Source organism: Glycocaulis sp. (genome assembly GCF_051859565.1).
GTDB lineage: Bacteria > Pseudomonadota > Alphaproteobacteria > Caulobacterales > Maricaulaceae > Glycocaulis.
Map to the genome: position 1 here is coordinate 1 of NZ_JBHYFK010000009.1, position 46,242 is coordinate 46,242.

At 63.7% G+C, this 46,242-nt stretch carries 42 protein-coding genes; 17 read left to right on the forward strand and 25 right to left on the reverse strand.

Annotated elements, in window-relative coordinates; genetic code table 11:
* Positions 1-87 (reverse strand): hypothetical protein (locus tag ACTIGC_RS12575; RefSeq protein ID WP_439634797.1); only part of this gene is annotated, 87 nt, incomplete at its 3' end.
* A 22-nt stretch (positions 88-109) separates the two neighbouring features.
* Entirely contained in the window at positions 110-1,930 is a 1,821-nt protein-coding gene (gene glmS / locus ACTIGC_RS12580) for a glutamine--fructose-6-phosphate transaminase (isomerizing) (protein ID WP_439634740.1), read from the reverse strand.
* A gap of 225 nt (positions 1,931-2,155) precedes the next feature.
* Here glmS and ACTIGC_RS12585 point away from each other — a divergent pair, with 225 nt between their 5' ends.
* A complete protein-coding gene (locus ACTIGC_RS12585; RefSeq protein WP_439634741.1) occupies positions 2,156-4,330 on the forward strand; it encodes an LPS-assembly protein LptD in 2,175 nt (724 codons plus the stop codon).
* 31 nt (positions 4,331-4,361) lie between these two features.
* On the opposite strand, the gene ACTIGC_RS12590 is transcribed toward ACTIGC_RS12585, so the two are convergent.
* The 6 genes from ACTIGC_RS12590 to ACTIGC_RS12615 form a co-directional block, all read right to left on the reverse strand.
* Positions 4,362-5,510, reverse strand: a complete 1,149-nt coding sequence (locus ACTIGC_RS12590) for a DegT/DnrJ/EryC1/StrS family aminotransferase (RefSeq protein ID WP_439634742.1) — start codon at positions 5,508-5,510, stop codon at positions 4,362-4,364.
* A gap of 133 nt (positions 5,511-5,643) precedes the next feature.
* Positions 5,644-6,525 (reverse strand): glucose-1-phosphate thymidylyltransferase RfbA, encoded by an 882-nt coding sequence (gene rfbA, locus ACTIGC_RS12595; RefSeq protein WP_439634743.1) that lies wholly within the window; start codon positions 6,523-6,525, stop codon positions 5,644-5,646.
* A gap of 79 nt (positions 6,526-6,604) precedes the next feature.
* A complete protein-coding gene (rfbB, locus tag ACTIGC_RS12600) occupies positions 6,605-7,651 on the reverse strand; it encodes a dTDP-glucose 4,6-dehydratase (RefSeq protein WP_439634744.1) in 1,047 nt (348 codons plus the stop codon).
* A 23-nt stretch (positions 7,652-7,674) separates the two neighbouring features.
* The gene (locus ACTIGC_RS12605; protein WP_439634745.1) at positions 7,675-9,201 is read right to left on the reverse strand and encodes a phosphomannomutase/phosphoglucomutase; all 1,527 of its coding nucleotides are present in this window, start codon (positions 9,199-9,201) and stop codon (positions 7,675-7,677) included.
* A 50-nt stretch (positions 9,202-9,251) separates the two neighbouring features.
* Positions 9,252-10,250 (reverse strand): KpsF/GutQ family sugar-phosphate isomerase, encoded by a 999-nt coding sequence (locus tag ACTIGC_RS12610; RefSeq protein WP_439634746.1) that lies wholly within the window; start codon positions 10,248-10,250, stop codon positions 9,252-9,254.
* Positions 10,251-10,364: 114 nt separating this feature from the next.
* A complete protein-coding gene (locus ACTIGC_RS12615) occupies positions 10,365-10,592 on the reverse strand; it encodes a hypothetical protein (protein ID WP_439634747.1) in 228 nt (75 codons plus the stop codon).
* Between the two features lie 258 nt (positions 10,593-10,850).
* Here ACTIGC_RS12615 and gpmA point away from each other — a divergent pair, with 258 nt between their 5' ends.
* The 4 genes from gpmA (at position 10,851) to ACTIGC_RS12635 (ending at position 12,917) form a co-directional block, all read left to right on the forward strand.
* Positions 10,851-11,576 carry a 2,3-diphosphoglycerate-dependent phosphoglycerate mutase gene (gpmA, locus tag ACTIGC_RS12620; RefSeq protein WP_439634748.1) on the forward strand — a complete coding sequence of 242 codons (726 nt, stop codon included), beginning with the start codon at positions 10,851-10,853 and terminating at the stop codon, positions 11,574-11,576.
* Positions 11,561-12,148, forward strand: a complete 588-nt coding sequence (gene ribD / locus ACTIGC_RS12625; protein ID WP_439634749.1) for a bifunctional diaminohydroxyphosphoribosylaminopyrimidine deaminase/5-amino-6-(5-phosphoribosylamino)uracil reductase RibD — start codon at positions 11,561-11,563, stop codon at positions 12,146-12,148. The genes gpmA and ribD overlap by 16 nt, the downstream gene beginning before the upstream one ends.
* A 63-nt stretch (positions 12,149-12,211) precedes the next feature.
* A complete protein-coding gene (locus ACTIGC_RS12630; RefSeq protein WP_439634750.1) occupies positions 12,212-12,496 on the forward strand; it encodes a type II toxin-antitoxin system prevent-host-death family antitoxin in 285 nt (94 codons plus the stop codon).
* A complete protein-coding gene (locus tag ACTIGC_RS12635; protein ID WP_439634751.1) occupies positions 12,483-12,917 on the forward strand; it encodes a hypothetical protein in 435 nt (144 codons plus the stop codon). The genes ACTIGC_RS12630 and ACTIGC_RS12635 overlap by 14 nt, the downstream gene beginning before the upstream one ends.
* A 10-nt stretch (positions 12,918-12,927) precedes the next feature.
* Here ACTIGC_RS12635 and ACTIGC_RS12640 read toward each other — a convergent pair whose 3' ends face one another.
* Positions 12,928-14,004: a glycosyltransferase family 4 protein gene (locus ACTIGC_RS12640; RefSeq protein WP_439634798.1), complete on the reverse strand. Its 1,077-nt coding sequence runs from the start codon at positions 14,002-14,004 to the stop codon at positions 12,928-12,930.
* A 189-nt stretch (positions 14,005-14,193) separates the two neighbouring features.
* Between ACTIGC_RS12640 and putA the strand changes: the two genes are divergently transcribed.
* From putA to ACTIGC_RS12655, 3 genes are all read left to right on the forward strand, one after another.
* A complete protein-coding gene (putA, locus tag ACTIGC_RS12645) occupies positions 14,194-17,340 on the forward strand; it encodes a bifunctional proline dehydrogenase/L-glutamate gamma-semialdehyde dehydrogenase PutA (RefSeq protein WP_439634752.1) in 3,147 nt (1,048 codons plus the stop codon).
* Positions 17,341-17,617: 277 nt separating this feature from the next.
* Complete coding sequence (locus ACTIGC_RS12650) at positions 17,618-19,498, forward strand: ribonucleoside-diphosphate reductase subunit alpha (RefSeq protein ID WP_439634753.1); 1,881 nt, start codon at positions 17,618-17,620, stop codon at positions 19,496-19,498.
* 185 nt (positions 19,499-19,683) lie between these two features.
* A complete protein-coding gene (locus ACTIGC_RS12655; RefSeq protein ID WP_439634754.1) occupies positions 19,684-20,595 on the forward strand; it encodes a hypothetical protein in 912 nt (303 codons plus the stop codon).
* An 8-nt stretch (positions 20,596-20,603) separates the two neighbouring features.
* Here ACTIGC_RS12655 and ACTIGC_RS12660 read toward each other — a convergent pair whose 3' ends face one another.
* From ACTIGC_RS12660 to ACTIGC_RS12670, 3 genes are read right to left on the reverse strand one after another with little or no spacing between them, the layout of a single operon-like run.
* Positions 20,604-21,761, reverse strand: a complete 1,158-nt coding sequence (locus ACTIGC_RS12660) for a trans-sulfuration enzyme family protein (protein WP_439634755.1) — start codon at positions 21,759-21,761, stop codon at positions 20,604-20,606.
* Positions 21,758-22,720, reverse strand: a complete 963-nt coding sequence (metX, locus tag ACTIGC_RS12665) for a homoserine O-succinyltransferase MetX (RefSeq protein WP_439634756.1) — start codon at positions 22,718-22,720, stop codon at positions 21,758-21,760. Before metX ends, ACTIGC_RS12660 begins: the two co-directional genes overlap by 4 nt.
* On the reverse strand, positions 22,720-23,691 hold the full coding sequence (locus tag ACTIGC_RS12670; protein WP_439634757.1) for a hypothetical protein: 972 nt from the start codon (positions 23,689-23,691) through the stop codon (positions 22,720-22,722). The genes metX and ACTIGC_RS12670 overlap by 1 nt, the downstream gene beginning before the upstream one ends.
* 279 nt (positions 23,692-23,970) lie before the next feature.
* Here ACTIGC_RS12670 and ACTIGC_RS12675 point away from each other — a divergent pair, with 279 nt between their 5' ends.
* On the forward strand, positions 23,971-24,420 hold the full coding sequence (locus ACTIGC_RS12675; protein ID WP_439634758.1) for a TonB family protein: 450 nt from the start codon (positions 23,971-23,973) through the stop codon (positions 24,418-24,420).
* Positions 24,421-24,534: 114 nt separating this feature from the next.
* The gene (locus tag ACTIGC_RS12680; protein WP_439634759.1) at positions 24,535-27,027 is read left to right on the forward strand and encodes an ATP-binding protein; all 2,493 of its coding nucleotides are present in this window, start codon (positions 24,535-24,537) and stop codon (positions 27,025-27,027) included.
* Here the strand turns inward: ACTIGC_RS12680 and ACTIGC_RS12685 are convergent, their stop codons facing one another.
* The 3 genes from ACTIGC_RS12685 to ACTIGC_RS12695 are packed head-to-tail and all read right to left on the reverse strand — an operon-like array spanning position 27,028 to position 29,398.
* Positions 27,028-27,306, reverse strand: a complete 279-nt coding sequence (locus ACTIGC_RS12685) for a helix-turn-helix domain-containing protein (RefSeq protein WP_127565460.1) — start codon at positions 27,304-27,306, stop codon at positions 27,028-27,030. It lies immediately after the preceding gene.
* Complete coding sequence (locus ACTIGC_RS12690) at positions 27,275-27,547, reverse strand: BrnT family toxin (RefSeq protein ID WP_127565459.1); 273 nt, start codon at positions 27,545-27,547, stop codon at positions 27,275-27,277. The genes ACTIGC_RS12685 and ACTIGC_RS12690 overlap by 32 nt, the downstream gene beginning before the upstream one ends.
* A 39-nt stretch (positions 27,548-27,586) precedes the next feature.
* A complete protein-coding gene (locus ACTIGC_RS12695; RefSeq protein WP_439634760.1) occupies positions 27,587-29,398 on the reverse strand; it encodes a long-chain-acyl-CoA synthetase in 1,812 nt (603 codons plus the stop codon).
* Between the two features lie 222 nt (positions 29,399-29,620).
* Here ACTIGC_RS12695 and ACTIGC_RS12700 point away from each other — a divergent pair, with 222 nt between their 5' ends.
* On the forward strand, positions 29,621-30,274 hold the full coding sequence (locus tag ACTIGC_RS12700; protein ID WP_439634761.1) for a helix-turn-helix domain-containing protein: 654 nt from the start codon (positions 29,621-29,623) through the stop codon (positions 30,272-30,274).
* A 104-nt stretch (positions 30,275-30,378) separates the two neighbouring features.
* Positions 30,379-30,822: a BLUF domain-containing protein gene (locus tag ACTIGC_RS12705; RefSeq protein WP_439634762.1), complete on the forward strand. Its 444-nt coding sequence runs from the start codon at positions 30,379-30,381 to the stop codon at positions 30,820-30,822.
* A gap of 18 nt (positions 30,823-30,840) precedes the next feature.
* Here the strand turns inward: ACTIGC_RS12705 and cydX are convergent, their stop codons facing one another.
* The 3 genes from cydX to ACTIGC_RS12720 are packed head-to-tail and all read right to left on the reverse strand — an operon-like array spanning position 30,841 to position 33,751.
* Positions 30,841-30,972 carry a cytochrome bd-I oxidase subunit CydX gene (gene cydX / locus ACTIGC_RS12710; RefSeq protein ID WP_127565455.1) on the reverse strand — a complete coding sequence of 44 codons (132 nt, stop codon included), beginning with the start codon at positions 30,970-30,972 and terminating at the stop codon, positions 30,841-30,843.
* 22 nt (positions 30,973-30,994) lie between these two features.
* Positions 30,995-32,143 (reverse strand): cytochrome d ubiquinol oxidase subunit II, encoded by a 1,149-nt coding sequence (cydB, locus tag ACTIGC_RS12715; RefSeq protein ID WP_439634763.1) that lies wholly within the window; start codon positions 32,141-32,143, stop codon positions 30,995-30,997.
* Positions 32,144-32,155: 12 nt separating this feature from the next.
* Positions 32,156-33,751 (reverse strand): cytochrome ubiquinol oxidase subunit I, encoded by a 1,596-nt coding sequence (locus ACTIGC_RS12720; RefSeq protein ID WP_439634764.1) that lies wholly within the window; start codon positions 33,749-33,751, stop codon positions 32,156-32,158.
* Between the two features lie 435 nt (positions 33,752-34,186).
* On the opposite strand from ACTIGC_RS12720, the gene gor reads away from it, so the two are divergent.
* The 4 genes from gor to ACTIGC_RS12740 all read left to right on the forward strand — a co-directional run bounded on the left by gor (position 34,187) and on the right by ACTIGC_RS12740 (position 39,849).
* Positions 34,187-35,575, forward strand: coding sequence for a glutathione-disulfide reductase (gene gor / locus ACTIGC_RS12725; RefSeq protein ID WP_439634765.1), 1,389 nt, complete (start codon positions 34,187-34,189; stop codon positions 35,573-35,575).
* On the forward strand, positions 35,572-36,939 hold the full coding sequence (locus tag ACTIGC_RS12730; RefSeq protein WP_439634766.1) for a class II 3-deoxy-7-phosphoheptulonate synthase: 1,368 nt from the start codon (positions 35,572-35,574) through the stop codon (positions 36,937-36,939). The genes gor and ACTIGC_RS12730 overlap by 4 nt, the downstream gene beginning before the upstream one ends.
* A gap of 164 nt (positions 36,940-37,103) precedes the next feature.
* Entirely contained in the window at positions 37,104-38,405 is a 1,302-nt protein-coding gene (locus ACTIGC_RS12735) for an alginate export family protein (RefSeq protein WP_439634767.1), read from the forward strand.
* A gap of 133 nt (positions 38,406-38,538) precedes the next feature.
* Positions 38,539-39,849 carry an alginate export family protein gene (locus ACTIGC_RS12740; RefSeq protein ID WP_439634768.1) on the forward strand — a complete coding sequence of 437 codons (1,311 nt, stop codon included), beginning with the start codon at positions 38,539-38,541 and terminating at the stop codon, positions 39,847-39,849.
* A 60-nt stretch (positions 39,850-39,909) separates the two neighbouring features.
* On the opposite strand, the gene ACTIGC_RS12745 is transcribed toward ACTIGC_RS12740, so the two are convergent.
* From ACTIGC_RS12745 to ACTIGC_RS12760, 4 genes are all read right to left on the reverse strand, one after another.
* Positions 39,910-41,232, reverse strand: coding sequence for a hypothetical protein (locus ACTIGC_RS12745; RefSeq protein ID WP_439634769.1), 1,323 nt, complete (start codon positions 41,230-41,232; stop codon positions 39,910-39,912).
* The gene (locus ACTIGC_RS12750; RefSeq protein ID WP_439634770.1) at positions 41,229-43,286 is read right to left on the reverse strand and encodes a TonB-dependent receptor family protein; all 2,058 of its coding nucleotides are present in this window, start codon (positions 43,284-43,286) and stop codon (positions 41,229-41,231) included. Before ACTIGC_RS12750 ends, ACTIGC_RS12745 begins: the two co-directional genes overlap by 4 nt.
* A gap of 68 nt (positions 43,287-43,354) precedes the next feature.
* Positions 43,355-43,774 carry a DUF2946 family protein gene (locus tag ACTIGC_RS12755; RefSeq protein ID WP_439634771.1) on the reverse strand — a complete coding sequence of 140 codons (420 nt, stop codon included), beginning with the start codon at positions 43,772-43,774 and terminating at the stop codon, positions 43,355-43,357.
* Positions 43,775-43,921: 147 nt separating this feature from the next.
* A complete protein-coding gene (locus ACTIGC_RS12760; protein WP_127566681.1) occupies positions 43,922-44,188 on the reverse strand; it encodes an HU family DNA-binding protein in 267 nt (88 codons plus the stop codon).
* A gap of 209 nt (positions 44,189-44,397) precedes the next feature.
* Between ACTIGC_RS12760 and ACTIGC_RS12765 the strand changes: the two genes are divergently transcribed.
* Positions 44,398-44,595, forward strand: coding sequence for a hypothetical protein (locus ACTIGC_RS12765; protein WP_127566683.1), 198 nt, complete (start codon positions 44,398-44,400; stop codon positions 44,593-44,595).
* Here the strand turns inward: ACTIGC_RS12765 and ACTIGC_RS12770 are convergent.
* The 3 genes from ACTIGC_RS12770 to ACTIGC_RS12780 form a co-directional block, all read right to left on the reverse strand.
* Entirely contained in the window at positions 44,583-44,999 is a 417-nt protein-coding gene (locus ACTIGC_RS12770; RefSeq protein ID WP_439634772.1) for a PaaI family thioesterase, read from the reverse strand. The genes ACTIGC_RS12765 and ACTIGC_RS12770 overlap by 13 nt on opposite strands.
* Positions 44,996-45,991, reverse strand: a complete 996-nt coding sequence (locus ACTIGC_RS12775; protein ID WP_439634773.1) for an NADP-dependent oxidoreductase — start codon at positions 45,989-45,991, stop codon at positions 44,996-44,998. The genes ACTIGC_RS12770 and ACTIGC_RS12775 overlap by 4 nt, the downstream gene beginning before the upstream one ends.
* A gap of 4 nt (positions 45,992-45,995) precedes the next feature.
* On the reverse strand, positions 45,996-46,242 hold a 247-nt coding region (locus tag ACTIGC_RS12780; RefSeq protein WP_439634774.1), incomplete at its 5' end, for a hypothetical protein.

A 46,242-nucleotide genomic window follows, 5' to 3' on the forward strand; every position in this document is an offset into this window, starting at 1 on the left:
CTTGGGCATCACCTTGGTGGCGGGAAGGACGCGCGTGCCAAGACCGGCAACGGGAAGGACGGCCTTGCGGACCGGCTTTTTCGACATGCTCGATACTCCGTGGGGAGGCTTATTCGACGGTGACGGACTTGGCGAGGTTTCGCGGCTGGTCCACATCCGTCCCCTTGTAGACGGCGACATGATAGGCGAGCAACTGCACCGCACTGGCGAACAATAGCGGATTGGTCAGCTGGCTGCCCCTGGGAAGCGTGATAATGCTGGCGGCTTCGCCTTCCAGCGCGCGGGCGCCTTCCGGGTCGGTGATGGCAATCACATGCGCGCCGCGGCTGGCCACCTGCTGGATGGACGAGCGCGTCTTGTCGAACAGCGCATCGTGCGGCGCGATGACGATAACCGGCAGGCCTTCCTCGATCAGGGCGATGGGGCCGTGTTTGAGCTCGCCAGCGGCATAGCCCTCGGCGTGGATATAGCTGATTTCCTTCAGTTTCAGCGCGGCTTCAAGGGCCAGCGGGAAATTCTGGTTGCGGCCCAGATAAAGCACGGTCGGGTGGCTGGCGATTTCCTGGGCCAGCGCCTCGATCTCGCCTTCGCGTTCCAGCGCTTTGACCATCAGGCCCGGCGAGGCCAGAAGGCTGGCCACATGACCGGCTTCCTGCGCGCGGTCCAGATGGCCGCGATGGCGCCCGGCCAGCACCGCCAGGCACGCCAGCGCGGAAAGCTGGCTGGTAAAGGCCTTGGTCGAGGCCACGCCGATTTCGGGGCCGGCCAGCGTCGGCACGACGAGGGAAGCTTCGCGCGCAATCGTGGAATGGGGGGTGTTGACCAGTGCCAGCGTCTGCACACCCGCCGCAGCCGCGAGGCGCATGGCTTCGAGCGTGTCGGCGGTTTCACCCGACTGCGAGATGAACAGGGCGATGTCGCCGGGCAGGAAAACCGGGTCGCGATAACGGAACTCCGAGGCGATATCGACCTCGACCGCCAGACGCGCGAGCGAGCCGAACCAGTAGCGCGAGATTTCGCCCGCATAGGCCGCCGTGCCGCAGCCGACGATTATGAGGCGGCTGGCAGAGCGGAAATCGAGGCCGGCGATCTCGTGCACGCTGTTTTCAAATGCGTCCGCATAGTGGGATACGGTGCGGCCGATCACTTCGGGCTGCTCATGGATTTCCTTTTCCATGAAGTGGCGGTGATTGCCTTTTTCGGCCAGCACATGGCTGGTTTCGGCGGGCACCAGCTTGCGGGTCACGCCAGCGCCTTGTCGGTCGAACACCTCGATTGCGCCGGGGCGGATCACCACCATGTCGCCATCGTCGAGAAACATGATCTGGCTGGCATGGCCGGACAGCGCCAGCGGGTCCGATCCCAGATAGCCTTCCGTGCCGCCGAGACCGGCAATCAGCGGCGCGCCCTTGCGTGCGCCCATGATGAAGCCGGTTTCGCCCTCGATCATCACGCCCAGCGCAAACGCGCCTTCAAGGCGGGGCAATACCGCTTTGAGGGCGGCAACAGGATCGCTGCCCGCCTGCATTTCGCGGTCGATGAGATGGGCCACCACTTCGGTATCGGTCTGGCTGGTGAAACTGCGCCCCTGCGCGGCGAGTTCTTCGCGCAGTGTCTTGAAATTCTCGATAATGCCGTTGTGTACGACCAGCACGCGGCCGGCCTTGTGCGGGTGCGCATTGTCATCGCTGGCAGCGCCATGGGTGGCCCAGCGCGTATGGCCGATGGCAGTGCTGCCGCCAAGTGCGGGGGGAATCTTGTCGGCAAGGGCCTGCACCTTGCCGGTGGCACGCAGGCGATGCAGCGTCCCGCCCTTGTCTATCAAGCCTATCCCGGCGGAATCGTAGCCACGATATTCAAGCCTGCGAAGACCTTCGATTATGAAGCCTTCCGCCTCGCCGTGACCGACCACACCTACAATGCCGCACATTCAGCAACTCCCGGATTTGCCGCAGACGCTACGCCCCTGATTTCAGCCTGCTTAGTGGCAGGCCGCACAGCGTTAGGCAAGGCGGGGCGCAATCACGCTTGATGACGGTTTGTGAAATGACGAGCCCCATGGCGGTTTGCGCACGTCACGGGCCATGGACGCCCCGGACCCGATGGGTTAGGAGTTCAGGTTCATGCTAGGGGACATTTGTGGAGCATTGAGGGCATGAAACTGCCGTTCAGGACCATGTGTGCGGCAGCTGCCCTGCTCACCGGACTGATGTTCGCAAACGCTGCCGCCGCGCAGGAAGGCGAGCGCCCGGTCTATCTTGACGCCATCGAGATCGAGCAGAACCGCGAAGGCAATGTCATCACCGCGCGCGGCGAGGTCAGCGTCCAGTCAGGCGAGCGGATGCTGTTCGCCGACGAGGTGGAATACCGCACCGACGAAGACCGCGTGATCGCGCGCGGTAATGTGCGCCTGCATGACGGGGATATGCCTGCCCAGACCGCCGAAGAGATCGAGCTGACCAATGAATGGTCGGAGGCGATGGCCACCGGCTTTGCCATGCTGATGGACAATAATGGCCGGGCCGCCTCGGCCTATGCCATCCGCAGGTCGGACGGGGGCGTGACTCTCCACCGGGCTTACTATACCGCCTGCGATATCTGTGAGGACAGCCGCCGCCCGCCGACCTGGCGTTTTCGCGCCCGCGAGGTGGTGCAGGACCCTGAATCGGAGATGATCTATTACCGCGATGTCCGGCTGGAGGCGTTCGGGGTTCCGATTTTCTACTCGCCCGTCTTTGCCCATGCAGACCCGTCTGCGCCGCGGCGTTCGGGCTTCCTCATTCCGACGGTGGATCTCTCCAACCGGCTCGGCTTTGTCTACCAGCAGCCCTATTACCATGTGATGTCGCCGCATCGCGATCTGGTCGTGACCCCCATGGTGATGACCGAGTACAATCCGGTTGTCCGCTATGAATACCGCCAGCGTTTCTGGTCAGGTGCGATCCGGGTGCGCGGCAGCGCCACCTATGAGCAGGAGTTCGACCGCGATGGCGGGTTCGGCGATTCCGAGCTTCGTGGTCACATTGCCGGTTCTGGCGCATTCAATATCGCGCCGGGCTGGGTCTGGCGCTTCAATGTCCAGCTGACGTCCGACCCGCTATATATGGAGCGCTACGGGCTGCGAGGCGATGCGGACCGGAGTTCGGACTTTGCCAGGCTCAATGCCCGCCTCCTGCCGACCGAGATCAATGTTCGCGGGCGGACACGGCAGTATTTCGCCAACGCAACCGTCATGGGTTTCCAGTCGCTGGCAGACAATATCGCCGATGAAACCCTGCCCATCATAGCCCCCATCGTGGAAGCCGAATACCGGCTGCCGCTTCCCGGCTGGGCGGGATTTGCCAATGCCAGGGCATCCGGCATCTACCTGACGCGCGATCTGGGCAATGATTACGCGCGGGCGACGGGCGAAATCGACTGGTCGCGCAATTTCACCCTGCCCGGCGGCATCCGCGTTTCTCCCTATGCCGGCGCGCGCGGCGACGCCTACCGCTTCACACGCACCAATGCGAGCGGCGTGACGCTGGAGACGCGCGAATTTACACGCACCATGGCGAATGCCGGTGTGGACGTATCATGGCCCTTCCTGCGGCCGGGCGAGCTGGGCGACACGATTTTGGCGCCGCGCATCCAGCTGGCTTCCTCGACGGCGCTGGGCGACGATGAAATCGCGCCGGGCGAGGACAGCCTCAATCTGGAGCTTGATGTCTCCAACCTGTTCGCGCGCAACCGGGCCAATGGCTATGACGCCTGGGAAGAGGGTACGCACCTCAATGCCGGCCTGACAGCCAGTTTCCAGTCGAAGACGCGCTATCTGCCCGACACCGAGCTGTTTGTCGGCCGCAGCTTCCGTCTGGATGGCGATGCCAGTTTTGGTCCGGGGTCCGGCCTCGATGAACAACAATCGGACTGGGTGGCACAGCTCGATGTCAATTTCGGCAACCAGTTCGAGCTGGGTGTGAGAGGCCGTTATGACGGCGACACGACCCAGGCCAACCGGATCGATGCTTTCTCGCGCGTATCGATCTGGCGGGTGACGGGCAATGTCACCTATTCACTGGTCGACGATGCAGCGGTTAATACGCGGGTGCGCGAATCGGTCAATCTCGGCGGTAATTTCCGCGTCACCGACAATTGGTTTCTGGCCTATTCAGCCGTGCGCGATCTGGAGCGCGGGGTTACGCGCCAACAGGATGTCAGCCTGATCTATCGCGATGAATGCACCGATCTGCGGATCATTTACGACCAGACCAATTACGATATCGGCAATCTGGGCCCCAGCCGGTCGATCATGCTGCAGGTGACGCTGTTCTCGATCGGGAACCGATAGCCCGCCAGCCCCGCACAAGGACCGTGTCCTGCTAGAACTCGCGGATTGCGGCGATGACCGCGTCCTGCGCGGCTTCGTCCAGATAGGGGTGCATGGGCAGAGAGATCACGTTTTCTGCCTTGCCTTCCGTGACAGGCAGTCCGCCCGGCCCGGCAGGGTATTTCGCATACGGCTCCTGCTGGTGGATCGGGATCGGATAGTACACGGCGCTTGGAATGCCGCGTGATTTGAGATGGGCCGCCAGCGCGTCACGGCGGCTGTGCTCGATCGTGTACTGCGCCCAGACAGACACCCCATTTGCGACGACCTGCGGCACGGCATCGACATGCTTTTCCAGATGCGTGTTGTAGCGCCCGGCAATGCGGTTACGCGCCTCGATCTCGTCGGGGAATATGGCGAGCTTTTCCAGCAGCACCGCCGCCTGGATGGTGTCCAGGCGCGAGTTCATGCCGATACGGACATTGAAGTATTTGGGATCGTGCTCGAAGGCACGCTTCTCGATGTCGCGCGGCATGGCTTTGCCATGTACGGCGAGCGATTCCATGATCTCGGCCAGATCCGCATCATCGGTCAGCACCGCGCCGCCATCGCCATAGCAGCCCAGCGGCTTGGCGGGGAAGAAGGAGGTGGTCGTCACATCGCTCCAGTGCGAAGGGTGCTTGCCGTCGAGCGTGCAGCCAAAGCCCTGCGCGCTGTCCGCGATCAGTTTAAGGCCATGGCGCTGCGCAATCTCGCCAATCTGCGGATAGTTGGCGGGCTGGCCGAACAGGTCGACCGCAATCACGGCGCGCGGGTTCAGCTCGCCTTTTGCCTTCACCATCTCGATGGAGGCCTCAAGATGGGCCGGGTCCATATTGTAGGTCGCCGGGTCGATATCGACGAAGACTGGCGAGGCGCCAAGCCAGGGCACCACTTCCGCCGTGGCGGTAAAGGTGAAGGACGGACAGAATACCGCGTCACCGGGGCGCAGCCCCCACGCCATCAGCGGCAGGACCAGCGCATCGGTGCCATTGGCACAGCCCAGCGCGCGCGATGAACCACTGAACCGGGCCAGCGCGGCCTCAAGCTCCTGAACTTCCGGGCCCAGAATAAACCGCCCGCTGCGCACGGCGGACATGATCCGGGCGTCCACCTTCTCCGCGATACGGGCGTATTGGGCTTGAAGATCAATGAATTGCATGACTGGATCCTGTGGGTCGGCTGCCGCCATCGGGCGGTGTTCTGATTGGCGCGACCATGATGCAGGCCTGCGCGAGGAGGGAATCACAATCTGTTTCGATGTCTGCGGGCAAGCCCTCACGGGCCGGGAAGGCTCACTTCACCCGGTCAGCCAACCTTTTAAGGTATAGCGCATAGGCGCCGCCACCCATCGCATCGGCGAGCGCGCGCAAATCCTCGCGGGCGATAAAGCCCTGCCGGAACGCGATCTCTTCCGGGCAGGCAATCTTCGAGCCTTGCCTGCGTTCCAGCGTAGAGACGAAATCGGCTGCTTCCAGCAGGCTGTCGGGCGTGCCGGTATCCAGCCACGCATAGCCCGCGCCCATGGTTTCCACCTCCAGCTCGCCTGCATCGAGATACATCTGCAACAGGCAGGTAATCTCCAGCTCGCCGCGCCCGGACGGCGTGACCTTGCGGGCGCGCGCCGGGGCGTTTCCGTCGAGGAAGTAGAGCCCGGTAACGGCAAACTCGGAAGGCGGCGTTTCAGGCTTTTCGACGATGTGCGTTGCACGGCCCTCATCATCGAAAGCCAGAACGCCATAGCGTTGAGGGTCGGCAACTTCGTAGCCGAAGACCGTCCCACCTGATGGACGCGCATCTGCCGAACGCAGCATCTCGCGCAGGCCCTGGCCAAAGAAGATGTTGTCGCCCAGCACCATCACCGATGGCGCACCGGCGAGGAAATCTTCGGCCAGCAGATAGGCCTGTGCCAGCCCGTCCGGCGATGGCTGGGCGATATAGCTGAGGGAAAGCCCCCACTGGCTGCCATCACCCAGCAGCGCCTGAAACAGAGCCTGATCGTGGGGCGTGGTGATGATGGCGATCTCGCGCACGCCGGTCAGCATCAGCACCGACAGCGGGTAATAGATCATCGGCTTGTCGTAGATCGGCAGGAGCTGCTTGGAGACCACAGCCGTGACCGGATAAAGGCGCGAACCTGATCCGCCAGCCAGAATGATACCCTTGCGTTCTGTCACGGCCATTTTCCCGCAGCGCGATCCATCCGGCCCCCTGTATCCGGCGCGTGCTGCCGGACGTCAATGCGCGCCGCGCGGGTCAGACCTTCGTGCCGAGCCGCTCGCCTGCACCCTTGCGCGCCAGCAGCGGCCGCCACCAGCGCTCATTGTCCAGATACCATTGCACCGTGCGGCGCAGACCCTCTTCAAGCGTCACAGAAGGGCGCCAGCCCAGCTCGCCGGCTATCCGGCTGGCGTCAATCGCGTAGCGGGCATCATGGCCGGGCCGGTCATCAACAAAGCGGATGAGGCTGGCATGGGGCTGCGTTGAAGGACGCAGCTCATCGAGCACCGCGCACAGGGCCGTCACCAGCTCCAGATTGGTGCGCTCGCTATTGCCCCCGATATTGTAGGAACGCCCTGTCTCGCCGCGTTGCAGGACGGTGAGCAGCGCGTCGGCATGATCCTCGACATAGAGCCAGTCGCGCACATTCGAGCCATCGCCATAGACCGGCAAAGGCTCGCCCGCGAGCGCCTTGATGATCATCAGCGGGATCAGCTTTTCGGGGAAGTGATACGGCCCGTAATTGTTCGAGCAGTTGGTCAGCACCACGGGCAGGCCATAGGTCTCATGCCAGGCGCGCACCAGATGGTCGGCCGCCGCCTTCGAGGCCGAATAGGGCGAGCGCGGATCATAGCGCGTCTCTTCGGTGAACTTCACTGACGGATCGGCCGGCAGGGAGCCATACACCTCGTCGGTGGAAATATGGTGGAAGCGGAAGGCTTCCGGACGGCCCTTGCCCGCCCAGTATTTGCGCGCGGCTTCGAGCAGGTTGAACGTGCCGTTGATATTGGTCTCGATGAAGTCCGCCGGGCCATCAATGGAGCGGTCGACATGGCTTTCAGCCGCCAGATGCATCACGGCATCGGGCTGATGGGCGTCAAAAATCCGGTCCAGCGCAGCCCGGTCGCGTATGTCTGCGTGCTCGAAGGCGTAGAGCGGGGTGGTGGCCACAGACGCCACATTCTCCAGCGAGGCCGCATAGGTCAGCGCATCGAGATTGACTACTGCCAAGCCGCGCGACACCGCCAGGCGGATGACCGCCGATCCGATAAATCCCGCCCCGCCTGTGACCAGTACTTTCATCGCCCTGCCCGGCTCCCCCGCGTTCAGATTTCCTGATCGAACGCGCCGACTTCAGGATATTTCGCCAGCTCCTGCTTGATCGCGGCGAAAATCGCGCTGACATCTTCTTTGGAGGCGAGGCTTTCCACCACCACGACCAGGTTGGGCGTGTTGGAGGAGGCCCGGATCAGCCCCCATGCCCCGTCAGCAAAGGTGAAGCGCACGCCATTGACGGTGTTCACATCAACGATTGCACGCCCTGCCACCGTCTCACCCTTCGCCTTCTTGTCTTCAAAGCTGGCGATGATGCGCTCCACCACATCGTATTTCACCTCGTCCGCGCAGGCGGGCGACATGGTGGGCGAGCCATAGCTGACGGGAAGAGCGCGCTTGAGATCGGCCATTGAGCTGTCCGGATTATTGTCCAGCATGGCGAGGACGCAGCGCGCCGCCGTCAGCCCGCAATCATAGCCCTTGCCGACGGGCGGCTGCAGGAAGAAATGGCCGGACTTCTCAAAGCCCGCCAGCGCGCCCAGCTTGTGGGAGCGGCGCTTGATGTAGGAATGGCCGGTCTTGAAGTAATCGGTCTTCGCGCCATTGGCTTTCAGCACCGGATCAGTGGCGTAAAGCCCGGTCGATTTCACATCGACCACGAAAGTGGCGCCCTTGTGCTCAGCGGAGAGATCACGCGCGAGCATCAGGCCCACCTTGTCGGCGAAAATCTCCTCGCCCTCATTATCAACGACGCCGCACCGGTCCCCGTCGCCATCGAAGGCAAGACCGACATCGGCCTTGTGCTCGCGCACCGCCTCGGCCAGCACGTGCAGCATCTTCATGTCTTCGGGGTTCGGATTGTATTTGGGGAAGGTGTGGTCCAGCTCGCAATCGAGCGCGACCACCTCCACGCCCATCGCTTCCAGCGCCTGCGGCGCAAAAGCGCCCGCCGTGCCATTGCCGCAGGCAGCGACGACTTTCAGCTTTCGCTTTGCTTTGAAGCCGCCCACCAGATCGGCGATATAGCGCTCGCGCACGCCATCGGCGCGCACATAGCCGCCCCCGGCGCGCGCCTTGCCAAGACCATCCAGCACGATGGCTTTCAGCCGGCTCATCTCGTCCGGGCCGAAGGTGAGCGGGCGTTCCACGCCCATTTTCACCCCGGTCCAGCCATTGGAATTGTGGCTGGCCGTGACCATGGCGACGGCGGGAATATCGAGATCGAACTGCGCAAAATAGGCCATGGGCGACAGGGCGAGGCCAATATCATGCACCGTCACACCGGACTGCATCAGGCCCACTTCCAGCGCCTGTTTGACCGAAAGCGAATAGCTGCGGAAATCATGGCCCGTGACGATATGCGGGGCGACACCCAGCTCGTGCATCAGCGTGCCAAGGCCCAGCCCCAGCGCCTGCACACCATAGAGGTTCAGCTCCGGTGCCTTGTCGGAACCGGGATGACCGAACCACCAGCGCGCATCGTATTCGCGAAACCCGGTCGGCTTGATGAGCGGGCGGGTTTCAAACTCCCAGCTATTGGGCGGGATGTCGGCGGCGGGGCGCTGGCTATCGGTCATGTGTGCCTCTTTGGGGGGTCAGGTCCGGTCCGGAGTGAGCGCGTATCAACCTAGCTGAGACCGGCACGCAATAGATCATGAATGTGCAACAGGCCGAGCGGCCGGCCGGTTTCATCACAGACAAACACGGACAGGATTTTGTGCGTTCCCGCCGTCATCAGGCGCAGCGCATCGGCAGCGAGATCGCCGGGCCGGACGCTTTTGGGATTGGCTGTCATGATCGCCTCGACCGGCGAAGCAGTGAGGTCCGGGCTCATATGGCGGCGTAAGTCACCGTCCGTGATGATGCCGGTCAGCTTGCCGCCGCGCGTAATGCCGACACAGCCAAACCCTTTGGCGCTCATCACGATCAGCGCATCGGACATGAGCGTGCCTTCTTCGGCCAGCGGCATGTCGGTGTGCATGAGATCGCCCGCCTTGAGGAAGGCTGCGCCCAGCGTGCCGCCGGGATGGAAGGTGGCAAAATCAGCCGCCGTAAAACCACGCGCCTCAATCAGCGCCACGGCGAGCGCATCGCCATAGGCCATCATCAGCGTGGTGGAGGTGGTCGGTGCGCGCGTCTCCGCGGCGGCTTCCGGCACATCGGGAATGAGCAGGAGATGATCGCTCGCCTTGGCCAGCGTACTGTCCTTGCCTGCGGTGAGCGCGATCAGCGGCACGCCGAAGCGGCGGCAATAGGCGCTCAGATCGCCCAGCTCGCGCGTCTCGCCCGATTTGGACAGGGCCAACACCGCATCGCTGGAGGTGATCATGCCCAGATCACCATGGCTGGCTTCTGCCGGGTGGACATATTGGGCCGGCGTGCCGGTAGAGGCGAGCGTGGCGGCGATCTTGCGCGCGACATGGCCCGACTTGCCCACACCTGCACAGATGAGACGGCCGCTCAGGGTGGCCAGCAGGCTGACCACGCCAACAGCGCGCTCATCGAAGGCATCTTCCAGGGCGGCCAGCCCCTCGCGCTCGATACGCGCGGTCCGGCGCATGGCATCAAGGATACGCGCCGTGTCTATCCGGGCAGAGGGGCGGTTCAGGCTTTCAGGTTCAGACATGGAAAAGGGGTCGACCTCAATCACGGCCCACGGCCTGCACCGGGTGCAAAGACGCCGGGCCGAGGGGTTTCACTTGGCTTGAGGCTTTAGCAGCGCTGTTTCGTGCTGGCCAGTTCAGAAGGCGTGATTGCCGATCTGGGTGGCGACGAAGGACAGGAAACGGTCCAGCGTTTCCTGGGTTTCTGTCTCGATGATACGTGCGCTGGCCTGGCCGCCCGGTTCGGTCATGTAGAACATGCATTCGGAGGTCCGCGCCGCCAGCTCCTCGGTGAAGCTGGCCACCAGCCGGTCGAGTAACGCGGCCTCATCCCCGTTCGCGGGGGTAACAACCTGCCGGATCATCCCAACACCCCTTGCACTCTGCCGGACGCCGTTTGCCGGCGCCTCCTGAAGCCGTCATCTCACGATGATGGCCTCCTTCTAGCCGGACACTCTGCCCCTGCCCCCCGGTCATGCAAAGAGAGCGCCGCAAAAACCCGCCCGGTTTGAGCCCGATGTGTGTCTTTTTTGCCAAGGGAGCGGTATGGGAGTGGTCAAGTGAGCGCCTGCGCGCTATTGCCCGGTCCCGACACGGATCAGCCTGCTTTTTTGGAGTTCGCGATGCCCCGCCTAGTCCTCACCCGCCACGGTCAGAGCCAGTGGAATCTGGAAAACCGCTTTACCGGCTGGGTGGATGTAGACCTGACGGAACGCGGCGAAGCCGAAGCGCGCCGGGGCGGCACGCTGATGAAAGAGGCAGGCTTTGCCCCCGACATCGCCTTCACCAGCTATCTGCGCCGTGCCATCCGCACCGCCCAGCTAGGGCTTGATACGCTGGACCGGCTGTGGATCCCGATGATGCCGGACTGGCGGCTCAATGAACGCCATTACGGCGCGCTGACGGGGTTGAACAAAGCCGAGACCGTGGCCGCCCACGGCGAGGACCAGGTGCTGGTCTGGCGGCGTTCCTTCGACATTCCGCCGCCGCCGCTGGATCCGTCCGATCCGCGCCATCCCTCGCACGATGAGCGCTATGCCCATCTCGACCCGGCTGCCCTGCCCGGCACCGAAAGCCTGAAAGATACGCTGACCCGCGTTGATGAGTGTTTCCGTGCGCTGGTGGCGCCGCGCCTCGCCGGCGGCGAGAGCGTGCTCATCTCCGCCCATGGCAATTCGCTGCGCGCGCTGGTGAAAATCCTCTTCCAGGTCAGCAATGACGACATCCTGAAAGTGGAGGTGCCAACCGGCAATCCGCTGCTGATCGAGCTGGATGGGCTTCGCCCCGTCGAGGCGCGCTATCTCGATGAAGACCGCGCCGAGGCCCTGCCCCCATGCCCGAAGGGCTGACCCCTTCCGATCTGCGTTTCATGGACGCGGCGCTGGCGCTGGCCTTTTCCGGGCTGGGAAGCACCGCGCCCAACCCGTCCGTCGGCTGCGTCATCGCAAAAGATGGCCATGTGATCGCCATTGCCGTCACCGCGCCGGGCGGACGCCCGCACGCCGAGGCGCAGGCGCTGGAGAGTGCGGGAGAGGCCGCGCGCGGCGCCGATGTCTATGTCACGCTGGAGCCCTGCTCCCACCATGGCCAGACACCGCCTTGCGCAGACGCACTCATCCGGGCAGGCGTGGCGCGCGTGTTCATCGCGTCCGGCGATCCTGATCCTCGGGTGTCGGGACGCGGCGTGGCCATGCTGCGCGAGGCAGGCATTCAAGTGATCGAAGGCGTCCGGCAGGCGGCAGGCGATACGCTCAATGCCGGCTTTTTCAGCCGCGTACGCACCGGCCTGCCGCTGGTCCTGCAGGACCGCCGGGCCAATATCTTCGATGCTGATCTGGTGCCGGGGCCGGATGAAAGCGTGGATCAGGCGATCCAGCGCCTTGGCCGCGAAGGGATGACCCGGGTGCGCATCGCGCATTAGCGATATTGCGTGTTTTGCTGAAAATAGCTAATATCGCCACATGAAAGTGGAGGCATTGGCGAAATGAGCAAGATTTCCGTGACGGCTACCGAGTTCCAGACCCGTGCCGGGCTCTATATCGAGCAGGCAGCCAAGGCCCCGGTCTTCATCACCAAGCACCGGCGCACGGCGCGCGTACTGATCGATATTGATGAGTATGAGCGCCTGAAGGCGCGCGACACGCGCCAGAACCATCTTACACACGCGCTGCCGGACCAGTGGGCCGACGCGCTGGCTGGCGCACAGTACGGCGATGCCGATCCCGAACTGGAAGCGCTGCTGAAGACGGAATCCGGTGAAAAAGCCTGACCCGGCACCCGGCCTTGTCATCCGCTATGACTTTCTCTGGTCACACGAGCGCGAGAAAGGTCAGGGTGAAGGCAGCAAGGACCGGCCCTGTGTAGTGGTGGCCGCGATTGTCCAGAAGGCTGACGGCAAGACCGAGGTGCTGCTGGCGCCTATGACACACAACCCTCCAGAGGCGCAATCAGGTGCGGTCCCGATACCCGCTGCCATCAGCCGCCATCTCGGACTGGATGACTTGCAAAGCTATGTCGTGACGACCGAGGCCAACGCCGTCTCGTGGGATGATGCGGGCATTATTCCGGCTAGGCCCGGCAAGGACTGGGCCTATGGGCGTCTTCCCAAGGGACTCTACGAAGACATCCGCTTGGCCATGATGGAACGGCTTCGTCAGCGAACGCTGAAAACAGCCAAGCGGGAGAGCTGAAACCCGCCCCCTAACCCTTATTCCGCCGCAGCCGTCTCAGCCTCCGCCAGAAGCGTTTGCGCTCCGGGCGGGGCTGGGGTTTGAGATTGGCGACGAACTGCTCGGTACAGGCGCGCCAGGAGTTCTGCTCGGCGAAGGCGCGCGCATCCTCGCGGTTCAGCTCCAGCGCCTGCAGGCAGGCTTCGCGCAGATCGTCTGACACCACACCGGCATTGGAGCCGGGGATGATGTCGCGCGGACCCGGCGCAACAAACGCCGCCACCGGCGTGCCGCAAGCCATCGCTTCGAGGATTACCAGCCCGAACGTGTCGGTGAAGCTGGGGAAGACGAACACATCGGCGTCAGCAAAATGGCGCGCCAGCTCTTCGCCCGACTTTCCGCCGGTGAAGTGCACGTCCTTGTATTTGCGTTTCAGCTCTTCCAGCTGCGGACCCGGCCCGACGACAACCTTGGAGCCGGGCAGGTCGAGCTTCAGGAAAGCCTCGATATTCTTCTCCACCGCCACCCGGCCGACATAGGCAAAGACCGGCTTTGGCAGGTCTTTGTAGACCCCGCCATCAATGCCGCGCAGGTCCGGGCGGAACTGGTCTGTGTCCACCCCGCGAGACCATGGGACGAGATTGTTGAATCCGCGCTTGACGAGCCCGGCCCGCATCGTCTCGGTGGCGACCATGATGCCGTTACCCGCATTGTGGAAGCGGCGCATGAAGGCATAGCCCGCCGCCAGCGGAATAAAGGGGAAGCGCGCATGCACATATTCGGGAAACTGGGTGTGGTAGCTGGTCGTGAAGGGCAGCTTCCATGACAGGCAGATGCGCCGGGCAACATGGCCCAGCGTGCCTTCGGTGGAGATATGGATCGCTTCCGGCTCGAAGGCGCGGAAACGCGCTTCCAGGTCCTCACGCGCGCCCAGCGCCAGCTTGATATCGGGATAGGTGGGCAGGGGGATGGTCTTGAAGCCAAGGCCCGGATGGATGACCTCCACCTCATGGCCCATGGCGCGGCATTCATCGACCGTGCGCGACAGGGTACGCACCACGCCATTGACCTGCGGCTCCCAGGCGTCTGTCACCAGCAGTATGCGCAGCGGCGTGTTGTCCATGTCCCAGCCTCTTCTCGAATGCCGCAAGCCTGTTCGGGGTAGCGGCAGGATGTCGGGCCGGTGCTCATAACGTGTTTTTCCGCCCAAGCGAAGGGTAACGGTGCTGTGGCCTTGCCTGCCCGTTCGCGTTGTGGGCAATGTCGGCCCAGCTCTGGCCTGGAACACGGATTGACAATGAACGGTATAACTTCTCCTGCCTCCGGTATCGACTGGGACGCCATTGACGCCCTGAAATTCGCACCTGAAAGCGAAGCCGTGCGAGCGTTGAACGCCAAGGCCGGGCTGGACACGGCTGCGCGCGCGCGCGTTTCGGCAGCGGCGATTGATCTGGTCGAGCGGGCCCGCGCTGCCAAAACCCGCACCGGGCTGATGGAATCCTTCCTTCAGGAGTTTGGCCTGTCCAACAAGGAAGGCCTCGCCCTGATGTGTCTGGCCGAGGCGCTCTTGCGCGTGCCGGATGCGAAGACCGCCGATGCGCTGATCGCCGAAAAAATCGGCTCGGGTGCGTGGGCGGAGCACGCCTGGAAATCCGAGAACTGGCTGGTCAATGCGTCCACGCTGGGCCTGATGCTCTCCGGCTCGCTGATGGACGTGGATCCGGCGGCTCGGAAAGATCCTGGCGCCTATTTCCGCAATATCGCGGGCCGGGTCGGTGAGCCGGTCATCCGCACCGCCACGCGTCAGGCCATGCGCATTCTGGGCGAGCAGTTCGTGCTGGGCCGCACGATTGGCGGCGCGATCAAGCGCGGTCATGCCTGGAAAGTGCCTGAAGGGCACTTGCCGCTCTTCTCTTTTGACATGCTGGGCGAAGGCGCGCGCACACACACGGACGCGGCGCGTTATCACACCCGCTACATGGACGCGATTGCGGCCGTGGCCAAGTCCCGCCAGCAAGGGCCGGTGGAGGCCGTGGACGGCGTATCGGTGAAGCTCTCCGCCCTGCATCCGCGCTATAATATCTTCAAGCTCGAAGCGCTCTGGCGCGAGCTTTATCCCAAGGTGCTCGAACAGGCGGAGGCGGCAAAGGCTGCTGACATAGGCTTCTGCCTGGACGCCGAGGAATCAGACCGTCTCGTCCTGCAGCTGATGATACTGGAACGGCTGGCGCACGAGCCATCGCTTGCCGGCTGGAACGGTCTGGGCCTTGCCCTGCAGGCCTACCAGAAGCGCGCCTACGCGGTGATCGGCAAACTGGCCGAGCTGGGCCGGAAAAGCGGACGGCGCCTCATGGTGCGCCTCGTGAAGGGCGCCTACTGGGATACGGAAGTGAAATTCTCCCAGATGAATGGCTGGCCGGACTTCCCGGTCTGGACCACCAAATCGGCGACCGATCTCAATTATCTTGCCTGCGCGCGCGCCATGCTGGGCGAGCCGGACACGATCTACCCCCAGTTTGCCACCCATAACGCGCATTCATTGTGTGCTGTGCGCGAGATCGCCGCCGAGCTCGGCAATGGCGCGTATGAGTTCCAGCGCCTGCACGGCATGGGCGAGCCGCTTTATCTGGCCGCCGCCAGCGCATTCACTCTGCGCCCGGTACGCGTCTACGCGCCCGTGGGCAGCCATGAAGACCTTCTGCCCTATCTGGTGCGCCGCCTGCTGGAGAATGGCGCCAACACCTCCTTCGTGCACTCCTTCCTCGATCCGGATGTGCCCGCTGCCGATGTGGCGCGCGGCCCGTTCGAGGGCGCCGACAGCATGGACCGCCACCCCTTCATTCCGGCCCCGCCCCGGCTTTACGGCCCGCACAGGGAGAACGCGGCAGGCACTGACCTCTCACAGAAAGGTATGCGTACCATGCTGGCAGACGCGCAGACGCGTTTCGACAAGGCGATGCCCCATGCCTGCGCCCCGATCATTTCCGGCAAGGTGAAAACCGGGGCGGAGCGCGGGCAGGCGAGCCCTGCGGATTCGTCTGTGATTGTGAGCAAGATCACCGAGGCTGATGAAGCCATGGTCGATGCTGCCTTCACTGCGGCCCACAAGGCGTTCGGGGCATGGGACCGTCAGGGCGGCGCAGCCCGCGCGGCGATTCTGCGAAAGCTCGCCGATGCGCTGGAAGCCGATACCGACCGCTTCATGGCCATCCTGACGCGCGAGGCCGGCAAGACGCTTAATGACGGTGTCGCCGAAGTGCGCGAAGCGGTCGATTTCCTGCGCTATTACGCGGCCGAAGCCGAGACCAAGTTCAGCCATGCCGACCGCATGCCGGGACCGGCCGGTGAAACCAATCATCTGGAGCTTGCGGGCAAGGGTGTCTTCACCTGCATCAGCCCGTGGAATTTCCCGCTGGCGATCTTCACCGGCCAGATTGCCGCTGCGCTGGCAGCGGGCAATACGGTCGTCGCCAAACCGGCCGAGCAGACACCGCTGGTGGCGTTCGAGGCGGTAAAGCTCTTCCAGAAGGCAGGCCTGCCCAAGGATGTGCTGCAACTGGTGCCGGGCGATGGCAAGGTCGGCGCGATGATGACGAGCCATCCGCTTCTGGCAGGGGTTGCCTTTACCGGCTCGACGGAAGTCGCGCGCATCATCAACCGCACGTTGGCATCGCGCGAGGGTGCCATCCTGCCCCTGATCGCCGAAACGGGCGGGCTCAACGCCATGTTCGTCGATACCTCCGCCCTGAAAGAGCAGGTGGTGGACGATGCGATTCTCTCCGCCTTCGGTTCAGCCGGACAGCGCTGCTCGGCGCTTCGCATCCTCTTCCTGCCGCGCGAAACCTCTGATGGCCTGATCGAGGCCCTCAAGGGCGCGATGGACGCGCTCGCCTTGGGTGATCCCGCCGATCCGGCGACGGATGTCGGCCCGGTCATTGATGACGAGGCGCTAGCCATGCTGACCGCCCACGCGGAGCGCATGGAGCGCGAAGCGACAATCCTGCACCGCGCGCCGCTGAGCGATGAACTGAAGGCGCAAGGGCATTACTTTGCGCCCTTGCTGGTGGAACTGCCCTCGCTGGACGTGGCCGACCGCGAAGTGTTCGGGCCGATCCTGCATGTGATCCGCTACAAGCGCGCCGATCTGCCAAAGCTCGCCGCCCAGCTCGCGGGCAAGGGCTACGGGCTGACGCTGGGTGTGCATTCGCGTCTCCAGCGATTCCTTGATTCGGTCCGCGAGGCGGTTCCGGCGGGCAATACGTACGTGAACCGCAACATGACCGGCGCGGTCGTCGGCGTGCAGCCTTTCGGCGGCGAGGGCCTCTCCGGCACCGGGCCGAAAGCCGGGGGACCGCACTATCTCTACCGCTTCGCCGCAGAGCGCGTCGTCACCATCAACATCGCGGCGCAAGGGGGCGATCCCGAGCTCCTGAATCTGGGTTGAACCTGCCAGCCGGCTTTCCACATTTAATGTCAGCTGGGCTACAGCCCCGAAAGCGTTAAAGAGTCCGGATGCGGAGCGGTCCGTGGTAAGGCTTCATTAACCAAAAAGTTGGGTTGAAGCGTGTTTGGGCCGTTGACGCTGGGCCAGACCCTTAGCACTATATGTTGCGGTTTCCGGGGGAAGCCACACAGCATGTATAGGTTTTGTTAAGGCGGCGCGCATTTTTCTGCCCAGCGCCTAGGATTTTTGCGCCCTGCACGAAGGAGCGGTTTGGACCATGACGCCGTTTGACTCTAGCCCGATCTCCGGCACCGCAACGCAGGGCCCTGTACGCTCGCGGCGGGGCAAGCCCAAAGCCGTCACGCTGCGCCTCGTGGAGAGCGTGAAGACCGATCCGTCACGCGACGAGCTGCTGACCGATTTCGGCAAGAAAACGCTGGTCGACCGTTATCTCCTGCCCGGCGAAACCTATCAGGACATGTTCGCGCGCGCCGCGACGGCTTATGCTGACGATACGGCCCACGCGCAGCGCCTTTACGACTATATGTCGCGTCTCTGGTTCATGCCGGCCACGCCGGTCCTCTCCAATGGCGGGGCCGAGCGCGGCCTGCCGATTTCGTGCTTCCTGAATTCGGTTGGCGATTCGCTGGACGACATCGTGGCCACCTGGACGGAGAATGTGTGGCTGGCCTCCAATGGCGGCGGCATCGGCACCTATTGGGGCCATGTGCGCTCCATCGGCGAGAAGGTCGGCCAGAACGGGCAGACATCCGGCATCATTCCCTTCATCCGCGTGATGGATTCGCTGACCCTTGCGATTTCGCAAGGTTCGCTGCGCCGTGGTTCGGCGGCCGTCTATCTCGACATCCATCACCCGGAGATCGAAGAGTTCCTCGAAATCCGCAAACCCTCTGGCGATTTCAACCGCAAGAGCCTCAATCTCCATCACGGGCTGAATATCACCGACGAGTTCATGGTGGCGGTGCGTGAGGATGCGGACTTCCCGCTCATCTCGCCGAAATCGGGCGAAGTGGTGAAATCCATCTCCGCGCGCAAGCTGTGGCAGAAAATCCTGGAGCTGCGCCTGCAGACCGGCGAGCCCTACATCATCTATTCCGACACGGTGAACAACGCGCTGCCCATGTTCCAGAAGAAGCTGGGCCTGAAAGTGCGCCAGTCCAATCTGTGCTCGGAAATCATGCTGCCGACGGGCGTCGACCATCTGGGCCGCGACCGCACCGCCGTGTGCTGCCTGTCTTCGGTCAATGCGGAGAAATTCCTCGAGTGGAAGGGCGATCCGCTCTTCATCGAGGATCTGTTCCGCTTCCTCGACAACGTGCTGCAGGACTTCATCGACCGCGCGCCCGACGAGATGGACCGCGCCACCTATTCAGCCTGGCGCGAGCGGTCTGTCGGCCTTGGCCTGATGGGCTTCCACTCCTTCCTGCAGGCGCTCAACATTCCCTTTGAGTCCGCCATGGCAGCCAGCTGGAACCGCAAGCTGTTCAAGCATCTGCGTCAGGGTGCGGACCGCGCCTCGGTAAAGCTTGCCGAAGAGCGCGGCGCCTGCCCGGATGCGGCAGAGAGCGGCGTGAAGGCGCGCTTCTCGCACAAGCTGGCCATCGCGCCGACGGCCTCGATCTCGATCATTTGCGGCGGCACCAGCGCAGGCATCGAGCCGATCCCGGCCAATGTCTACACGCACAAGACGCTGTCTGGATCGTTCACGGTAAAGAACCCCTATCTGGAGAAAATTCTCGACGAGAAGGGTATCAACACGCCTCACACCTGGAACTCGATCCTGGAGCATGAAGGCTCGGTCCAGCATCTCGACGCCCTCACCCAGGACGAGAAAGACGTCTTCAAGACCGCGTTCGAGCTGGACCAGCGCTGGGTGATCGAGCACGCCGCCGACCGCACGCCCTATATCTGCCAGGCGCAGTCGCTGAACATCTTCCTGCCGGGCAATGTCGATAAATGGGATCTGCATATGCTGCACTGGACGGCATGGGAGCGGGGCATCAAGTCGCTCTATTATTGCCGCTCCAAATCGGTCCAGCGCACCGCCTTTGCCGGAACCGAAGGCAAGGATAACATGGAAAGCTCCATGCAGGCTGCGGCCAAGACCGAGTACGAGGAATGCCTCGCCTGCCAGTAAGGCACTGGAAAATATGCGAGCGGGAAAGGGGAGGCGTGCAGCCTCCCCTTTTTCATGGCAAGGTTGCAGGCCTCTTAATTGCGGGTTAACGCCGTTCGGGCGAATTTAGGCGCGCATGCTCAGGGAACATGATACGATCTGAGGTGTTTATTGAGGTGACGAAACCGGCACTGGGGAGCGCCATCGTGACCACTGCGAAGCACATTACAGGACGTTTCACCGCGAGGGCACATTGCCTTGCGGGCCTCATGGTCCTTGCCGGCGCCAACCTGGCGGGCGGCACGCCTGCGTCCATGGCGCAGGAAGCCCCCTCCCTCGACACGAACACCATCATCATCACGCCGCTGCTCGAAGAGCTTGCTGCCGGGCCTCTGCCCTCCATGCGCCTGTCTATGGACCGGGGCGAGTGGGTACAGACGCCTCATGGCGCCCGCGATGCAACGGCGCTCGCGGTGTCCGGCCTGTCGGCTGCCGACACAGGCGAGTTGCGCCAGAGCTTCGGCGCGTTCAATGCACCGCAGACCGTTATTGCCCGCAGCGCGGCTGGCAGCGAATTGCGCGTGGCGATGTTCGATGCTGAAGAGCCCGACTGGGTGACAGCCGCCCTTTCCCCGTCAGGGCTGGACATGCCTGCCTGGCAGTTCTCCTCCAACCGGATGCGCGGGCGGGCCATGGCCCTGCGCTATGAAGGCCGCTTTGACAGCGCGGGCGGACAGGGCGAGCTGGATATGGGTCTGCGCCCGCGCGCCGGTGTCAGCTTTGGTGATGGCGGGTCGGCTACCGAGTTCGGCGCCACGGTGCGTGTGGGTCAGTATGTCGGCAGCGAAAACTCGGCCAATGGCGGCTGGTGGTTCTTTGCCGGCGCCGACCGTCAGGCGCTGATCTACCGCCCCGGCGAGTCGCGCTCCTTGCGCGAGACGCTCACCCTCCAGCCCTATGCCATGGTGGGAGATCAGCAGGCTGGCCTCGCCATGCGGGTACAGGGCGTGGATGTCTCGCTCGCCTATGTGCGCCGTGAAACCAGCTGGTCGCTGCCGACCCAGTCCTGGGACACATCTGAAGACTTCGCTGCCTTCTCGCTGACCTGGCGCAGATAGGGGCGGCGCTAGAGCGCTGCGAGAGCCGTCTCCAGATCGCGCCAGAGATCGTCCACATCCTCCAGCCCCACAGACAGGCGCACCAGCGAATCGCTGATGCCGGCATGGGCGCGCGCCTGCGGGCTCATCGCGGCATGGGTCATCAGGGCAGGCACGCTGACCAGGCTTTCCGCCCCGCCGAGCGATTGCGCCAGCGAGAACAATTCCAGCCGCTCCAGAAACACGCGCGGATCGCCTTTGACCTGAAGGCTCAACAGCGGCCCGAATAGCCCTGCCTGCTGGCGTACTGCGAGGCCATGGCCGGGATGACCGGCAAGGCCGGGATAATCGACGCCGGCCACGCTGCCATGCCGGGCCAGCCGCCCTGCCAGGTCCAGCGCGGCCTCTGACTGCGCTTTCGCCCTCAAGGGCAGGGTGCGAAGCCCCCGCGTCGCCAGAAACGCATCAAACGGCCCAAGCCCTGTGCCTGACGCATTCAGCCACCAGGCAAGATCGTCCAGAAGCGCGGCTTCGAGCACGCTCACCACACCGCCCACCATATCGGAATGGCCATTGATGATCTTGGTCAGCGAGCTGACGGATATGTCGGCTCCCAGCTCCAGCGGGCGCTGGATGGCGGGAGAGAGCACGGTGTTGTCGACCGCCACCAGCGCGCCTGCCGCGTGCCCCAGCGCGCTCGCCGCCGCGATGTCGGTAATGCGCAGGCGCGGATTGGACGGGGTTTCCAGAAAGAGCAGCGCCGCGCCGGGCGCAAGTGCGGTTTCCAGCGCAGGAAGGTCTGTCGCATCGGCATAGACAATCTCGAAGCCGCGCTGGGGGCCGCGCGCATTGAACAGGCGCTGCGTGCCGCCATAGCTATCATGCGCGGCGACAATGCGCGCGCCTGCGGGTAAGAGGTTCAGGACCAGATCGATCGCGGCCATGCCGGAGGCTGTCAGGCAGGCCCCCGCACCGCCTTCAAGACCGGCAATGGCCTCTGCCAGCACGGCGCGTGTGGGCGCATTGGTGCGCGCATAGTCAAACCGGCCGGGTATGGCCGGGTCTTCACGCAGATAGGTGGCGGCCACATTGATCGGCGCGACGATGCCGCCATGGCCCGGATCGGCGTTTATCCCGGCGCGCGCGGCGCGCGTGGCAAGGCTTTCGCGTGTCCGGTCCCGGCTCATACCGCCTCCAGAAAGCGTGTCACGGCCTCCACCTCCTTTAAAAATCCGTCATGGCCATAAAGGCTGGAACAGGTCTGCAGGCTGGCACCGGGAATGGCATTGGCCAGCGCCTTCATGTCGGCCAGCGGCACCAGCCTGTCTTCGGCCACCGCGAACAGCCGCGCAGGCGCACGGATGGCGGCCGGATCGATGCGCACCGCATCCATGGAGCGCGACAGGGCCAGAAAGCGCTGCGGGCTGGTATGGGCGGCATAGTCCGCGCCGCGCGCCGCCAGATAGGCCTCTACGCCCCTGACATCGCACGAGCCCGGCGCCGGGCTGGCAAAGCGCGCCTTGAACTCGTCTGCGGTGCGATAGGTCGTCATGGCAAGGCGGCGCGCCAGATCGACCCCGCCTGCTCCATCGCCGCGCGCAAGGCCAAACTCGACAATATCGCGCTGAATGGCGCGCAGCGCCGTCGTCATCGGATGGGGGCAGGCGGCCGCGCACAGCACATGCAGGCCCGTCACCCGGTCCGGCGCGAGGGCGGCCAGCGCCAGCGCAATGCTGCCGCCATAGGAGGCTCCCACGATCTGGAAGGTCTCAAACCCTGCCGCATCGGCGAGCGCCAGCAGGGCCTCTGCCTGATCTTCCACGCGCGGGAAGGGCCCCACTTCCTCTGCCAGAAAATCGAAGGCGAGAAGCTGGTGGCGCAGCGGGTCGAGCGCGAGGCCCGGCCCGGCAATGCCCGGCCACCAGCTGGCCCGGTCTGCGTGATCACCCAGCAGGAAGCGGTGCGCCGAAATCCCGCCCAGCACGATAATGCCCGGCGCGCCGGTAGGGCCGTAGACACGGCCCCTGGCGGTTACGAACGCACCGGAGGACAGCTCCAGCGTGGTGATATGGTCGTTTATGGGGAAGGGACAGGCGGGATCGGCTGCCCTCTCCCCCGCCTCTGTGGCGGCAAGCACGGCAGGCATCAGCCGTGCTCCGCGACCAGACGGGCAATGTCTCCGGCCATGCTGGCCGCCGTCGGCGCGCCGCCTGCGCCCTTGCCGGTGAGGATCACGCCCGGCGCATCCTTCAGCGCGATGACCACGCCATTGCCTTCACGCTCCACACGGTAGAACACGCTGTCGGCGCCCACCGCTTCGAGACGCACCGCGGCGTGAACGCCGCCGCCTGAACGGGCGAGACGCCCGACCTGCCGGATGCGCAGCCCCTCACGCGCCGCCTTGGCGGCAAAGCCGGGGGCCAGTTCAGTGATCGACTGGCGGGCTATGGCCTCAATATCAAGATCAACACCCCAGGCGGCGCGGGCGGTCAGCACCAGCTTGGCTGCCGCGTCATCACCGTCGAGATCGGCGCTGGGATCGGCTTCGGCAAAGCCGGCGGCCTGCGCGGCGCGCACGGCATCGTCCAGCGCCTCGCCCTTGGCCAGCCGGTCCAGCACGAAATTCGATGTGCCGTTGAACACGCCCTTAACGGTCGTGATTTCGCGTCCGCGCGCATTGAGGGCGCTGACCGTTTCCAGCACGGGCACACCGCCGCCTACCGCGGCGCTATAGAGAAAGGCGCGGCCCTTCTCTTTCGCCGCGCGCTCCAGATCGGGGCGGCGGGCGATGACGGCCTTGTTGGCGGAGACGATGTGGGCACCGGCCTGAACCGCGCGCTCCAGCGCCGTCTCGGCGCCCGCGCAGCCCGGCAGGGCGTCAATGACCAGATCAGGAGCAAGGTCCAGCGCGGCATCGAGACTGTCGAGCACGCGTACCGGACCCTTGCCCAGATCACGCCAGCGGCTCACCGCAATGGCCTCAATCGCCACGCCTTGCGGCAGGCGGGCGCGAAGCGCGCTGCCGACCGTGCCGCAGCCCAGCAATACCGCGCGCATGGGCCGGCTGCGTACGGTTACGGGAGACACAAAGCTCGGTGCGTAATCCAGCGGGGCCATGGCAGTTCCACTCTTCTTTTTTCCGTCGCGCGGGAGAGCGGAAAGGCAAATGCAAGAGCGCCGATGGCAAAGGGATGCAGGACTATTCCGGTCGTGCCCGGTCCGGGCAGCGTTGTCTTGTCCTGCTTCGCTTTAGCTGCATTTGTTCCGCGCCCGCAAGCTGAAGCTCAAATCGGCGCAAGATCAGGACATAAAGATATCCTTATATGATGTCAAGCGCGTACTTCGCGCTGCGCAAAAGCGCTGGCGTGGCAGGCTTTAGCCGCTAGTCTGGCGGCCATGCGCACCACCCCTCTTCTTGCCCTTGCGGGTCTGGCAATCGTCCTTTCGGGCTGTGTGTCCGTGCCAGCGCCGATGACCGACCCGCGTGAGCGCGGGCCGTTCATGCCGCAATCGCAAATGCCGCTCATGCCCAATATTGCCCGCATGGCCCCCAGCGAGGGCTGTCAGGGCGAGCCCTTGAGTGCGGTCCATGCGCCTCTGCCCGAATACCCCGCGCGCGGCTGGGCACGCGGCGAGCAGGGCTGGTCCATTGTCCAGTTCGATGTGGACGGGTCTGGCGCGGTGGAAAATGTGCGTATTGCGCAAGGCGTGCCGGGCCGCTTCTTTGACCGCGAGGCCCGCCGCGCGGTCGAACAATGGCAGTTCGCACCCCTGTCCGAAGGCGCGCACCTGACCGGCTGCACGGTGATGTTCGAGTTTGTCCTCGGACAGGTGCGCATACGCTGATAACCTCTCCTCGCTTGCGGATTTACCTTAAGTTAAGGTGGTGATTCGACCGGCTGCACTGACACGATGGCCACGTGTCCTGATGATGCAGCCGCGCAGTGAAGGGGGCATGCCATGATGGCCACCGAGCCGGCTCAGCTGGCAACGTTGATCGTTACCGGCGGCGCGGTGGGATTTGCCGTGGCGACCGCCCTGTGGGCCTGGCGCCTGACCGAAGGCGTGCGCACTGCAAGATCCCACTGGCAAAAACGTATTGCCTGGCTTGAAGACCGCCTGGCCCGCGCAGACAGCGTGTTCGGCGCCCATCCCGGCCTGGTTCTGGTCTGGGAGACACCGCCCGATCCTGACGCCGCCGGCTGGTCCTCGCCGCGCGTCTATGGCTCACCCACCGCCCTTGCCTCTCTGGTCCAGTTTGCCGATCTGGGCTCTGGCGTGATGAACGAGCCTGATCCGGCGACCGCCCTTCTGGACGGCATCGCCGATTATGAGGCGCGCTCGGCAGGCGGAATGGAAACCACGCTGCGCCAGCGCATGGGCGAGCTCATGCGCGAGGGCAAACCCTTCTCGCTGACCGTATCGGGCCCGTCGGGACGCTTTATCGAGGCCGATGGCCGCCCGGCCGGATCGCAGCTCGTCCTCTGGATCGCCGATGCGACCATTCGCGGCCTTGAGGAATCCGGTGCGCGCGGGCGGCTGGAAGAGGCCCGCTCGGTCGTGGCAGACGATCCACTGGCTTTCCTGGACATGCTGGGCAAGGCGCCCTTCCCCTCCTGGCGCATCAGCGCATCCGGGCGGCTGCACTGGGTCAATCCGGCCTATGTGGAGGCCGTCGAGGGCAGAAGCGTAGCCGATGTGATCGACCGGCAGCTCTTGCTGGAGCCGGGCCTGCCTGCGCAGGCGGGTGAGGCGCTGAAAGCCAGCGCTCCGGTGGCCCATGTGCGCGGCGCGGTCATCAAGGGCGAACGCCGGGCGCTGGACGTGGTGGTCTTCCCCATCTCTGGCGGCGTGGCGGGCGCAGCCTTTGACATCACGCGCGGCGAAGAGGCGCGCGCGGCGCTCAAACGCTTCCGCGAGGCGCATGACGAGACGCTGAACCACATGGCAGAGGCGGTCGCCATTTTTGACCGCACCAAGCAGCTCATCTTCTACAACCGCGCCTTTGCCCGGCTGTTTGCGCTGGAAGAGGCGGTGCTCAATGACCGGCCCTCGCACGGCGCGCTGCTTGACCGGCTGCGCGAAGACCAGCTTCTGCCGAACTCCGCCAATGCCGACTACAAGAACTGGAAAGCCGGCGAGCTGGCCTATTATGAGCGCCCGCCGGGCACCGAGACGCCCGATGAGCTGTGGCCGCTGGGCGATGGCCGCACCTTGCGCGTGGCCCGCCAGCGCCATCCGCTGGGCGGCGTGCTGCTGATCTTTGAAGACATGACCGACCAGCTGGCCCTGCAGGCGCGCTACAACACCCTCATCAAGGTGCAGCGCGCCACGCTGGACCGGCTGCATGAGGCGGTGGCCGTGTTTGGCCCGGAAGGCGAGCTGCAGCTGCACAATCTGGCGTTTGAAACGCTGTGGAAGCTGGCCCCGGAAACGCTGGAGAAGGCCGACTTCACCGCCATCGCCGATGCCTGCCACGCGCTTCACCCCGACAAGGAATCCTGGGCGGCCATCAAGGCGCGTATCACCGACACTTCACCGGAATCGCGCACCGCCAAGACGGGCGAGGTACGGCGCGCCGATGGCTCGGTGCTGACCTGGCTCAGCCGTCCGCTGCCCGATGGCGCAACCCTGATCGCCTGGGACGACATCACCGATACACGCCGGGTGGAAGAGGCGCTGCGCGACCGCGCCGAGGCGCTGGAAGCGTCTGAAAAGATCAAGACCGGCTTTGTCGGCCATGTCAGCTATCAGCTGCGCACGCCCCTGACGACTATTGGCGGTTATGCCGACCTGCTGGCAGGCGGGTTTGCGGGCCCGCTCTCTGACCGGCAGAAAGACCCGATCGCCGCCATCCAGACCGCCTCTGCCCAGCTGGCCAAGCTGATCGACGATATTCTGGACATTGCCGCCATTGATGCCGGCCAGCTGGAGCTGGATCTCGGCGATACCCGGCTTGATGCGCTGGCCGCCGAGGCCGCAGAGCTGGTCATGCCGCGCGCCGAACACGCCGGCATCAAGCTGAACGTCAATGCCGGCAAGGGCGAAGGACCAGTACGCGCCGATGGCGCCCGGCTGAAACAGGTGCTCTACAACCTGCTCACCAATGCGCTCGATCATGTCGATCAGGGCGGCCGCATCGAGGTGGGCGCCGAGGTGAAGGGCGGCGAGGCGCGCCTGTGGGTTGCCGACAATGGCGAGGGTATCGACAAGGACAGGCAGGCAAGCGTGTTCGAGCGCTTTGAACGCGGTCAGTCGAACCGCGCCGGGGCGGGCCTCGGCCTCGCTCTGGTGAAGGAAATCGTGCGCCTGCATGGCGGCTGGGTGGAGCTGGACTCCACGCCCGGACGCGGCACGAAAGTGACCTGCCATCTGCCGGTCAACGCGCCGCTGGACCATGCCGCGCCGGAGCTGGACCTTGCCAGCGCCCGCAAGGAGCGGGGCAAGGCCTGATCAGTTCAGGGCTTCGGCGACCATGTCGGGATGGCGGGCAATCACCTGCACATAGGCAATCGCGAAATCTGGCGCGGTAACGCGCGCCTGCTCCCAGTCGCGCAAGGTGCCGACCGGCACGCGGAAGCGCTGGGCGAACTCGGCCTGCGACAGGCCGAGATTATTGCGCGTCTGCCGGATCAGCCGGGCCCGCTGCCCGCGCTCCATGCCTTCAGCGGAGACGGCGAAATCCTCGTCATCCATGGGGTCAGCCGGCAGAATGATAGGCTCTTTCTTCACCGGAATTGCTCCTGCGAACCGAGATGAAGCGGGGGCGGCCACCCCGCCACGTAAACACACCAGTGAACAGCTTTGCCTCCACCGCGCCGATCACCTTGAACCGCTCTTCACCGTCAACAGGACGGATAGACGGCAGGATCAGATGCCCGGCATCGCGGAAAATCCGGTCACCAAAAGCCAGTGACAAGCCGTGCTTTGCCAGATTGGCGGCATCCTTGGCCGGATCAAACCTGTCGCTCACCGCAAGACTATACGGAATTTCCGTATTTTGGCAAGCAACCTAAACCCGCAGCTCCCCGCTCTCGATAGCGGCGCGGATCTCGGCGGTCAGGGGCACATAGGCCTTCTGTTCGGGGTGATCGATATAGAGCGGTTCGGAGATTTTCGCCGGATCCCACCCTTCGGCCACCAGATCGGTCTTCTTCAGCTTGAACGTGCCGGTCGTGTGCTCTGACGGGTCTTCCTGGTGGATGCGCACAAAGAGCGGGCGGGCATAGGCCGGCAGCTCCTTGGTCACATGCGCATGAACGGTGGCGAGATCGAAATCCTTGTTCACCACCAGAGCGGCCATGCCGGCCTTGCCGGGATAATCCGCCACCGGCACGCCATAGATATTGGCCTGCACGATGCCCGGCGCCATGCCCATGATCTCGGCCACTTCCGAGGTCGCCACATTCTCCGATTTCCAGCGGAAGGTGTCACCCACCCGGTCGATGAAGTAGAAATAGCCTTGCGCATCGCGCTTCATCAGATCGCCGGTGCGGAAATACAGATCGCCCTTCTTGAACACGTCGCGCAGGAGCTTCTTCTCGGTCGCTTCCTTGTCGCCATAGCCGTCAAAGCGGTAGCGGGCATCATCGGGGCGTATCTCGCCAATGGCCTCGCCCACCTCATCGGGCCCGCACGGAATGCAGCGCCCCCTGGCGTCACGCACAGGCGCCTCGGAATCGAGATCAAACTTCACCAGCGCCGAGTTGAAGCGGCTCCGCAGATAGGGCGGCACGCGGCCAATGGCGCCGGGCTTGGAATCCAGATTCAGGAAGCTGACATTGCCCTCCGTCGCGCCATAGAACTCCATGATGCGCTTGATGCCGGAGCGCTCGACAAAGCGCGGCCAGACATCGGGGCGCAGCCCGTTGCCGATGGCGATGCGGATCTTGTGCTTCTTCTCGTCCGGCGAGGGATCAGCGGCCACAAGGAAGCGGCACAGCTCGCCGACATACATGAACATGGTCGCGCCATGCTCGGCGGCGTCCTTCCAGAAGGCGCTGGCGGAAAACTTGCGGCGCACGATCAGCGCCCCGCCCTTGGAGAGCGCGCAGCCCACACCGCACAGCCCGCCCGTCGCGTGATAGAGCGGCAGCACCATCATCATGCGGTCTTTCGGCGAGGCGTTGGACGCCACCGCAAAGCCCTGCAGGTAGTAGAGCGAACGGGTGTGCGCCACGATGGCCGCCTTGGGCAGGCCGGTCGTGCCGGAGGTGTACATTTTCAGGCACGGATCCTTGGCCAGAAGATGCGCGCGGTGCTCACGGCCGGGGCGCTCGTCAGAGACAGCCGCCAGCGCGCCACCGAGATCCTGCCCGCCGGGCACGGACGCGGCATCGCCATCAAAGACCCAGGGCGTGATCGGGCCGATGGCCTCGGCAGAGGCTGCGTAGGCGGCGCTGAGTTCCCCCTCGAGAATCACATGGGCGGCCTCGGCGATATTCACCCCGTGGGCGAGCGCCTTGCCGGTCACCTGATTGTTCAGCAGCGCGGCAATGACGCCCACTTTCGACAGGCCGAACCAGAAGGCGATGTATTCCCAGCGATTGCCCATATAGAGCGCAACCGTGTCACCGGGCTTGATGCCGCTGGCCAAAGCCCAGTTGGCGACCCGGTTCGCAAACGCATCAAACGCGCCATAGCTGATCGTCGAGCCGTCCTCGAGGATGAAGGCCGGGCGGGCTTTGTGCGCGTCCACATTGCGCTCGAGAAGGTCCGGCGTCAGATCGGTTGAATCCGGCGTGATCGACTTGAGCGTTTTCAGGAGCCGGATCAGCTCCTTGGTGTAGAAAATCTCACGCTGGATTGCGCTGAAAAAACCCATCTGGTCTGATCTCCCGCTAGCCGCCTCTTGCCGGGCGAACCCGCGACAGTAAATGGCACGGGGGACGGGTCAAGACAGGGCCGTGTGCGCGACGCCGCAAAGCGCAGCACGTGCAGCATGGCTGCGGCCAGACCTACTGCTGTGACATAAAAACATGCATGCATCCGTGTGCCAGCAGGTTAATCCGTATTTCTGGTGGGGAAATAAACGGGGAGTATATGGTTGACGAACGACAATGGGGCCGGGCGTGAGGGGACGCCTGGCAGGTGGGGACTAGCGCTGCGGGCTTTGCGGCTTCGCAGCAATATGAAGCAGGACGATGCCGCGAGCCGGCTGAAAGTCAGCCAGTCTTATGTCTCGCGGCTGGAGAACGGGGTGATCGAGCCGTCGCGCGAGATTGCCGCGCGCCTGCGCGAATTGCTGCGCAATCCGGTGCACCGGCCTCTGGTGGACCAGCTGCGCGCCATCGTGCACCACTCGCCTCATGCGGTGGCGCTGCTGGCATACCGGGACGGCGCGGTCGCGGTCATCGAAGCCAGTTCACGATACCGCCACGCCGGGCCTCCTTTTGAGGCCTACACGCCGGGCATGGAAACCGCCGATCCGCTGGGTCAGGCCGTGTCGGACATAGTCCGGGAAGTCCTCGCATGCGGCGCGTTCGAGGGTGATGTCGCCTGCGTGGAGCGGATCTGGCGGGCGCCTGTCGATGGCGAGAGACGCTGCTTTCATTCAGTGCAGACGCCGGTCTTCACCGGCAGTGAATGGCTGGTGCATTCCGCCACCGCCACGATGAGTGCTGAATCGTACGATGCTTTCCTGCGCAAGAATGGCGGACCGGAAAGAGTGCACGATTTCCGGGCAGCGCAGACAGAGTAAGCGCCGGAATTCGTTTATGCTTCGCTCTGAGACGAACACCGGCACGATTAACTGCCGCGGTCTCTCAGGGGGCGCGGCAGCGGCATTTTCAAGGATCGAAACCCATGTTCCTCACCCGCCTCGTCTATCACAGCGTCGCTGATTTCATGTCCGGATCGCGCAATGTATCCGACGAGATGGGGCGCATATTGTCAGCCGGCTTGCGCAACAATCCGCCCGAAGGGCTGACCGGCGTGCTGGCCGTTGATGGTGACCGTTTCCTGCAGGTGCTGGAGGGATCGCGCCAGGCGGTGTCCGCCACCTTCCGGCGCATCGCGCGGGACACCGCACACCGGGGACTGGAAATCGTGTTTTGCGGCGAGGTGGACCAGCGCTGCTTTGCCGACTGGTCGGTTGCGGTCCTGCGCGAGGAAACGCTCCCGGCCGCAGAGGGCCGGGACGTGGATTATGAGCACATTACCGCCGATGGCCTCGTTGAACGGGCAAGGCGGATACGCGAGACGGGGCTGATCGCGCGCAGGGACACGATGCACCCCGTCTCATCGTGAGCGGCCTTGCCGGCCTGCCTACCAGCGGGCCGCTTCCTCGCTGGAGCCGCTATCGCCTTCATCGCCCAGCGACATCTCGTGCCACATGGCGTTCAGGATGGCGAAGGAGCAGGCCAGGCCAATGCCGAGTACCCAGGCAAAATACCACATATCAATCCGGTCCTTTCAGGGCCTAATAGTAGTCGCCGCCACTGGTCACATCCTCGGTCGTCACCCGGCCCCACATCACCTTGAAGGCCCACGAGGTGTAGGCGAGGATTATGGGCAGGAAGATCGCTGTCGTGATCAGCATGATGAACAAGGTGAGATGGCTTGATGAGCTGTTCCACACCGTCAGGCTGGCATTGGGTTGAATGCTGGACGGCAGGATGAAGGGGAACATGGACAGCCCCGCCGTCGAGATGATCCCGAAGGTGGAGAGCTTGGAGCCGATAAAGGTGATGCTCTCCGAATTCAGCCTCAGGCCTGCCAGCGCCGCAAACGCCCCGCCAAAGCCCAGCACGGGTGCCAGGATCATCCAGGGATGGGCGGCATAGTTCGACAGCCACGCGCCTGCCGCCGCCACCGTCTCGGCCCGCAGCGGGTTTGACGGGCCTGCCGGATCGACATCGCCCACTTGCGCAAAGCCGTAAGGGCCATAGGCCATGACCAGGCCGCCGCCGGCAAAGAGCACGATCGAGGTAATGGCGAAGATGGGGGCAAGCGCGCGTGCGCGGTCCCGCACCGGGCCATATTCGGCCTTCATCGACAGCCAGGCCGCGCCATGCAGGCCCATCATCGTCACCGACAGCAGGCCGCACAGGATCGCGAACGGATTGAGAAGGTCGAAGAAAGACCCATCCCAGAAGGCGCGCAGATCGTCATCCAGCCGGAAGGGCAGGCCCACCAGCACATTGCCGACCGCCACCCCGAACAGGAGCGCGGGCACAAAGCCGCCGGTAAACAGCGCCCAGTCCCACATGGCCCGCCAGCGCGGATCTTCCCGCTTGGAGCGGTATTTGAAGCCGACAGGACGCAGTATCAGCGCGGCCAGCAGCACGAACATCGCCAGATAGAGGCCAGAGAACGAGACTGCATAGACCATCGGCCAGGCGGCAAAGATCGCCCCGCCACCCAGGATGAACCAGACCTGGTTTCCTTCCCAGGTCGGCCCGACCGTGTTGATCGCAACCCGGCGTTCAGCATCGGTCTTGGCCACGAAGGGCAACAGGCCCGCCACACCAAAGTCAAACCCGTCCGTCGCGGCAAAGCCGATCAGGAGGACGCCCAGCAATCCCCACCAGAGGACGCGCAGGACTTCATAAGAAATCGGGATTTCCATCTTGCGGTTCTCCTATTCGGCCGGAATGGGGGTCATGCCGTCATCGGCAATCGCGGGCTTGTGGGTGGGGCGGCGCGCCACATCACCGCCCTTGCCCGCATAGGGGCCCTTGCGGATGAAGTGCAGCATCAGCATCACCTCGACCACGGCCAGCGCGCCATAGAGCGCGGTGAAGCCGGCAATGGTCATCCATATCTGCGTGGCGTTGAGGCTAGAGACGCCAAGGAAGGTGGGCAGCATACCCTCGATGATCCAGGGCTGGCGGCCATATTCGGCCAGCAGCCATCCCAGCTCCGCCGCGACCCATGGAAGCGGCAGGGAGAACAGCGCCACCCACAGGAACCAGCGCGTCTCGTGTTTTCGCATCGTGCAGAGCACAAAGGCGGTGCCGAAGAGAAGGATCATGTAGAGGCCGATCCCCGCCATGAAGCGGAAGGACCAGAACATGACCGGCACGTCGGGTATCGTGTCGAACGCAGCCTGCCTTATCTGGTCAGGCGTCGCGTCCCGCGGATCTGCCATATAGCGCTGCAGGAGCAGGCCATAACCAAGGTCGAACTTGGTCTCCTCAAACTGCGTGCGCGCTTCAATATCATTCTCGTCGGCGCGCAGTCTTTGCAGGGCGTCATAGGCGCGTATGCCGTTCTCCACGCGCGTCTCGGCGATGGCGACGAGGGGCAGAATGCCCTGCACCTCCTGATCGAGCGAACGCGTGGCGATAAGGCCCAGCACCCAGGGCACATCCACCGCAAAATGCGTGGTCTGGTTTTCCACGTCCGGGAAGCCCACAAGGGTGAGCGGTGCGGGCGCCTCGTGCGTCTCCCACATCGCTTCAAGGGCGGCGAGCTTCATGCGCTGGTTGTGGGTGAGCGCGTAGCCGCTCTCATCGCCCAGCACCACGACCGAGAGCGAGCCCATCAGGCCGAACGCGGCCGCGACCGTCATCGAGCGCTTGGCAAAGCCGCGATGGCGGCGCTGCAGCAGGAACCAGGCCGAGATCGCCAGCACGAAGAGCGCGCCGGTGACATAGCCGGCCGCAACCGTGTGGACGAATTTGGCCTGCGCCACCGGATTGAAGAGCACGGCCATGAAGTCAACGACTTCCATGCGCATGGTCTCCGGATTGAATTCGGAGCCCACCGGGTTCTGCATCCAGCCATTGGCGATGAGAATCCACAGCGCGGAGAGATTGGTGCCGATGGCCATGAACCAGGTGACGGCCAGGTGCGCCTGCTTGCTCATCCGGTCCCAGCCGAAGAAGAACAGGCCCACGAGCGTCGCCTCGAGGAAGAAGGCCATCAGGCCTTCAATCGCCAGCGGCGCGCCGAACACATCGCCCACATAGTGGGAGTAGTAGGACCAGTTCATGCCGAACTGGAACTCCATCGTGATGCCGGTGGAAACGCCGAGCGCGAAATTGATGCCGAACAGCGCGCCCCAGAATTTCGTCATGTCTTTCCAGACCTGACGGCCGGTCATGACATAGACGCTCTCCATGATGGCGAGCATGAAGGCCAGGCCCAGCGTGAGCGGCACGAACAGGAAATGGTACATGGCTGTCAGCGCGAACTGCCAGCGTGATAGGTCGGCAACTTCCATGTCGATCATGGAAAAACTCCCCGCAGCGAAACGAACAAACCGCTTCGGGAAATATCCCTAGCTGATTTGCGGACTTTTATCCCTATGCACGTTCGGGTTTTTTGTGGATAGCGCGCATTCTGACGCAGGGGGGGGTGACGCACGGGGGAGCGGCCGCGCTTACCGCTTCTCGTCATGCCCGCGCAGGCGGGCATCCAGAGATCGTAAGGCGAGGACAGCGCCAAGTGGCTCTGGGTTCCCGCCTGCGCGGGAACGACGAGAGTAAGGGAGATCCCCCTTCCACCCAAAAGCGGGACAGATTGCGGGGATAGATCGCTCCCTCTGACGCCCATCTGCCTGTGGCGGTTTTGCCACATGTGAAAATGGGCCTTCCGAACCTATGAATCGGGGGTGCGCGTACCCACGTTCGGGCGTTCAAACCTATAAAACGGGGCTTTCATACCCATGGCCGATTTTGACTATGATCTCTTCACCATCGGGGCCGGTTCAGGCGGGGTGAGGGCCTCGCGCCTGGTGGCCATGAAGGGGCATAAAGTGGCCGTGGCCGAAGAGCACCGGCCCGGCGGCACCTGCGTGATCCGCGGCTGCGTGCCGAAGAAGTTCATGGTCTATGCCTCTGGCTTCAAAAAGCAATTCGAGCTGGCGAAGGCTTATGGCTGGTCGGTGGAGGCGCCGCAATTTGACTGGCCTAAATTCCGCGATGCGATGAATGCGGAGGTGGACAGACTATCCGGCATCTATGCGAAGAATTTGGCCAATGCGGGCGTGGAACTGATATCCGAGCGCGCCGAATTCATCGATGAGCACACACTGGAGCTCAAACCCAGCGGACGGCGGATAAGCGCAAAAACTATCCTCATCGCAACAGGGGGAAGACCCAACGTGCATGAGGGGCTGGAGGGGTGCGAGCTGGCCATCACCTCCGACGAGCTCTTCCACCTCAAACGCCTGCCGAAATCCATGGTGATCGCGGGCGGCGGCTATATCGCGTGCGAATTCGCGCAAGTGTTTGCGCAGATGGGCGTGGAGGTGACGCTGGTCTATCGCGGCGACATCGTTTTACGCGGGTTTGACGATGATGTGCGCGAGTTCGTCCATGAGGGGTTGAAAGCCTCCGGCGTGCGCGTGATCACGCACACCGTGTTTGAAAAGATCGCTGATAACGGCGATGGCACCAGGATAGTTCACCTGAAGAATGGCGATGAATGCCCTGTAGATGAAGTGGTTTTCGCGATTGGCCGCGATCCGCACACTAGCGGGCTGGGCCTGGAGAAGGCCGGCGTGGAAACCGGCGCGCGTGGCGTCGTGAAGGTCGATGAGTACTCGCGCACCAGCGTGCCGCACATCTATGCCGTGGGCGATGTGACCGACCGGGTGAATCTGACGCCGGTGGCCATCCGCGAGGCGATCTGCTTTGCCGAAACGGCATTCGGGGACAATCCAAGTGCCTATGATCACAGCAATATCGCCAGCGCCGTCTTCACCCAGCCGCCTGTCGGCACGGTGGGTTTAAGCGAGGCGCAGGCCCGCGCCGAGTTTGGCGATATCGATGTTTATAAAAGCGTTTTCCGGCCGATGAAGGGCATGCTCGGGCCCAATCCCGACCGCATGCTGATGAAGATGATTGTGCAGCGCGGCACAGAAAGGGTTCTCGGCGTGCATATTGTGGGCGATGATGCGCCAGAGATCATTCAGGCCGTCGGCATTGCCGTGAAAGCCGGGCTGACCAAGGAACAGTTTGATGCCACCTGCGCGGTGCATCCAACCGTTGCCGAAGAGCTTGTAACCATGCGGGAAAAATGGATCCCGCCGGAATTGAAGGTGACGCCATGAGTGGATGGAATCCGTCTAGCTGGAGGACGAAAAAAGCCCTGCAGCTGCCGAACTATCCTGACGCGGCCGCGCTGGAGGCGGTCGAGGCGGAGCTGTCGCGCCGTCCGCCGCTGGTGTTTGCCGGCGAGATACGCCGCCTGCGCCGCCAGCTGGCCAATGTCGCCTCTGGCCAGGCTTTCCTGCTGCAGGGCGGGGATTGCGCGGAGAGTTTCAAGGAATTCTCCGCCGGTAATGTGAGGGATACATTCCGCGTGCTCTTGCAGATGGCGGTGGTGATGACCTTCGCCGCGGCAAAACCCGTGGTCAAAGTGGGGCGGATAGCCGGGCAGTTTTCCAAGCCGCGCTCGGCCGATACAGAAGTGATAGACGGCGTTGAGTTGCCGTCCTATCGCGGTGATTCCATTAATGATATGGCGTTCACGCCGGAGGGGCGCGTGCCTGATCCGCAGCGCCTTGTGCGGGCCTATGACCAGTCGGCTTCGACGCTCAATCTCCTGCGTGCCCTGGCCTCTGGCGGCTATGCCGATCTGCACAATGTTCACCAGTGGACGCTGGATTTCCTGTCGGATAGTCCGGCCGGGGAGCGCTATCAGGAATATGCCGACCGCATCACCGAGGCATTGTCCTTCATGCGCGCCTGCGGGGTGACGGCCGATGCCGCGCCCTCGCTGGAAGGCGTTGATTTCTATACCTCTCACGAGGCGCTGCACCTGCCGTTTGAGGAGGCGATGACCCGGATGGAGACCCAGTCCGGGCGCTGGTACGGCACGTCTGCGCACCTGATCTGGATCGGGGATAGAACCCGCCAGCCGGACGGGGCGCATATCGAATATTGCCGCGGTGTCGAGAACCCGATCGGGCTGAAGTGCGGGCCCACGCTCGACCCGGATGAACTCATTGAACTGATTGACCTTCTCAATCCGCGCAATGAGGCGGGCCGGCTGGTGCTCTATGCCCGTATGGGCGCTGGCAAGGTGGAGAAGGGCCTGCCGCCGCTGGTGCGCAAGGTCGTGGCCGAGGGCCGCAATGTCGTCTGGTCGTGCGATCCCATGCACGGCAATACGATCAAGGCTGGAAACGGTTATAAAACAAGGGCCTTCGACCACATCCTCTCCGAGCTGAGAAGCTTTATCGAGGTGGTGCGCAGCGAGGGCGCGGAGCCCGGCGGCGTCCATTTCGAGATGACCGGACAGGATGTGACCGAGTGCGTGGGCGGGGCAGGGCATCTGTCGGAAGCCGACCTTTCCAGCCGCTATCACACGCATTGCGATCCGCGTCTGAATGCCGACCAAGCCCTTGAAATGGCATTCCAAATTGCGGATGCGCTCAAACCCGCTGCGGCCGTGCGCGAAGCGGCTGAATGATCGCTAACTAGCTAATATATATGCGTTGTCATGCGCCGCGCCTGCTTCATGGGCGTGGCGCATGCTGCCGCCAGTTTCAACTGTCCACCCGGCTTGATCCCCGCCCCAGACCGGCTATGTGACGGTCCCGTGACACTTTGGTGACAGGGCGGGCGGACGTGATCATGAGCAGGGGCAGGGGATTGTTCGCGGCCGCCGCGATCTGGCTGTCCGGTGCCGCTGCTCACCCGCAGGCTCCTCAACCTTCTGTGGAATTGGAGTTTTCCGGCTCTGCGCGTGTACGCGCGGAAACGCTCGGCGCGCACTACCGGGCCGGGATGAACGGTTCGGACCAGCTGCTTTCAACTCAGCTTTTCCTGCGCGGCGAGGCCCGCCTGGAATCGGTTACGCTTGTCGGAGAACTCATTGATGCGCGCGGCTATCTTCAGGATGACGGCTCGGTCATTTCTTCGAGCGCCTACAATGCGGCGGACATTTTCCAGCTGTATGCCGAAGCTCAGGTGTCGAGCCAACTTACTGCCAAAATTGGTAGATTTACGATGCCGCTCGGCTCGGGGCGCCTGTCCGACGCCAGCTCGTTCTCCAACATGCCAGCCAATTTTGAAGGTGTGCGGCTCCAGCTCGACATAGATGAAAACTGGCGGGCCATTGGCTTTTTCACGGCGCCGGTGATCCGCGACCCGGCAGACCGGCAGGCACTGGCGGATAACCGCATGGGACTTGACTACGCGGACTGGCATACGCGGTTTTACGGCGCCCATCTGTCGCGCAACGGCTTGCCACATGGCCTGCGGGCAGAGGCCTATGTCTTCGCGCTCGACGAGAATGGCGGCGCACGCCTGGTAACCCCGGGCGTGCGTCTGCGCCGCCCTCCGCAAGAGGGGCAGTACGACTTCGATGCCGAGCTAATGCTCCAGACCGGGCACACCATTATCGGCGCCACCCGCCGTGATGTCAGTGCAGCGGCGTTTCAGGCGAATACGGGCTATACGTTCGAACGCGAAAACCCGGTCCGCCTCTCGGCCCATCTCAGCTATGCCAGTGGTGACCGGCAGCGCAGCACAAGCTGGAACCGCTTCGATCCGCTGTTCGGCGGACGCGGGTCTGATTACGGCCATACCGGCCTGTTCGGTCCAATAGCGCGGGAAAACCTCATCAGCTACGGCGCGCGCGCCGAGTGGAGCAACGGGCCGGTACGCGCACGCCTCGTCGCCCATGATGTCTATCTTGCCTCACGGACAGATAGCTGGGAGCGTGCACGCCTGCGCGATGGTAGCGGCAATTCGGGTCGTCATATCGGCCAGGTGATCGATACGCGGGTCCAGTGGGACGCCGTTCCCGAGCGCCTGACGGTGGAGTGGGGCGCAGCGGCGCTCATCAAGGGCGACTTCGCCCGCCACGCGCCGGGCGCTCCTGATACTGGCAATTCACTATACAGCTATCTCTCTCTGAGCACACGTTTCTAAGCGCCAACCGCCTGCCTGTGTTGAATAAACGGTCCGGATCGCAAGTGCTGGCAGGCGGTGCTGCGCAAGATGATTAATCGTGAAGTCACGAATTTAAGACCATATCGGCCCATCTTCCCCGTTGGAGCCCGATATGAAACGTCTTGTACTTTCGACCATTCTTTCGTCTGCGGCTGCCTTTGGCGTCGCGCCTGCCTTGCACGCCCAGGCCGGCGATGCAGAGGCTTCCCCTTTCACGCTCTCCGGTTCGGCGCGCATCCGCTATGAATCGATCAGCGACCTGTTTCGCGCAGGAGCAAACGGCTCTGACCAGATGCTCTCTACCCGCGTGCGCATCAAGGGCGAGTATGATGCCGGCCGCGTCGTTTTTGGCGGCGAGTTTCTGGACGCCCGTGCCTGGCTGACCGATAGCGGTTCGGTGATCCCTAACGGCAGTGTCAACGCGGCGGAGTTGCTTCAGGCTTATGTGCGCGTGCCCTTCGAGGGCGGTGAGTTTCAGGCCGGACGCTTCGTGATGAATGTCGGATCCGGCCGTCTGGCGACCGAGCAGGGCTTCCGCAACTCGCCGAACAATTTTGAAGGTGTGCGCGGGCGTTTCACCCCGGCGGAAAACTGGAGCGTCGAGGCATTTTTCACCGCGCCGGTGCGTATCGCGCCCGGAGACCGTAATGCGCTGGAAAACAACACGGCCCAGCTCGATGAAGCCGAGTGGGGCACCCATTTCTGGGGTGTTCATGCCACGCGTACCGGCTTGGCCGGCAATCTGCGGGCCGAAGCCTACCTGTTCGGCTTGAATGAAGAAAACGGCGCCGATCTGCTCACTCCGGGATTCCGGATTTCCAGCCCGCGTGCTGCTGGCACCTACGATTTCGAGGTCGAGCTGATGGGCCAGTTCGGCGAGCAGCCGCAGGGCGCCAACACGCTGGACGTGCGCGCCTGGTCGGCCTTTGCAGCCCTTGGCTACAGCTTTGACGCGCCATGGCGTCCGCGTCTGTCAGGGCAGCTGGTCTATGTCAGCGGTGACAGCAATCCTTCGGACGGGGAGTGGAACCGCTTCAACACGCTGTTCGGCCAACGCCGTGGGGATTATGGCACGACGGGCCTGTCCTTCACCCATTTCCGCGAAAATCTGATCGCGTTCGGTCCGCGCCTCGACCTGCGTGATGGTCCGGCAGCGATTACCCTGCAGGTGCAGGAATCCTATCTGGCTTCCGACACCGACCGCTGGCGTGTCGCAAACCTGCGCGATACCACCGGCCAGTCCGGCAGCCGTATCGGTACGCTCGCCGAAGCGCGCATGAGCTACTGGATCCGCCCCGACAGGCTGCAGATCGAAACGGGCGCCATGGTGCTTTTCCGTGGTGATTTTGCCAAAAACGCGCCTGGCGCGCCGACCGGCGACAACCCGGTCTACGGCTATGTCATGCTGAGCGCACCGTTCTAGCCTGATCTTTCTCAGAGTGCGTATCAAGGCCCCGTCCCGGTCAGGACGGGGCCTTTTCGTTCAGCGCTTCCGCTTGCGCCGCCGGGTGAATGTCAGCCCGGTCAGAGCCAGCGCTATCAGGGCGGCGATGACCGCCATCATCAGCGTGTCACGCACATCGCGGCCCAGCGGGTTGGCGAACTGCCATTTGTGAAGCTGGTCAAAGCTGCGCCCCTCCAGTGCCGCAACCGGGCCTGCCTGTCCGGCCTGCGCGAGCAAACCATCTACCGGATCAGCGAACACCGGGCCGCCTTGTGTTTCCACCCGCCAGACCGGCAGGCGCTTGCTGGCAAAGCCGTAATCGCCATCGAATCGGGTCTGCAGGGCGGTCACGCTGTTTGATGGCGCGTCCGCAAGGCGGAGCGCGCGGGCAGCATCATCAAGGGGCAGGTCCGTGCCGTCCCCGGCGAAATAGCGCGCCTCATGGCCCTCTGCCGCGCGCCAGAGCCCGCCTTCAGTGTCCGCCGTGGCCGCCAGATGGGCAAAGCGCCCTTGCGGTACCTCATCAAGCCTGGTGGGCGCAAACAGGGCGGCGTCGGCGCGTTCGGCGGCAAATAGCGATGAGTTCACCCAGGCATGGAAAAGCCCCGATACAGGAAAGGCGAGGGCAGGCAGGGCGAGCGCCAGCCCGGCATAGCGGTGCCATCGGCGCAGCCCCTTTCCCTTTGCGGTAAACGTAAGGCTGATGCCTGCCAGCACCGTGCTGATGAAGATCAGGGTGAGCGCGGTGATGATCAGCAGGCGTAAGGGCTCGACAGGTTTCAGGAAGGAGAGCGTGTGTACGCTCTGGAAGACACGCAGCATCACCCGGCGTGGCGCATTGGTGACCGCGGCCAGCCGGTCCGAGCCGGTATCGACATAGATGGTAAGCCGGTCTGACGTGTCGAACATCACCGCCGTGACCGGCAGGAGCCGGTTGATGGCCGGATAATCCACGTTGAAGGCTGTGATCTCCTCCACCTTGAGTACCGGCACATCGGGGAGGGCGGCGTAGTGGCGGGCGAGCGTGATGGCGTGCTCGCGCGCCGCTTCCGGTGCTGGTTCGCCGGTTGCGGCATTGAGGGCGAGGCGGGGCGTATGCGGATCAGTGCGCACTGACCAGTAGGCGCCGCTAGGCGAGGGCGCCAGCCGGATTTGCCGAGCCTCGGACGGCATGGCGGCGAGGGTGGAGGGGGCCGAAGCCCCCTCCGTTTCGATTTCCAGCGCGGGCGGCATCTGGATCGCGGCTCGCGGCGCGGTCCAGCTCATGATGGGATGGAGGAAGCCTGAAAGCCCCCACATCACCACGGCAAGAACCGCGAGTTGCGGCCCCGTCCGGTGCAGCCGCCGGACATCGATCCTCATTGCCCGCCCCCGAAGGCCAGCGTCACGCCCGCATAGACGGCGCGGGTTTCGCCGGGGGTAAACCGGGTAGGGTTGGCCGTAGCGGCATTGGCCACGGTGGAGACCGCTGACACATAGGCTTCGTCAGTCAGATTGCGGCCCTCGACATAGAAGCCGAGGCGGTCATTCACACCATAACGCGCCGAAAGGCCGACCAGCGTGTAACCGGGGAGCTTTTCCGAGTTCATGTAGTCGGTGAAGCCATCCCCGCTCTGCCAGGTAAGGCTGGGCGCAATCTCGAACGGCCCGATGCCGTAGCGCAGTTCTGCCACCAGACGGTGACGGCCCACGCCCGGCAGGCGGTTATCGCCATAGGTCGTATCGCCGTCGAAACGGAAATCGCCATAGGTGTAGGCCAGACGCGTGCGCCACGTTCCTGCTTCACCCTCATGCAGCAGGGCTTCAGCGCCGAGTTCGAAGCCGGTACGTACCGTGTCATCGGCGTTGAAGATCGCCGCCGGAATGCCGGGCACGATCGTGAAGGCGGTGAACTCGTTATCCAGAGGGATGCGGTAGAGCGCGGCCTCGAAGCGGAAACGCTCATAAGCGCCCCTCAGGCCGATCTCGTAGCTCGTGCCTTCCATCGCGCGGATAGGCGTAAAGCCGCCCACGCCGCCCTGTGTCACGTCGGAGAAGGTGGGCGGCTCGAAGATCTGGCTGATATTGGCAAACCCGGTCAGCGCGTCATCAAAGCGGTAGAGCGCGCCGATGCGGGCCGTGACGCTGGAGAAGCTGACATCCCCGTCTGCCGCCGGGTTGATCCGGTCCTCGACTTCGCGCCGCGTGGAATTGTTCACCAGCCCCGCCAGCAGGTCGAAACGCTCAGTCACGCCCACGCGGGCATCGATAAACGCGTTCGCGCCTGAGCCCTTCTGGCGTGCGTTACCAATCTGGAAGCCGGGCGTGCCGCCATTATTGAGGAACACGCGTGCGTCCGTTTCACCGCGCCGCAGATCGCCGCCAAGCGTGAACTCCACCGGCAGGCCGGCCAGCTCGGCCTCATGGCTCCAGCGGGCAAACAGACGGTAATCCTCCATGTCCTGATCGACGATGACCGGAACCGGGTGCCAGAGCGTGCGCGTGGTCGCGCTGCCGCCGATGGAGAGGCGGCCCGCACCTGTATCAAAATGGGACACCGTCCAGCCGCGCCAGGCGTTCAGGTCACGGCCATAGCGCAACGCGATGGCGGCAGGATCCTGCTGGCGCGGATCAGCCCGCAGCTGGGCCAGCGTCAGATTGCCCGGCATCTCCTGATTGATGTCGCTGCCGAGCACGCCAAAGCGCGTTTCCACCTGATCGTTCCAGCGCCAGCCGAGATCGGCATAGATGCGGCCATTGGACTGGTTTGCGTTGGGACGGAAGCCGTCCTGACGCTGCCAGGTAGCGGCGAGGGCATAGTCCAGATTGCCGTGCGTGCCGCTGGTGCGGCCATGGGTGCGCGTCGTGCCGAACGAGCCGGCTTCCAGCCGGACACCCGACTGGTTGTTCAGCGAGGCCGCGCTTAGCCCCTCAATCTCGATAGACCCGCCCAGCATGGTGGAGCCGGTGCGGAAACCGTTGGCGCCGCGATTGACCGCCATGTGGGAAACGAAAAGCGGATCAAGCTCCTGATAATCGCCAAACCCGTCGGCGTTATTGATCGGTACGCCGTTGAAGATCAGCTCCACACCGCGCAGGTGCATATTGTTGGCAAGACCCGAACCGCGCACGGACAGGCGCGAATCCTCGCCGAACTTGGGCTGGGCCACCACACCGGCGGTAAAGGCCAGCGTATCCGCGAACCCGATCGCGTAGCGCGTGGCGAAGCTTTCCGCGTCGATGATGGAGATATTGCCGGGCTGGCGCGCCGCTTCGGCTGCCGCTTCTTCAGCAGGCGCGGACAAGCGGTAGCCAGTGACGACAACGCGGTCCTGAAGTTCGCCGGCTTCGGCGATATCGGCAAGGGCAGGGGCAGACAGGCCGGCAGCGGCCAGCAGAACGAACCCGGCAGTGCGGGCATGGTATTGGGTTTTCATTGGGGTGTCCCCGAAAGCAGATGCTTGAACAGTGGCCCGCAGCCCCGTTCAGCGTCATGCCGAGGGGGTCAGGCCGTTTGGAGGTCTGTCAGGCTGTTTGAGGGTGGTCCGCGCTGGCCGGGCAGGGCGATATGACCGGATGCGGATTTGCCTGCTTCTGGCGCGTACAGACGGTGAAGCGGCAGGGTGTGGCTCAGCCAGGCCGGGCTGTCGGGCATGACCGCAATGGCGGCAAGTCCGGCAAAGGCGCACGGTGCCTCAGGGGTAATGGGATCTGCGCTATCGGGCGATACGGCCTTGCCGTCGGCATCAAGGACCAGTTCGCGCATGCCCTCGGATGTACAGATGACAAGGGTGAACTGCCCGTCAGCGCCTGCCTGCGGCATCCACCCCGATGGCACCAGGCCACTCATGCACGCCGCGACAAGCGCGAGCGTGGCCATGATCTGGCGAAGGCTGGAAAGCCGGGAGGGGCGGGCGTTCAACATGGGTTGATCTGCTAATGCCGGTTTCTGATGCGTGCAACATCGCGAAGCTGCGGCGAAACGCGCAAACAAAAACGCCGCCAGTTGCCCGGCGGCGTTTTCGCGAAGGGGTGTCGCCCGTCCCGTCCGGGGCGGGAAACGGAAAATCCCTTAGATGTCTTTCAGCGCAGACGCCGGGCGGAACGCCAGCGAGGTCTTGGCTTTGGACTTCATTTTTTCGCCCGTACGCGGGTTGCGGACTTCACGCGCTTCGCGGTGCTTGGCGTGGAAGGTGCCGAAACCGGCGAGCTGAACCGTGTCGCCTTTCTTGGCAGAGGCAACGATGGCATCGACGAAGGTGTCGATGGCGTCGCCGGCCTGGGCGCGGGTGATGCCAGCCTTGTCGGAGATGGCTTTGGCGAGTTCTGCTTTGTTCATGAGGGTTCCCCCCGGTTGTTTGACGCCTCGCCAGCCGCAAGCGGCAGGGTTGGCCGTTCATTGGACGGATGAATCAATCGCGATTCTCATAAGGCATAGCAAGGAAATACAGGGGAGTCGGCAGGTTTTACGCAGGCATCTGCCATTCATCCGATCCATATGGTAAACAAAAGCTTGAAATCTGGCCCGGTGTTTGCGCTACGGAAAGCATGGAACCCAAACGCGCCCCATTATTGAACATCGTCGCCGCGACCGGCCTGGCTGTCAGCGTGGCTGTGCTGAGCTATGCGGGGTTTGAAGCCCTGTTCTCCAGCCCCACCCTGTCGGCCCTGACGGGCGCGGTTGTGGGCGGTTTCGTTCTGGGACGCTTATTGCGTCAGCGCCGGGACACGGCTCACCGCGCGTAAAGCACCATCTGCGTACAGCGGAAGAGGGCGAGCACCTTCCCATCGGCTTCCCGCCGGGCGGTAGCATCCCAGACCTGTGTTGTGCGGCCGAGATGCACCGGCTTTGCCTCGCCCAGCACCCGGCCATCGCGGGCTGTGCCCATAAAGTTCGATTTCAGCTCCACCGTGGTGAAGCTGATCGCGCCTTCGGGCAGATTGGCCATGGCCCCATAACCGCATAGGGAGTCCAGCAGCGCCATGATGCTGGCAGCATGCAGGAAGCCGTTGGGCGCCAGCAATTCCTCGCGCACATCTATATAGCCTTCGACGCGCGCGGGATCGCCATTGGTAATGACCAGACCCACGAGGCCGGGCAGCTTACCGGCGCTGACGGCATTGATGGCGTCGAGATCTGACGTGTTCACACTTTCACCAGCATCTTGCCGAGATTGGCGCCTGTGAACAGGCCGGTGAACGCCTCGGGCATCTTTTCAATCCCCTCATAGACGGTTTCGCGGCTCTTCACCTTGCCGCTCATCATCCAGCTGGAGAGATCCTTGATGAACTCACCCTGCAGGTCGAAATGCTCGGTCACGATAAAGCCGCGCATCATCAGCGACTTCGTGACGATATTGGTCATGTTGTGCGGGCCGGGCGAGGGCGTCTCGTCATTATAGCGCGAGATCATGCCGCAGGCGGCGATGCGCCCGAACTGCTTGAGCACGTCGAGAGCGGCCACCAGATGATCGCCGCCGACATTCTCGAAATAGGCGTCCACGCCTTCAGGGGCCACCTCCTTGATGGCTTTGCGCAGGTCAGGCACGTCCTTGTAGTCGATCGCGGCGTCGGCCCCGATCTCCAGGCAGAAATCGGTCTTGGCCTTGCCGCCGGCGGTCGCGATGACGCGCGCGCCCATGGCCTTGGCAAACTGGATACCGGCAGAACCCACCGCGCCTGCGCCCGCGCTCATCCACAAGGTTTCACCTTCTTTCAGGCCGATAATGCGCTTCAGGCCCGCATAGGCCGTCAGGCCTGTAAGGCCGGCAATGCCCAGATAGGCGTGGGCGGGCAGAAGGTTTGCATCCACCTTCATCAGGCCCTTGGCGGGTGCCACATAAGCTTCGCGCCAGCCGAGCATGCTCATCACGTAGTCGCCCTCTTTCAGGGCGTCGGAGCGTGACTTGATGACCTTGCCGACCGCGCCGCCTTCCATGGGCTTACCGGGCATGAACGGGTCGATATAGGTCTTCAGGCCCGCCATGCGCGGGCGCATGTAAGGATCGACCGAGAGCCATTCATTCGCCACCAGCACCTCGCCCTCGGCCGGCTCAGGCAGGTCCACCTCCGCCAGCGTGAAGTATTCGGGCTTCACCGCACCGGTGAAGTGACGAACGAGATGGATTTCACGAGATTTCATGGACTTACTCTTCAGTTGCGGAAGGGGGTGGAGCTTCGGCCGGCGCGTCGCCGGAGTCGAGGCTGATGGACATGAGTTCAAGGAAGGAGACATCGTAGCCGAGCTGCAGCACCAGTTCCATACTGGCCATGGTCAGGGCCATGATCAGCACGGTTGATGGAATGGTGACCAGAAGGCTCGCAATGAGCAGGCCGACCAGGGCCAGCGGGTGCAGACCATACCCGCCAGAGCCGATCCTGATCAGGGCCACG

Bases quoted from the DNA above. Each gene is read 5' to 3' on its own strand.
- ACTIGC_RS12695 (WP_439634760.1), bottom strand. From the start codon at position 29,398: ATGGGTTTTTTCAGCGCAATCCAGCGTGAGATTTTCTACACCAAGGAG.
- ACTIGC_RS12670 (WP_439634757.1), bottom strand. From the start codon at position 23,691: ATGGCCCCGCTGGATTACGCACCGAGCTTTGTGTCTCCCGTAACCGTA.
- ribD (WP_439634749.1), top strand. From the start codon at position 11,561: ATGCCCGAAGGGCTGACCCCTTCCGATCTGCGTTTCATGGACGCGGCG.
- cydX (WP_127565455.1), bottom strand. From the start codon at position 30,972: ATGTGGTATTTTGCCTGGGTACTCGGCATTGGCCTGGCCTGCTCCTTC.
- ACTIGC_RS12760 (WP_127566681.1), bottom strand. From the start codon at position 44,188: ATGAACAAAGCAGAACTCGCCAAAGCCATCTCCGACAAGGCTGGCATC.
- ACTIGC_RS12755 (WP_439634771.1), bottom strand. From the start codon at position 43,774: ATGTTGAACGCCCGCCCCTCCCGGCTTTCCAGCCTTCGCCAGATCATG.
- ACTIGC_RS12720 (WP_439634764.1), bottom strand. From the start codon at position 33,751: ATGATCGACATGGAAGTTGCCGACCTATCACGCTGGCAGTTCGCGCTG.
- ACTIGC_RS12765 (WP_127566683.1), top strand. From the start codon at position 44,398: ATGGAACCCAAACGCGCCCCATTATTGAACATCGTCGCCGCGACCGGC.
- ACTIGC_RS12775 (WP_439634773.1), bottom strand. From the start codon at position 45,991: ATGAAATCTCGTGAAATCCATCTCGTTCGTCACTTCACCGGTGCGGTG.
- cydB (WP_439634763.1), bottom strand. From the start codon at position 32,143: ATGGAAATCCCGATTTCTTATGAAGTCCTGCGCGTCCTCTGGTGGGGA.
- metX (WP_439634756.1), bottom strand. From the start codon at position 22,720: ATGCCTGCCGTGCTTGCCGCCACAGAGGCGGGGGAGAGGGCAGCCGAT.
- glmS (WP_439634740.1), bottom strand. From the start codon at position 1,930: ATGTGCGGCATTGTAGGTGTGGTCGGTCACGGCGAGGCGGAAGGCTTC.
- ACTIGC_RS12730 (WP_439634766.1), top strand. From the start codon at position 35,572: ATGAGTGGATGGAATCCGTCTAGCTGGAGGACGAAAAAAGCCCTGCAG.
- ACTIGC_RS12740 (WP_439634768.1), top strand. From the start codon at position 38,539: ATGAAACGTCTTGTACTTTCGACCATTCTTTCGTCTGCGGCTGCCTTT.
- ACTIGC_RS12745 (WP_439634769.1), bottom strand. From the start codon at position 41,232: ATGAGGATCGATGTCCGGCGGCTGCACCGGACGGGGCCGCAACTCGCG.
- ACTIGC_RS12630 (WP_439634750.1), top strand. From the start codon at position 12,212: ATGAGCAAGATTTCCGTGACGGCTACCGAGTTCCAGACCCGTGCCGGG.
- gor (WP_439634765.1), top strand. From the start codon at position 34,187: ATGGCCGATTTTGACTATGATCTCTTCACCATCGGGGCCGGTTCAGGC.
- ACTIGC_RS12675 (WP_439634758.1), top strand. From the start codon at position 23,971: ATGCGCACCACCCCTCTTCTTGCCCTTGCGGGTCTGGCAATCGTCCTT.
- ACTIGC_RS12660 (WP_439634755.1), bottom strand. From the start codon at position 21,761: ATGAGCCGGGACCGGACACGCGAAAGCCTTGCCACGCGCGCCGCGCGC.
- gpmA (WP_439634748.1), top strand. From the start codon at position 10,851: ATGCCCCGCCTAGTCCTCACCCGCCACGGTCAGAGCCAGTGGAATCTG.
- ACTIGC_RS12650 (WP_439634753.1), top strand. From the start codon at position 17,618: ATGACGCCGTTTGACTCTAGCCCGATCTCCGGCACCGCAACGCAGGGC.
- ACTIGC_RS12610 (WP_439634746.1), bottom strand. From the start codon at position 10,250: ATGTCTGAACCTGAAAGCCTGAACCGCCCCTCTGCCCGGATAGACACG.
- ACTIGC_RS12615 (WP_439634747.1), bottom strand. From the start codon at position 10,592: ATGATCCGGCAGGTTGTTACCCCCGCGAACGGGGATGAGGCCGCGTTA.
- ACTIGC_RS12680 (WP_439634759.1), top strand. From the start codon at position 24,535: ATGATGGCCACCGAGCCGGCTCAGCTGGCAACGTTGATCGTTACCGGC.
- rfbB (WP_439634744.1), bottom strand. From the start codon at position 7,651: ATGAAAGTACTGGTCACAGGCGGGGCGGGATTTATCGGATCGGCGGTC.
- ACTIGC_RS12735 (WP_439634767.1), top strand. From the start codon at position 37,104: ATGAGCAGGGGCAGGGGATTGTTCGCGGCCGCCGCGATCTGGCTGTCC.
- ACTIGC_RS12605 (WP_439634745.1), bottom strand. From the start codon at position 9,201: ATGACCGATAGCCAGCGCCCCGCCGCCGACATCCCGCCCAATAGCTGG.
- ACTIGC_RS12705 (WP_439634762.1), top strand. From the start codon at position 30,379: ATGTTCCTCACCCGCCTCGTCTATCACAGCGTCGCTGATTTCATGTCC.
- ACTIGC_RS12750 (WP_439634770.1), bottom strand. From the start codon at position 43,286: ATGAAAACCCAATACCATGCCCGCACTGCCGGGTTCGTTCTGCTGGCC.
- ACTIGC_RS12585 (WP_439634741.1), top strand. From the start codon at position 2,156: ATGAAACTGCCGTTCAGGACCATGTGTGCGGCAGCTGCCCTGCTCACC.
- ACTIGC_RS12590 (WP_439634742.1), bottom strand. From the start codon at position 5,510: ATGCAATTCATTGATCTTCAAGCCCAATACGCCCGTATCGCGGAGAAG.
- putA (WP_439634752.1), top strand. From the start codon at position 14,194: ATGAACGGTATAACTTCTCCTGCCTCCGGTATCGACTGGGACGCCATT.